The 56362-nt window shown below is 41.0% G+C and carries 63 protein-coding genes and 1 pseudogene (2 of these 64 only partly in view); 47 read left to right on the forward strand and 17 right to left on the reverse strand.

All coding sequences use genetic code 11. The features are described 5' to 3' along the window. A protein-coding gene (locus MK409_RS08190; protein WP_000185160.1) for a metal-sensitive transcriptional regulator crosses the window boundary here: on the forward strand, positions 1-199 show its 3' portion. 59 nt of this gene lie to the left of the window's left edge; only the last 199 of its 258 coding nucleotides appear in the window; the start codon falls outside the window, past its left edge; it ends in the stop codon at positions 197-199. Between the two features lie 221 nt (positions 200-420). On the opposite strand, the gene MK409_RS08195 is transcribed toward MK409_RS08190, so the two are convergent. From MK409_RS08195 to MK409_RS08205, 3 genes and pseudogenes are all read right to left on the reverse strand, one after another. Further along, positions 421-717, reverse strand: coding sequence for a rhodanese-like domain-containing protein (locus MK409_RS08195; protein WP_084859296.1), 297 nt, complete (start codon positions 715-717; stop codon positions 421-423). Then, positions 692-1057 (reverse strand): annotated as a pseudogene (locus tag MK409_RS08200) (rhodanese-like domain-containing protein); the annotation flags it as partial. The gene MK409_RS08195 and the pseudogene MK409_RS08200, both read right to left, overlap by 26 nt. Positions 1058-1066: 9 nt before the next feature. Continuing rightward, complete coding sequence (locus MK409_RS08205) at positions 1067-1375, reverse strand: rhodanese-like domain-containing protein (protein ID WP_000468875.1); 309 nt, start codon at positions 1373-1375, stop codon at positions 1067-1069. Positions 1376-1562: 187 nt separating this feature from the next. Here MK409_RS08205 and MK409_RS08210 point away from each other — a divergent pair, with 187 nt between their 5' ends. The 15 genes from MK409_RS08210 (at position 1563) to MK409_RS08280 (ending at position 13751) form a co-directional block, all read left to right on the forward strand. Further along, on the forward strand, positions 1563-2126 hold the full coding sequence (locus MK409_RS08210) for a sugar O-acetyltransferase (RefSeq protein ID WP_268705964.1): 564 nt from the start codon (positions 1563-1565) through the stop codon (positions 2124-2126). Between the two features lie 277 nt (positions 2127-2403). Then, positions 2404-3639 (forward strand): carbohydrate-binding domain-containing protein, encoded by a 1236-nt coding sequence (locus tag MK409_RS08215; protein ID WP_268705965.1) that lies wholly within the window; start codon positions 2404-2406, stop codon positions 3637-3639. Between the two features lie 125 nt (positions 3640-3764). Continuing rightward, a complete protein-coding gene (locus tag MK409_RS08220; RefSeq protein ID WP_268705966.1) occupies positions 3765-4529 on the forward strand; it encodes a nucleoside phosphorylase in 765 nt (254 codons plus the stop codon). A gap of 33 nt (positions 4530-4562) precedes the next feature. After that, positions 4563-5942 carry a TrkH family potassium uptake protein gene (locus MK409_RS08225; RefSeq protein WP_268705967.1) on the forward strand — a complete coding sequence of 460 codons (1380 nt, stop codon included), beginning with the start codon at positions 4563-4565 and terminating at the stop codon, positions 5940-5942. Between the two features lie 13 nt (positions 5943-5955). Continuing rightward, positions 5956-6621, forward strand: a complete 666-nt coding sequence (locus MK409_RS08230; RefSeq protein ID WP_049538265.1) for a potassium channel family protein — start codon at positions 5956-5958, stop codon at positions 6619-6621. 156 nt (positions 6622-6777) lie between these two features. Further along, entirely contained in the window at positions 6778-8865 is a 2088-nt protein-coding gene (locus MK409_RS08235; RefSeq protein ID WP_268705968.1) for an SSURE domain-containing protein, read from the forward strand. An 80-nt stretch (positions 8866-8945) separates the two neighbouring features. After that, positions 8946-9644: a response regulator transcription factor gene (locus MK409_RS08240; RefSeq protein ID WP_254726277.1), complete on the forward strand. Its 699-nt coding sequence runs from the start codon at positions 8946-8948 to the stop codon at positions 9642-9644. After that, positions 9641-10675, forward strand: coding sequence for a sensor histidine kinase (locus MK409_RS08245; protein ID WP_268705969.1), 1035 nt, complete (start codon positions 9641-9643; stop codon positions 10673-10675). Before MK409_RS08240 ends, MK409_RS08245 begins: the two co-directional genes overlap by 4 nt. A 201-nt stretch (positions 10676-10876) precedes the next feature. Then, positions 10877-11488 carry a 30S ribosomal protein S4 gene (gene rpsD / locus MK409_RS08250; RefSeq protein ID WP_000092756.1) on the forward strand — a complete coding sequence of 204 codons (612 nt, stop codon included), beginning with the start codon at positions 10877-10879 and terminating at the stop codon, positions 11486-11488. Positions 11489-12105: 617 nt separating this feature from the next. Next, positions 12106-12288: a hypothetical protein gene (locus MK409_RS08255; protein WP_000780387.1), complete on the forward strand. Its 183-nt coding sequence runs from the start codon at positions 12106-12108 to the stop codon at positions 12286-12288. Positions 12289-12363: 75 nt separating this feature from the next. Then, positions 12364-12579: a hypothetical protein gene (locus MK409_RS08260; RefSeq protein ID WP_000043341.1), complete on the forward strand. Its 216-nt coding sequence runs from the start codon at positions 12364-12366 to the stop codon at positions 12577-12579. Between the two features lie 72 nt (positions 12580-12651). Further along, positions 12652-12879, forward strand: coding sequence for a hypothetical protein (locus MK409_RS08265; protein ID WP_009013763.1), 228 nt, complete (start codon positions 12652-12654; stop codon positions 12877-12879). Between the two features lie 113 nt (positions 12880-12992). After that, complete coding sequence (locus MK409_RS08270) at positions 12993-13280, forward strand: hypothetical protein (protein WP_000542381.1); 288 nt, start codon at positions 12993-12995, stop codon at positions 13278-13280. Continuing rightward, the gene (locus MK409_RS08275) at positions 13281-13472 is read left to right on the forward strand and encodes a hypothetical protein (protein ID WP_000177340.1); all 192 of its coding nucleotides are present in this window, start codon (positions 13281-13283) and stop codon (positions 13470-13472) included. It abuts the gene before it with no gap. A 66-nt stretch (positions 13473-13538) separates the two neighbouring features. Further along, positions 13539-13751 (forward strand): hypothetical protein, encoded by a 213-nt coding sequence (locus MK409_RS08280; RefSeq protein WP_000710706.1) that lies wholly within the window; start codon positions 13539-13541, stop codon positions 13749-13751. A 286-nt stretch (positions 13752-14037) separates the two neighbouring features. Here the strand turns inward: MK409_RS08280 and MK409_RS08970 are convergent, their stop codons facing one another. Further along, positions 14038-14223 (reverse strand): hypothetical protein, encoded by a 186-nt coding sequence (locus MK409_RS08970; RefSeq protein ID WP_009013804.1) that lies wholly within the window; start codon positions 14221-14223, stop codon positions 14038-14040. 28 nt (positions 14224-14251) lie between these two features. Here MK409_RS08970 and MK409_RS08285 point away from each other — a divergent pair, with 28 nt between their 5' ends. From MK409_RS08285 to MK409_RS08310, 6 genes are all read left to right on the forward strand, one after another. Continuing rightward, positions 14252-14866, forward strand: a complete 615-nt coding sequence (locus MK409_RS08285) for a CadD family cadmium resistance transporter (protein WP_000250556.1) — start codon at positions 14252-14254, stop codon at positions 14864-14866. Between the two features lie 11 nt (positions 14867-14877). Then, the gene (gene cadX, locus MK409_RS08290) at positions 14878-15216 is read left to right on the forward strand and encodes a Cd(II)/Zn(II)-sensing metalloregulatory transcriptional regulator CadX (protein ID WP_000711083.1); all 339 of its coding nucleotides are present in this window, start codon (positions 14878-14880) and stop codon (positions 15214-15216) included. 382 nt (positions 15217-15598) lie between these two features. Continuing rightward, positions 15599-15901 (forward strand): TMEM175 family protein, encoded by a 303-nt coding sequence (locus MK409_RS08295; protein WP_004240734.1) that lies wholly within the window; start codon positions 15599-15601, stop codon positions 15899-15901. After that, positions 15826-16167 (forward strand): hypothetical protein, encoded by a 342-nt coding sequence (locus tag MK409_RS08300; protein WP_000397556.1) that lies wholly within the window; start codon positions 15826-15828, stop codon positions 16165-16167. Before MK409_RS08295 ends, MK409_RS08300 begins: the two co-directional genes overlap by 76 nt. A gap of 13 nt (positions 16168-16180) precedes the next feature. After that, positions 16181-16504, forward strand: coding sequence for a potassium channel family protein (locus MK409_RS08305; RefSeq protein WP_001253404.1), 324 nt, complete (start codon positions 16181-16183; stop codon positions 16502-16504). After that, entirely contained in the window at positions 16501-17550 is a 1050-nt protein-coding gene (locus MK409_RS08310; RefSeq protein ID WP_268705970.1) for a DUF389 domain-containing protein, read from the forward strand. The genes MK409_RS08305 and MK409_RS08310 overlap by 4 nt, the downstream gene beginning before the upstream one ends. 535 nt (positions 17551-18085) lie before the next feature. Here MK409_RS08310 and rpmG read toward each other — a convergent pair. After that, complete coding sequence (gene rpmG / locus MK409_RS08315; RefSeq protein WP_001265622.1) at positions 18086-18235, reverse strand: 50S ribosomal protein L33; 150 nt, start codon at positions 18233-18235, stop codon at positions 18086-18088. Positions 18236-18250: 15 nt separating this feature from the next. Beyond that, a complete protein-coding gene (rpmF, locus tag MK409_RS08320) occupies positions 18251-18433 on the reverse strand; it encodes a 50S ribosomal protein L32 (protein ID WP_000290417.1) in 183 nt (60 codons plus the stop codon). Between the two features lie 220 nt (positions 18434-18653). Between rpmF and ilvD the strand changes: the two genes are divergently transcribed. Next, on the forward strand, positions 18654-20357 hold the full coding sequence (gene ilvD, locus MK409_RS08325) for a dihydroxy-acid dehydratase (protein ID WP_000137343.1): 1704 nt from the start codon (positions 18654-18656) through the stop codon (positions 20355-20357). A gap of 211 nt (positions 20358-20568) precedes the next feature. Here ilvD and MK409_RS08330 read toward each other — a convergent pair whose 3' ends face one another. Beyond that, the gene (locus MK409_RS08330; RefSeq protein ID WP_001204052.1) at positions 20569-20910 is read right to left on the reverse strand and encodes a metal-sulfur cluster assembly factor; all 342 of its coding nucleotides are present in this window, start codon (positions 20908-20910) and stop codon (positions 20569-20571) included. A gap of 122 nt (positions 20911-21032) precedes the next feature. Between MK409_RS08330 and MK409_RS08335 the strand changes: the two genes are divergently transcribed. The 13 genes from MK409_RS08335 (at position 21033) to MK409_RS08395 (ending at position 31583) form a co-directional block, all read left to right on the forward strand. Further along, positions 21033-21884, forward strand: coding sequence for a helix-turn-helix domain-containing protein (locus MK409_RS08335; protein ID WP_268705971.1), 852 nt, complete (start codon positions 21033-21035; stop codon positions 21882-21884). A gap of 197 nt (positions 21885-22081) precedes the next feature. After that, complete coding sequence (locus tag MK409_RS08340) at positions 22082-23329, forward strand: transporter (RefSeq protein ID WP_268705972.1); 1248 nt, start codon at positions 22082-22084, stop codon at positions 23327-23329. Between the two features lie 76 nt (positions 23330-23405). Then, positions 23406-24686, forward strand: a complete 1281-nt coding sequence (gene hisS, locus MK409_RS08345) for a histidine--tRNA ligase (RefSeq protein ID WP_268705973.1) — start codon at positions 23406-23408, stop codon at positions 24684-24686. 143 nt (positions 24687-24829) lie between these two features. Then, positions 24830-25036: a helix-turn-helix transcriptional regulator gene (locus MK409_RS08350; protein ID WP_213988775.1), complete on the forward strand. Its 207-nt coding sequence runs from the start codon at positions 24830-24832 to the stop codon at positions 25034-25036. After that, positions 25033-25230 (forward strand): hypothetical protein, encoded by a 198-nt coding sequence (locus MK409_RS08355; protein WP_206284039.1) that lies wholly within the window; start codon positions 25033-25035, stop codon positions 25228-25230. Before MK409_RS08350 ends, MK409_RS08355 begins: the two co-directional genes overlap by 4 nt. 2 nt (positions 25231-25232) lie before the next feature. Next, on the forward strand, positions 25233-25583 hold the full coding sequence (locus MK409_RS08360; RefSeq protein WP_268705975.1) for a PspC domain-containing protein: 351 nt from the start codon (positions 25233-25235) through the stop codon (positions 25581-25583). An 18-nt stretch (positions 25584-25601) separates the two neighbouring features. Beyond that, positions 25602-26336 carry a DUF3169 family protein gene (locus tag MK409_RS08365; RefSeq protein WP_268705976.1) on the forward strand — a complete coding sequence of 245 codons (735 nt, stop codon included), beginning with the start codon at positions 25602-25604 and terminating at the stop codon, positions 26334-26336. A gap of 10 nt (positions 26337-26346) precedes the next feature. Beyond that, entirely contained in the window at positions 26347-27171 is an 825-nt protein-coding gene (locus MK409_RS08370) for an ABC transporter ATP-binding protein (RefSeq protein ID WP_268705977.1), read from the forward strand. Further along, a complete protein-coding gene (locus tag MK409_RS08375) occupies positions 27164-27862 on the forward strand; it encodes an ABC transporter permease (protein WP_268705978.1) in 699 nt (232 codons plus the stop codon). The genes MK409_RS08370 and MK409_RS08375 overlap by 8 nt, the downstream gene beginning before the upstream one ends. Before the next feature lie 9 nt (positions 27863-27871). Beyond that, positions 27872-28513, forward strand: coding sequence for a CPBP family intramembrane glutamic endopeptidase (locus MK409_RS08380; RefSeq protein WP_268705979.1), 642 nt, complete (start codon positions 27872-27874; stop codon positions 28511-28513). Between the two features lie 17 nt (positions 28514-28530). Next, positions 28531-28761, forward strand: coding sequence for a hypothetical protein (locus tag MK409_RS08385; RefSeq protein ID WP_096405856.1), 231 nt, complete (start codon positions 28531-28533; stop codon positions 28759-28761). 139 nt (positions 28762-28900) lie between these two features. Then, positions 28901-30664, forward strand: coding sequence for an aspartate--tRNA ligase (gene aspS / locus MK409_RS08390; protein WP_268705980.1), 1764 nt, complete (start codon positions 28901-28903; stop codon positions 30662-30664). Next, positions 30642-31583: a YitT family protein gene (locus tag MK409_RS08395; protein ID WP_000806300.1), complete on the forward strand. Its 942-nt coding sequence runs from the start codon at positions 30642-30644 to the stop codon at positions 31581-31583. The genes aspS and MK409_RS08395 overlap by 23 nt, the downstream gene beginning before the upstream one ends. A 33-nt stretch (positions 31584-31616) precedes the next feature. Here MK409_RS08395 and MK409_RS08400 read toward each other — a convergent pair whose 3' ends face one another. From MK409_RS08400 to MK409_RS08420, 5 genes are all read right to left on the reverse strand, one after another. After that, the gene (locus tag MK409_RS08400; protein ID WP_268705981.1) at positions 31617-32603 is read right to left on the reverse strand and encodes a LacI family DNA-binding transcriptional regulator; all 987 of its coding nucleotides are present in this window, start codon (positions 32601-32603) and stop codon (positions 31617-31619) included. Between the two features lie 9 nt (positions 32604-32612). Next, positions 32613-33413 carry a DUF1189 domain-containing protein gene (locus tag MK409_RS08405; RefSeq protein WP_268705982.1) on the reverse strand — a complete coding sequence of 267 codons (801 nt, stop codon included), beginning with the start codon at positions 33411-33413 and terminating at the stop codon, positions 32613-32615. A 180-nt stretch (positions 33414-33593) separates the two neighbouring features. After that, complete coding sequence (locus tag MK409_RS08410) at positions 33594-34436, reverse strand: sugar ABC transporter permease (RefSeq protein WP_001065654.1); 843 nt, start codon at positions 34434-34436, stop codon at positions 33594-33596. Between the two features lies 1 nt (position 34437). Beyond that, entirely contained in the window at positions 34438-35730 is a 1293-nt protein-coding gene (locus tag MK409_RS08415; RefSeq protein ID WP_000431414.1) for a carbohydrate ABC transporter permease, read from the reverse strand. A gap of 126 nt (positions 35731-35856) precedes the next feature. Then, on the reverse strand, positions 35857-37128 hold the full coding sequence (locus MK409_RS08420; protein ID WP_049478972.1) for an extracellular solute-binding protein: 1272 nt from the start codon (positions 37126-37128) through the stop codon (positions 35857-35859). A gap of 476 nt (positions 37129-37604) precedes the next feature. Here MK409_RS08420 and malQ point away from each other — a divergent pair, with 476 nt between their 5' ends. The 3 genes from malQ (at position 37605) to MK409_RS08435 (ending at position 41987) form a co-directional block, all read left to right on the forward strand. Beyond that, positions 37605-39122, forward strand: coding sequence for a 4-alpha-glucanotransferase (malQ, locus tag MK409_RS08425; RefSeq protein WP_049501519.1), 1518 nt, complete (start codon positions 37605-37607; stop codon positions 39120-39122). A 24-nt stretch (positions 39123-39146) separates the two neighbouring features. Next, complete coding sequence (gene glgP / locus MK409_RS08430) at positions 39147-41405, forward strand: glycogen/starch/alpha-glucan family phosphorylase (RefSeq protein WP_268705983.1); 2259 nt, start codon at positions 39147-39149, stop codon at positions 41403-41405. 375 nt (positions 41406-41780) lie between these two features. Further along, entirely contained in the window at positions 41781-41987 is a 207-nt protein-coding gene (locus MK409_RS08435) for a hypothetical protein (protein WP_096405877.1), read from the forward strand. 108 nt (positions 41988-42095) lie between these two features. Here the strand turns inward: MK409_RS08435 and MK409_RS08440 are convergent, their stop codons facing one another. Next, positions 42096-42944 carry a putative RNA methyltransferase gene (locus tag MK409_RS08440; RefSeq protein ID WP_268705984.1) on the reverse strand — a complete coding sequence of 283 codons (849 nt, stop codon included), beginning with the start codon at positions 42942-42944 and terminating at the stop codon, positions 42096-42098. Between the two features lie 179 nt (positions 42945-43123). Here MK409_RS08440 and MK409_RS08445 point away from each other — a divergent pair, with 179 nt between their 5' ends. Both MK409_RS08445 and MK409_RS08450 read left to right on the forward strand, forming a co-directional pair. Beyond that, entirely contained in the window at positions 43124-43402 is a 279-nt protein-coding gene (locus MK409_RS08445) for a DUF6110 family protein (RefSeq protein ID WP_021002060.1), read from the forward strand. A gap of 1 nt (position 43403) precedes the next feature. Further along, the gene (locus MK409_RS08450; RefSeq protein ID WP_268705985.1) at positions 43404-45467 is read left to right on the forward strand and encodes a heavy metal translocating P-type ATPase; all 2064 of its coding nucleotides are present in this window, start codon (positions 43404-43406) and stop codon (positions 45465-45467) included. Between the two features lie 108 nt (positions 45468-45575). Here the strand turns inward: MK409_RS08450 and tyrS are convergent, their stop codons facing one another. Then, positions 45576-46832: a tyrosine--tRNA ligase gene (gene tyrS / locus MK409_RS08455; protein ID WP_268705986.1), complete on the reverse strand. Its 1257-nt coding sequence runs from the start codon at positions 46830-46832 to the stop codon at positions 45576-45578. 140 nt (positions 46833-46972) lie between these two features. Between tyrS and pbp1b the strand changes: the two genes are divergently transcribed. The 6 genes from pbp1b to MK409_RS08485 all read left to right on the forward strand — a co-directional run bounded on the left by pbp1b (position 46973) and on the right by MK409_RS08485 (position 53674). Continuing rightward, on the forward strand, positions 46973-49489 hold the full coding sequence (gene pbp1b, locus MK409_RS08460; protein WP_268705987.1) for a penicillin-binding protein PBP1B: 2517 nt from the start codon (positions 46973-46975) through the stop codon (positions 49487-49489). A gap of 76 nt (positions 49490-49565) precedes the next feature. Then, complete coding sequence (locus tag MK409_RS08465; RefSeq protein ID WP_268705988.1) at positions 49566-50477, forward strand: DMT family transporter; 912 nt, start codon at positions 49566-49568, stop codon at positions 50475-50477. An 85-nt stretch (positions 50478-50562) separates the two neighbouring features. Next, a complete protein-coding gene (gene dapD, locus MK409_RS08470; protein ID WP_268705989.1) occupies positions 50563-51261 on the forward strand; it encodes a 2,3,4,5-tetrahydropyridine-2,6-dicarboxylate N-acetyltransferase in 699 nt (232 codons plus the stop codon). A gap of 67 nt (positions 51262-51328) precedes the next feature. Next, positions 51329-52459: an N-acetyldiaminopimelate deacetylase gene (locus MK409_RS08475; RefSeq protein WP_268705990.1), complete on the forward strand. Its 1131-nt coding sequence runs from the start codon at positions 51329-51331 to the stop codon at positions 52457-52459. 11 nt (positions 52460-52470) lie between these two features. Next, complete coding sequence (locus MK409_RS08480) at positions 52471-53010, forward strand: 5-formyltetrahydrofolate cyclo-ligase (RefSeq protein WP_268705991.1); 540 nt, start codon at positions 52471-52473, stop codon at positions 53008-53010. Next, complete coding sequence (locus MK409_RS08485) at positions 52994-53674, forward strand: rhomboid family intramembrane serine protease (RefSeq protein ID WP_268705992.1); 681 nt, start codon at positions 52994-52996, stop codon at positions 53672-53674. The genes MK409_RS08480 and MK409_RS08485 overlap by 17 nt, the downstream gene beginning before the upstream one ends. 89 nt (positions 53675-53763) lie before the next feature. Here the strand turns inward: MK409_RS08485 and MK409_RS08490 are convergent, their stop codons facing one another. From MK409_RS08490 to galU, 3 genes are all read right to left on the reverse strand, one after another. Next, entirely contained in the window at positions 53764-54693 is a 930-nt protein-coding gene (locus tag MK409_RS08490; RefSeq protein WP_268705993.1) for a hypothetical protein, read from the reverse strand. Between the two features lie 289 nt (positions 54694-54982). Then, complete coding sequence (locus tag MK409_RS08495) at positions 54983-55270, reverse strand: hypothetical protein (RefSeq protein WP_084859229.1); 288 nt, start codon at positions 55268-55270, stop codon at positions 54983-54985. Positions 55271-55628: 358 nt separating this feature from the next. Continuing rightward, positions 55629-56362: the 3' portion of a UTP--glucose-1-phosphate uridylyltransferase GalU gene (gene galU, locus MK409_RS08500; RefSeq protein WP_049490103.1), read on the reverse strand. It continues 166 nt past the right edge of the window; 734 of the gene's 900 nt are visible here — the last part of the coding sequence; the start codon falls outside the window, past its right edge; the stop codon is at positions 55629-55631.

Here is a 56362-nt window from a genome sequence, read left to right on the forward strand (position 1 = left end):
TCAAAAGATGATTGAAGAAGATCGTGACTGCGCAGATATTGTTACGCAGTTGACAGCAGTGAAATCTAGCGTTGAGCGCGTGATTGAGATGATCATTACTGAAAATCTCACAGGCTGTATCAACCAACCACTAGACGACCCTGAGGCTCAAAAGGAACGCCTAGAAAAGGCCATCCGATACCTGATTAAGCGGAAATAAACTAATTTGCTATTGATAAACAATGCAGACAAAGGTATTTAAGTCTATTTCGATAAAGAAATCATGTCAGACAAACGGATGAGTTCCCCCAATACCAATGAGCAACCTCTTTTTAGATACCGTCAATGTGCTTCGTTTTATAGAAGCGACGGGTTACGAGCTCTATATCATTGGGGTGCAGAAATGAAAAAACCGATTAAGTTTCTTAATCGGTTTTTTCATTATTCTACTTGACCGGGCCAAGCATTCATACCACCTTCTACATTGATAACGGTAAGGCCTTGAGCGCTTAGAAATTCACAAGCAGATGCGGAGCGTACTCCGCCTTGACAGATGACATGGTATTCCTGGTCAGCTTTGAGTTCTTTGTAACCTTGCTCCAAGGTACTTAACGGAAGATTTTTGGCACCTGGTGCATGTCCTGCTTGGAATTCGTGCACTTCACGTACATCGATAAGGTTTAGATTTTCATTTAGGTATTTTTCATAAAAGTCAGCCATGCTGATACTCGTTTCCATATTCGACTCCTTCTGGATTAGCCATTTTATATAGTGAATAAGCGCCATCAAGGTTTTGGACGGCAAATCCTGCCTGCTGGAGGATACGCTCTGTGATATAGTTGCGCAAAACGCTGTGGCAGCTAAGGATGTAGGCTTGGTTCTTGTCTGGTTCACCCAAGATCTCCCTTAGTTCATTTAGGGGTTATGGATGGTATCGACCTTGGGTAGCTCCCCTGAAATTCGCCACTTGTCCGCACATCTAGGGATTATTTGCCCTTAGTCAGATCGTCTTCGAGCGGACACCTTGGATATTGTCGCTCAGACCTTCGATAAGGTTCAAGGCTGTGTAGCCAATTATTTTATGCTTCTAGATGACCTTGCCTGTCCAAGCGCTCATACCGCCTCGGACGTTGATGACATCGTAGCCTTTTTTCTTTAGCTTCTTTGCAGCTAGTTTGCTTCGCACACCAGAATGACAAATGACATAAAGCGTTTCTTTTGTCGCTGGTGTGTAAGATCCGATTTCGGATAGAGGGACATTCTTGGCATTTTTGATATGACCTCTATGGAATTCCGTAGGCGTCCGAACATCCAGTAGCTGAATCGGTTCTCTGAGTTTAGCTTCTAACTCGCTGGTAGAAATACTGTCAATTTTTGTAAATAATAAGTGAAACATAGGCACCTCCAAATATACCCTTATGGGGTATATTAAACCATGAAGTTAAGCTTTTGTCAAGCAAGTTGTTTTGAGTTGGGATGGGGAATGGTTTCGAGAGTCTAGAAAGAAGTCCTAGACCGGCTTATTCTTGAACTTTCAAAGTCTTTTTGATATGATGGCCTCAAACTAAGTGTGAGGTATTAAGATGACCAGTGAATACCAGAAAATGATAGCAGGAGAACCCTATCATCCCTTTGACCCCGAGTTGCGGGCCTTGGCACAAGCTTCTCGCCAAAAACAGGCTGCCTTTAACAAGGAAGAAGATCCCTTGAAGGGAGCGGAGATTATCAAGACTTGGTTTGGCTCAACCGGACAAAATCTCTATGTCAATCCACGTCTGGTGGTCGATTATGGAGTCAATATTCATCTAGGGGAAAATTTTTATTCTAATTGGAATTTGACCATGCTGGATGTTTGTCCGATTCGCATCGGTAACAATGCCATGCTTGGCCCCAACTGTCAGTTTTTAACCCCACTCCATCCACTGGATCCGGATGAACGCAATTCAGGGGTCGAATATGGCAAGCCCATCACCATTGGAGATAATTTCTGGGCTGGAGGTGGCGTCATTGTCCTTCCTGGAGTGACACTGGGAAATAATGTCGTTGCAGGAGCAGGGGCCGTGATCACCAAGTCCTTTGGAGACAATGTCGTCCTAGCTGGCAATCCTGCGCGTGTTATCAAGGAAATCCCAGTAAAAGAAAACTAAAAAGAACAGCTGGGGCTGTTCTTTTTGTAATCTTTATCTTGGTCTTATAGATTTTTCTTCTTTTTTGCTTTTTTGAATAGAGTGACATCGCACTTGGGGATGTTGCTTTTAAAAACTATTAAATGCATTTTAGTACTCTCAAATTGTTTCTAGTAGCCCTTTCAAAAGAATACTGAGTGAAACTAGATTTAAGGAAACTTTCAGAAAAGTTTTAGTTTTGTTTCAGGAATCTTCTGTAGACTGTCTAGCTATATCATACGAAGGAGAGGAAAAAGGTATGAAATCAAAAAAATGGACCCTACTCGCAACGAGTTTAACGGCAATGGTGCTGATGGCAGCATGTGCCCAGTCAACAACTACATCTAATACCAAGGCAACTACAAATAATGCAACAACTACTGCAACAAAAACAAATCAAACTTCTTATTTTACTGAGAAGGACAATGATACTTCTTATGATGAAAGCACAGCTTCTAAGATTGAGCTATCTGGCTCATCAGCAAACGTCTCTGGAGATGGGGTGACAGTCTCTGGCTCAACAGTGACTATCACAAAATCTGGACCCTATGTGATTTCAGGTCAGTCTGAAGGAGTGCAGATCAAGGTCGAGGCAGATGAGTCGGCAGAAGTTCACCTAGTCTTAAAAGGTGTCACCATGACCAACACCAATGCAGCAATTTCTGCGACATCAGCCGGCCATGTCTACTTGACTTTAGCAGAGGGAACCACCAACAGTCTCTCTGACTCAAGCTCTAACAGCGACGAAAAAGCAGACGCAGCTCTCTTTTCTAAGGTTGATTTGACCATCAACGGGAAAGGAACTCTCAATGTAGATGGCAAGAAAAACAATGGTATCAAGGTCAACGACACCCTCCACATCACGGGCGGAACCTATAACATCACAGCAGTTGGCGATGCCTTTAATGTCAATGATGAACTCAACATCACTGGTACGACCATGACTATCGATGCCAAAGAAGATGGCGTAAAGGTGGACAATGACGAGGATACTTCAGTCGGAACCATGTACCTATCCAACAACAACATCACCGTTACAGCAGGAGATGATGGCATCCACGCATCAGGTGATTTGGTTATCGATAGTGGTACCTACACCGTCAAGAATTCGACAGAAGGACTTGAAAGTAAGTCAATCACTATCAACGGTGGGGACATTAGCATCTATTCGACAGATGATGGAGTCAACGCAGCTAATAAAAACGCCCAACAGAGTGAAATCTTCTTCATCATGAACGGTGGGAACCTGACTGTAGAAGTTGGTCAAGGAGATACAGACCCAATCGACTCAAACGGGAACGTGACAGTTGCTGGAGGAACCATTAAAATGATTGGTCAATCAGGTTTTGACTTTGATGGAACTGCGACCTACACAGGTGGTGACATCTATCTCAATGGTGAAAAACAAACGGAAATCGTCAATTCTATGCCTGGAGGCGGTGGGCCGAATGGAGCTCCTCAAGGCACAGGTTCAGCCCCTAGCGGACAAGGATAAGTAAAATTCTCCTTTCTCGAAAGAGAAGGGAGAGTTTTGTGTTCTTACTAGAGGAAATGTAAAGACAACTCCTTGACACTCCGTCAGTTTTTGATACAATAGTACAAAATTAGAGGAGGTGGGCGATGATTCAGAAGCATGCGATTCCTATTTTAGAGTTTGATGATAACCCCCAAGCGGTCCTTATGCCAACACATGAGGGGTTAGACTTGAAGTTGCCAAAGAAGTGTATCTATGCATTTTTGGAGGAGGAGATTGACCACTATGCTCAGGAAGTAGGGGCGGACTGTGTTGGTGAGTTCGTTTCTGCCACCAAAACCTATCCAGTATATGTCATCAACTACAAGGACGAGGAGATTTGTCTGGCCCAAGCGCCCGTTGGTTCTGCCCCAGCGGCCCAGTTTATGGATTGGTTGATTGGCTATGGTGTGGAGCAAATCATTTCCACTGGTACTTGTGGAGTCCTAGCTGATATAGAGGAAAATGCCTTTCTCGTCCCTGTTCGCGCTCTGCGAGATGAGGGGACCAGCTACCACTATGCGGCGCCTTCTCGTTATATGGAGATGCAGATTGAGGCTATCTCTGCCATTGAGCAAGTCTTGGAACAAAGAGGCATTCCTTACGAGGAGGTCATGACCTGGACGACAGATGGTTTTTATCGAGAGACAGCTGAAAAGGTTGCCTATCGCAAGGAAGAAGGCTGTGCTGTTGTGGAGATGGAGTGCTCTGCTCTTGCGGCAGTTGCCCAGCTACGTGGAGTTGTTTGGGGGGAATTGCTCTTTACCGCAGATTCCTTGGCGGATCTGGACAACTACGACAGTCGTGACTGGGGCTCAGAAGCTTTTGATAAGGCACTCGAACTCTGTCTGATTATTGTGCACCACATGTGAGTGTTTTGACTATTTTTATGGTAGAATGTAGCTATGTTATTCAAATCTTTTTTGGAAAAAATCAAGACGATACTGGGACGCTTGTCGCCAGCCCGTCGCATCTTTTTAAGTTTTGCCCTAGTGATCTTCTTAGGTTCGCTTCTTTTAAATCTCCCCTTTGTGCAGGCAGCTACGTCACAAGCGACCTACTTTGACCATCTCTTTACGACCGTGTCCATGGTCTGTGTGACAGGGCTCTTTACCCAGCCGGTAGCCTCTACTTACAATATCTGGGGCCAGTTGATTTGTATGATTTTGATCCAGATTGGTGGTTTGGGGCTCATGACCTTTATCGGAATCTTTTATATCCAAGGCAAGCAAAAGCTCAGTCTTCGTGGTCGTGAGACTATTCAAGAAAGTTTTGCTTATGGAGAAACCCAGTCTCTAAAGGACTTCATCCGCTCAATCTTTCTGACGACTTTTCTAGTGGAAGGGCTCGGTGCCTTTCTCTTGAGTTTCCGCTTTATTCCTGAATTTGGCTGGGGGCGAGGAATTTTAACCTCTATCTTTTTGGCTGTTTCCGCTTTCTGTAATGCTGGATTTGATAATTTTGGAAGTACGAGTTTGGTAGCCTTTCAAACGGATCCCTTGATCAATCTAGTGATTGCAGGATTGATTATCACGGGTGGTCTAGGATTTATGGTCTGGTTTGACCTAGCGACCCAGTTTGGGAAAAAGAAAAAACGCCGCCTGCGTTTCCATACCAAGTTAGTTCTCTTTTTAACGGTGGGAATTTTACTCTTTGGAACCGTATCGACTTTGTTAATCGAGTGGAATAATCCTGGGACGATTGGAAATCTCAGCGCTCCAGAGAAACTGCTGGTTAGCTTTTTCCAGACCGTCAGCATGAGAACGGCAGGCTTTGCTTCCATTGACTACACCCAGACTCGACCAGTTACCTTACTGATCTACATCTTGCAGATGTTTCTGGGAGGGGCACCTGGAGGGACAGCAGGGGGGCTCAAGATTACGACCTTCTTTGTCTTGTTGGTCTTTGCTCGTAGCGAACTATTGGGCTTGCCTCATGCCAATGTAGCTCGGAGGACCATTGAACCCCGAACCGTGCAAAAATCTTTCAGTGTCTTTATTATCTTCTTGCTGACCTTCTTGCTGGGCTTGATCCTGCTAGGAATAACAGCAGAGGGAAATCCGCGTTTTATCTACCTCATGTTTGAGACCATTTCAGCCCTTGCGACAGTTGGAGTGACGGCAAATTTAACGCCGGAGTTAGGTAAGTTAGCCCTCAGCATCGTTATGTTGTTGATGTTTATCGGCCGTATTGGTCCCTTGACACTACTGGTCAGTGTAGCGGAATACCAGCCAGACAAGAAAGACACGATTCACTATATGAAAGCAGATATCACTATCGGATAAGAAAGGAAGAACGATGTCAGATCGGACAATTGGAATTTTAGGCTTGGGAATTTTTGGGAGCAGTGTTTTGGCTGCCCTAGCCAAGCATGACATGAATATCATTGCTATTGATGACCACGAGGAACGTATCAATCAATTAGAACCTGTGCTAACTCGTGGGGTAGTGGGCGATATTACGGATGAAGAACTCCTTCTATCAGCGGGGATTGACACCTGTGATACCGTAGTCGTCGCAACGGGTGAAAATCTGGAGTCCAGTGTTCTCGCGGTTATGCACTGTAAGAGTCTAGGAGTGCCGACCGTCATTGCCAAGGTCAAAAGCCATACAGCTAAAAAGGTGTTGGAAAAAATTGGTGCAGACGCAGTCATTTCACCAGAGTTTGAAATGGGGCGCTCATTGGCACAGACCATCCTCTTTCATAACAGCGTAGACGTCTTTCAGCTGGACAAGAATGTATCGATTGTCGAGATGAAAATCCCCCAATCATGGTTAGGTAAAAGTCTCAGTCAGTTGGATTTACGTGGGCGATACAACCTCAACGTACTTGGTTTTCGTGCCTACGAAAATGCTCCTCTGGATGTCCAATTCGGACCTAATGACCTCTTGCAGGCAGATGCCTACATCATGGCAGTCATTAATAACCAACATTTGGATACCCTAGCTGAACTGAGTGAGTAGGAGAGGAAGGGTACTCTCTTTCCCAAATAATTAACGAGTCAATATAAGTATTTTATAAGAGGGATTTAAGAAAAATTTTAACTTTTTCTTAATCCTTTTTAATTTTAGGAGATTATACTAGAGTCATCAAAAAAAGAAAGCTCTAAGGAGAATCCTATGAAATTCAATCCAAATCAGAGATATACTCGTTGGTCTATTCGCCGTCTCAGTGTCGGTGTTGCTTCAGTTGTTGTGGCCAGTGGCTTCTTTGTCCTAGTTGGTCAACCAAGTTCTGCGCGTGCTGATGTCGTCAATCCGACTCCTGCCCAAGTCGTGCCAAGCGCTTCTTCGGTGAGTGAAAAGAGCGACTTACCAGCAGAGGTTCTCAAAAAAGCAGTCGATGTAGCTCTTCCTTCAGAACAGTCTATTCCAACACCTAAAGCAAGTGTGGATACGACAAGCTCTTCAGAAAAAGCGGACGAAACTGCTAAAGAGCCAGTAGCAGCACCAAAAGAAGAAGTGCAAGCACAATCTGACTCTAAGAAACAAACAGAAGATGCAGTTAAACCTGTGGAAAGTCCTGAGTCTACAGTTTCTGGACAAGACCGTGAAGCCAGTGAAGCGCAACCAGCGACCACTCCAGCTGAAGTCCAAAAAGGAGTGGCCGACAACACCAAAGATACAGTAGATGTCCCAGCTTCTTACTTGGATAGAGCTAATTTCCCAGGTCCATTTACAGCCGGTGTCAACCAAGTTATTCCATATGAAGCTTTTGGTGGAGATGGTATGTTGACTCGCCTTATCTTGAAAGCATCTGATAAGGCTCCGTGGTCAGACAACGGCTCAGCTAAAAATCCCGCCCTCCCACCAGTAGAGAAATTGGGCAAAGGTCTTTACTTCTGTGAAGTGGATTTAGCAGGTACCCAAGGCAAATCTGACAAAGAGTTGCTTGATCTTTTAAAACAAAACGGCACGCAAAGCTATAAAGCTACTATCAAGGTGTATGGCGCAAAAGACGGCAAACCTGACTTAACTAATCTGGTAGCGACTAAAAATTTGGATGTCAACTTGAATGGTTTAACCACACCAGCTGAAGTGCAAAAAGGTGTGGCTGACAATACCAAAGACACAGTAGATGTCCCAGCCACTTACTTGGACAAGGCCAACTTCCCAGGATCATTTACAGCTGGTGTCAATCAAGTCATTCCATACGAATTCTTCGCTGGAGATGGCATGTTGACTCGTCTTATCTTGAAAGCCTCAGACAAGGCTCCATGGTCAGACAATGGTTCAGCTAAAAATCCCGCTCTCCCACCAGTAGAAAAATTGGGTAAAGGTCTTTACTTCTATGAAGTGGATTTAGCAGGCACCCAAGGCAAATCTGACAAAGACTTGCTTGACCTCTTGAAACAAAATGGTACGCAAAGTTATAAGGCAACCATCAAAGTGTACGGTGCAAAAGATGGCAAACCTGACTTAACTAATCTGGTAGCGACTAAAGATTTGACTGTTAATTTGAACGCTTCAACCACACCAAATCAGGTTAAAGAGTCTGTTGTTAACAATGTCAAAGACATGATTGATGTCCCAGCTAGCTATCTTGAAAAAGCAAATGTTCCAGGTCCATTCTTGGCCGGTGTCAACCAAGTTATTCCATACGAAGCTTTTGGTGGAGATGGCATGTTGACTCGCCTCTTGTTAAAAGCCTCAGACAAAGCCCCATGGTCAGACAATGGAACAGCTAAAAATCCTGCTCTATTGCCACTTGAAGGCTTGGCTAAAGGCCAATATTTCTACGAAGTGGATTTGAATGGCAACACGACAGGCAAAGAAGGACAAGCCCTTCTAGACCAACTTCGTGCCAATGGCACTCACACTTACCAAGCTACTGTCAAGGTGTACGGTGCAAAAGACGGCAAACCTGATTTGACCAATCTGATTGCTACTCGTCAAGTAACGATTCAGCTTCGTGGAAAAGAAATGGCGTCAACACCATCTCAACAAGGTCAGATGAATACGAAGCCTTCTGAAACAGGCTCTACAGGTACGACTGAGGGTATGATGGGTACAAATCACCATATGTCAGATATGAAGGTCGATCAACCAGCTTCTAGCCCAATGGCTAATATGATGAAAAAAGATGATAAAGCGATGCTACCAAATACTGGGGAAGCTAAAACGGCTACAGCTGGCCTTGGTATCTTTGGTCTAGACTTGGCAGGTCTTGTTGGACTTTTGGGTTTGACAACCAAACGAGAAGATTAAGATTCAAATCATTTAAATATTAGAGAAAATAGTGTTATACTAAAGCAAGTATAACACTGTTTTTATCAAAGGAGTGTCAGATGAAAAAGACAATTTTGCTGGTTGATGATGAGATAGATATTCTAGATATTCAAAACCGCTATCTTTTACAGGCAGGATACGATGTTTTAGTAGCCCATGATGGCAAGGAGGGATTAGAACTTTTCAGAAAAAAATCTATCGACCTCATCATCACAGATATCATGATGCCCAATATGGATGGCTATGATTTTATCAGCGAAGTTCAGTATATCGCTCCGGATCAACCCTTCCTCTTTACAACTGCTAAGACAAGCGAGCAGGATAAGATTTATGGATTAAGTTTGGGGGCAGATGATTTTATAGTCAAACCCTTTAGCCCACGCGAATTGGTTTTAAGAGTGAATAATATCTTGCGTCGCCTTAGCCGTGGAGGAGAGACAGAACAGATTGAGTTTGGCGACTTGGTAATCAACCATGTGACTCATGAGGTTCGCATTGGGGAGCAACCTTTGGAATTGACAGTAAAATCCTTTGAACTTCTATGGGTATTAGCCAGCAATCCTGAGAGAGTCTTTTCAAAGACGGAACTTTACGAGAAGGTATGGCAAGAGGACTATGTGGATGATACCAATACACTCAATGTTCATATCCATGCTTTGAGGCAAGAGTTGACCAAGTATACAAATTCAAATGCTCCTGCTATCAAAACTGTCTGGGGTTTGGGCTATAAGATGGAAAAACCAAGAGGTAGAAAATGAAATTAAAAAACTATATTTTAGTGGGGTATCTAGTGTCGACTCTACTAACGATTTTGATCGTTTTCTGGGCAGTCCAACGAATGTTGATCGAGAAAAGTGAAGTTTACTTTCTAGTTGGAATGACCTTGATTGCTAGTTTCATTGGAGCTGCAGTGAGCATCTTTCTTTTGTCGCCTGTGTTCTCTTCTCTGAAACATTTGAAAAAACAAGCTCAGGATATAGCAAGCAAGGATTTCAGCACAGAAATCGAAACCAAAGGACCATTAGAATTTCAAGAGCTGGGCCAGGCTTTTAATGACATGTCTCACAATTTGCAAGCTACCTTTCAATCACTTGATGAGAGCGAGCAAGAAAAGAGAATGATGATTGCGCAGCTCTCTCACGATATTAAAACTCCCATTACCTCCATTCAGGTTACTGTGGAGGGAATTCTAGATGGAGTGATCAAGGAAGAGGAGCGGCTCCACTACTTAACCACGATTGGTCGGCAAACCGAGCGTCTAAACAAGCTAGTGGAGGAATTGGATGTTTTGACTCTTAACACACAACCTCAAGAAACTGCTGATGAGGAAGTCGAAGAGGTCTTTTTAGATCAGTTGCTGATTGAGTCAATGAGTGAATTTCAACTCCAGATTGAACAAGAGGAGCGAGATGTTTACATTCAAGTGTCACCTGAGTCGGCGAAAATCAAGAGCCATTCTGACAAACTTTCTCGTATTCTGGTCAATTTGTTAAACAATGCCTTTAAATATTCAGAACCAGGAACCAGAATCGAGGTTCTTGCCCAATTAACAGAACAAGAGCTGACAATCAGTGTGAAAGACGAGGGTCAGGGGATCCTTCCTGAAGATTTGGAAAAGATCTTTAAACGACTTTATCGTGTAGAAACTTCGCGCAATATGAAGACGGGTGGACATGGATTAGGACTTGCGATTGCACGCGAACTAGCCCATCAGCTTGGTGGCGAAATCACAGCAGAAAGTCAATATGGCTTAGGAAGCAAGTTTACATTCAGCCTCAATTTGAAATAAAGCCGTAAAATCCCTTTACAAATCTAGCTTTTCATGGTACAATAGCCTTTGTGTGAAATAGCAGCAGGAAAGCATGAAGCTCGTCAACAGGTGTCTTATGACAAGTAACCTTGGCTGTTTAGGCGAAGGGCATCTGCACGAATCAGGGCTTTCTAAGTGACTATTTCCGCCAAATATTATTTATATCAGGAGGACATACATATGTCACGTTATACAGGACCATCTTGGAAACAAGCTCGTCGCCTTGGCCTTTCACTTACAGGTACAGGTAAAGAATTGGCACGTCGTAACTACGTACCAGGACAACACGGACCAAACAACCGTTCTAAATTGTCAGAATACGGTTTGCAATTGGCTGAAAAACAAAAACTTCGTTTCACTTACGGTGTAGGTGAAAAACAATTCCGTAACTTGTTCGTACAAGCTACTAAGATCAAAGGCGGAATCCTAGGTTTCAACTTCATGCTTCTTTTGGAACGTCGTTTGGATAACGTTGTTTACCGTCTTGGCCTTGCGACTACTCGTCGTCAAGCTCGTCAATTCGTAAACCACGGTCACATCCTTGTGGACGGAAAACGCGTTGATATCCCATCATACCGTGTAACTCCAGGTCAAGTGATCTCAGTTCGTGAAAAATCATTGAAAGTTCCAGCAATCCTTGAAGCAGTAGAAGCTACTCTTGGACGTCCAGCATTCGTATCATTCGACGCTGAAAAGTTGGAAGGTTCATTGACTCGCTTGCCAGAACGCGACGAAATCAACCCAGAAATCAACGAAGCGCTTGTCGTTGAATTCTACAACAAGATGCTTTAATTTTAAGAAATATCTTACAGAAAGCCTACAACAGTGGGCTTTTTGCTTTGTCTTAAAAGGTTGATTTCTGGGTTTGCTTAGATATTTGCTAGATTGATTTCATTGCTGCTTCAAAGAATGAGACGGCTTTTTTTGCGTTCTCTTTTGAGAGGTAAAAAGAAGCGTGACCCTCCCACAGCTATAGAGCTTTTAGGCGGGAAAACCACACTTCTTTCTTGAATTAATTTTACATCATTTTGACTTAAAAAACAAATAGAGGCGTCCCACCTCCTACCGCAGAAAGATCTGTTTCAAGGGGAGATGGAAAACCTCTATTCGTTAATTTAATTATAGCCTAAAAAACTTTTAAATACAAGGCTATTGAGATAGTAAGGGGGAAAAAAGAAGTAACCATCATTCCGACCACATAGTAGACAGGGGGGAACAAGATTACTTCCTTTATTTACTTAAGTATACAACATTTTTACAAGAAAGCAAAGTAGCAGGTTAGTCTAATGGGGTGCTTGTTGTACTTTAGCAAGTAAGGTGTGCTATAATGCTTTTAACAGGAACTAAAAGCCATTAGTAAATAACTAATATTGGGTCATATTGTTCCGATGTTAGAGAGAAGGAACTTAATGAAATTATGGGAATATGTTGATAAAAATGTTCGCCTTATTTTAGAAGATGGGACCTCCATCAAGGGTAGGGTGGTTGATTGGTTTGACGGTTATGATTTAGATGGTCCTGACGAAATAGTTATAGGTGATCGCTCATATCCTGAAGATATTATCAAGAAAATCAAAATTATTAGTGCTTAGTTCAACCTAGGCGATTTTATCGACTAACTATAAAAAGTATAAGAACTATCGAAAAAATAGCAGAGAGGAAAATAAATGAGTAAACAGCTTTGGAAGTATCTTCGATCAAGGGTTCAGATAGTCACTAATTGCGATAAGATAATCAAGGGACGTGTCATAGACTTTGTTGACGAAATGGACAATGATGAGCAAGATGAAATCACTATTCTCATTGCTAATCCTAGTCCAGATGAAGCTACTGAAATTTCTCTCTTTGAGAGTGAGATTGTCTCGATTAAAACAATCTCATAGGACTTAGAACAATCTAGGTGCTTTTACCTGCCTTATTTGAAAGAAAACACTATGGAAAAGGATTTAGTTTATATGGCAATATTAGATGATTTACAAGAGTTATATGACAATGGTTGGGATGCCTCTTTTGATTATAATGGTCAAGTATGTGGGATTTTTCCTAATTCTGTTCATGATATTGTAGTGGTGATTGGAGATAAGGAATACCAGGTATCATCATTCATTGATCTGATTTCTCTAAAAATTGACGATAACACTTTAGTAGAAATTATGGATGGAATTGAAGTGCAGTATTATTAAAATAAAAATCATCTTTGATGAATGAACTGCACCCCAAAAATTAGATTTTGTCTGTTAAATTTTTGGAACGTAGCTCAATATGCTACAACGTTCTTATTAGGAGGGGAAGGGTAATGGGTTATAGTCAACAAGTATTAGACATGCTCCAGCAAACAGTCAGTGGTCAGATTGATAATTTTTGGGATTTTTCCTTTACGTTTAACGCTCTTTTTGGAGAAGATGCGGAATTTTCCGAGGCTTGGGATAATGAAAACTCTGAAATGTTTGACGCTCTCAATGACTTTGAGTTGATGATATTTTTAGAGGAACATGATCCAAGCGACAAACAAGGTTTTATCGATTTCTTAACACCTTACTACGAAAAAGCAAAGCAATTAGCCAATATTGAAAGGAATATTTAAATGACACTCTGGAAATTTAACCGTACAGATGTAATTATCACGTTAAAAAATGGCGCGGTAGTTAGAGGATTTGTAGAAGACTATTGTGACGCCTCTGACAATGACGAGGAGATTGACTCCTTGCTGGTAGATGTTGATGGAACTCTTTATGAATATTTTGAAGATGAAATCGTCAGCATCATAGAAAGCTAGTAGTGGGAATAGAATCTAAGGAAAAAATCTTGTTTGTTGAGATTGTTTTAGTTGGGATGGTCCTATATGAAAAAGGATGAAATTAAAAAATATTTAGACAAAGATCTTGAATTTAATTATAATAGCCGAGGTGCTTGCTTTTTATCGAGTATATGTGTAGTTGGTTATGATTATGAAGGTCAGCAGTTTGATACAATTGATGAAGCTATGGAAGCTAAAGTATTTGACGGGAAAAGCTTAGTAGATATATGGGATGAAGTTTTTCCACAAGTTTTTTAAAATGAAAAGCACCTTTGATGAACTGCACCCCAAAAGTTAGATTTTTTCTGTCTAACTTTTGGGGTGCAGTTCAAATGTATGAGATATTTTTAGTTTTGATTTAATTTCGATATTTTTCCGGAAAATACTTATTTTTCGGAAAGTCAAGATTTTGTTATTATTTATGATATACTGGTACCGTAATTATATCCTTACAGAGGTTAAGTAAGGGTTTCAGTACACGTCAATAGATGTCAAAATATTGATTTTAAGCGATTTTTGATTTTTGGAAACTCATTATATCGCACTACAAATCAATAAAAACTCTACCTTTTACTCTACCTTTTTTAGATAAATATATCATCTGGATATTGAAGTTAAGCCCTGCTATCATTTCGATGGCAGGGCTTTTTAATGTTTGGGACACTACCTTCTTATCTATATTTTGATGGAGCTGAAGTTGACATCTACAAAGTTTAATGTTAAAATACATTCAAAAATATATTTGAATGAGGTGCTTTATGGTTCAAAATGTTGTTACTTCAATAATCCTGTATTCTGGGACAGCCGTAGACTTACTTATTATCCTAATGTTATTTTTTGCCAAAAGAAAAAGCAGAAAAGACATCATTAACATCTATTTAGGACAATTTCTAGGCTCTGTTAGTCTAATATTGCTAAGTTTACTTTTTGCATTTGTCTTAAATTATATTCCTAGTAAAGAGATTTTAGGTTTGCTCGGTTTGATTCCAATTTTCCTAGGACTCAAAGTTTTGCTTTTAGGAGATTCTGATGGAGAAGCTATTGCAAAAGATGGTTTGCGCAAAGATAATAAAAACCTGATTTTTCTAGTCGCTATGATTACTTTTGCAAGTTGTGGTGCTGACAATATTGGTGTTTTTGTCCCATATTTTATTACCTTAAATTTAGCGAATTTGATAGTGGCTTTACTTACCTTTCTAGTCATGATTTATCTCTTGGTTTTTTCTGCCCAAAAATTGGCACAAGTCCCTTCTGTTGGAGAAACTTTGGAAAAATATAGCAGATGGTTTATTGCCGTTGTTTATTTAGGACTGGGGATGTATATCCTGATTGAAAACAACAGCTTTAACATGCTAAGGACTGTGTTCGGCTAGGAGAAAAAATTATGAAAAAAGATAGTATCTGCCAAGTGAATATTATAAATCAGCAAAATGTTACAACCGCAACGAACTACCTTGAAAAGGAAAAAGTCCAAAAATCACTTCGTATTTTATCAAAGTTTACCGATAATAAACAGATAAATATCATCTTTTATCTCCTTGCTGTTGAAGAACTCTGTGTCTGTGATATAGCCTGTTTACTAAATCTCAGTATGGCATCTGCCTCCCACCATCTTCGTAAACTAGCCAATCAAAACATCTTGGATACTAGAAGAGAGGGGAAAATTATATATTATTTTATAAAAGATGAGGAAATCAAAGACTTTTTTAATCAACTAGGATAACAACTATTTTTACTACTTTATCATGATTATATATAGGACTTATCTATGAAATTTTTTGATAAAAATTACTCACATGAAAGACTACTCGTAGCAAATCTTTAAGAAAAAAGTATAATTTAAAGCAAAGCGACCTAGGTAATGCAGGTCAAGTTAGCCAAGTTTAAAAGGGAGAAATCTGAAAGAAAATGTATCTTTGATAGTAGTCATTTATTGTGAAATATGATATATTTATTAATTAGATGGATGAATACTTCTAGAGTTAAATATAGCATAATAGGGACAGACTTTTTGGTTTATTTTTGTTTGTAGTCGGATTATGAAAGAATATCCAATATTATGCGATAAGATAGAATGTTACAAAAAAGAAAGGGGATGCAATCCGATGAAGAAAGACAGATTAATTGTATTGACAGATGCTGTTCTAGCAATTATTATGACCATCTTGATTTTAGAGTTAGAAAAACCAACAACACCAAGTCTTGAAGCTTTTTGGGATTTACGGCAAAATTTCTTTGCTTGTTTTCTTTCCTTTTTCTGGTTGGGATCGTTATGGATGGCACTAAACACATTATGGGAAAAGGTTGAGAAAATTTCCTCAGAAATTATTTGGTGGAATTTGTTTCTACTCTTGGAGCGGCAGGAGTTCTCTTTGGAGAATTTCATGCCATCCAAGATACCAGTCTGAATGATGTGGTGGACCGGATCTATATAAATGTCAAGGATTTACCGTTTCAGTCCTTGGGAGCTTTAGCTAATATCCTGTCTGATGTTAAGAAGGGACTGATTCAAGACAGTCATATCTGGTCTTTCTTCCAGTCATTTTTCAAACAATATCAGTTGATAATCAGCTTAAATCAGATCTATCAGTTTGTCTATCTTTCTCTGATGGAGATCATGTCCTATCTTCACTTTGATTATTGGAAAAAACGGCTCGGTCAGGAGCTAGTATGAATAAGGAGAACAAATGAGACGTTTAAAAATGTTATGGCATATTATACAGGTTACGGGTTTTACTCGGTTTGCTCTGAGTTTTGTGACCTTTGTTTTTGGGTCAGGAGGCGTGCTTTTCCTAGTTGAACCTGCTATCACAAATTACGGAGACGGTCTTTGGTATGCTTTTGTGACTTCGACGACTGTCGGCTACGGGGATCTCCTAGCTGTGACCTTGATTGGAAGGATTACCAGTGTCTTCTTGACGATTTATGGGCTCATATTTTTTGGCTGTTTATCAGCTGTTATTATTAATTATTATACCGATTTAAATAAGGAAAGAGGAGAGGACAAATGACTGCCAATTATTCAACACGGGAATACCGTGAGAAATTATACGATGACCTTCATGTTCGATTGAGAGATACAGCGATTTTGATGTGTGCAATTTTTATTGCCTCTATCGGTCTAAATATGAATTCAACAGCTGTTATTATTGGAGCCATGTTAATTTCACCTCTCATGACACCGATTGTTGGACTGGGATTCGGTTTAGCTATTTTTGATACGCGTTTAATCAAGCAATCTCTAGAGGTTTTATTGACTCAAGTGTTGGTCAGTTTGCTTGTCTCGACTCTGTATTTCTGGATTTCTCCCTTGTCTTATGCAAGTAGCGAGTTGATCGCACGAACCTCTCCAACCATTTGGGATGTTCTCATTGCTATTGCTGGTGGGATTGCTGGTGTGATCGGTTCAAGGAAAAAAGAAGCAAACAATATCGTGCCAGGAGTAGCCATTGCTACAGCTTTGATGCCGCCTATCTGTACTGCTGGCTATGGTTTAGCTAATGGGAATGTACGATTTTTATTGGGGGCTCTCTATCTTTTCTTGATCAACTGTGTCTTTATCATGCTAGCCAACATTGTTGGAACAAGAATTTTGATGAGAAAATCTCCTTTAACTTCATTTAAAGAGCTGAGCATTAAAATGAGAATTGGCTTGATTTCTTTGATTGTATTGTTGATTCTTCCAGCCAGCTATTCAGCAGTCACTCTGACGATGGATCAAGCACGAAAAGAAGGGATCAAACAGTTTGTAGGAAAAGAGTTCGCCAATTATACGGTTATTAATCAAGTCTACAAGTCAAGTAACAATGAATTGGTCTTGACGGTTGTTGGAGATCCGATTTCAGAAGAAGAATTAGAAACACTCCACCAAAAACAAGCCTCTTACGGTATTCAATCTGTTCAATTGAAAGTGAATCAAGTTCAGAACTCGCCAACATTAGATAGTGAAGCGACCAAGGAATTTTATGAAAACATTGACAAGTATATTGATCAAAAACTCTCTGAAAAAGATTCACAAAACGATCTCGTAAAAGAAAATGAAGCAGACAAGGATTGAGGACAATGAACTGAATCGGTTTTTACGCCGTGTTTTTCTTGTATCTTCCTCTTTCTTACTTATAGCAGGTTGTTTTTGCTTGAATAAGAAATAAATTAGAAGTTCTATCATCTAAGAAAAATGATGAAAAAAATCATTTAACTAATGGTGTGAACGTTTAGTGTTTATCAGCTCCATTCTCTGTAATTTTGGGGGTAAAATCCACACCATTTAGATAAAATTAGTTGAATTTGATTGGAAAAACGCTTTTATAAAAGCGGAGAAAAGTCTTGATATTACGCTGTTTTTAGTCCAACTGAAATTCATACTTTCCAAACCAGGTCTTACGATTTGTAAGTAAAAGAGCAAATAAAAAAGAGGAGCTTGACACTAAAGTTCCTCTTCTTTTTAAATAAACGAATCAGTTTCTTATTACATAAAAGGTAGTGAAAAAGGTAGTGATTCGATTGATTCATATCGCAATGTAGTGAAATTTCGAAATTCAAGAATTGCTTTAAATCAAGGTTTCTAAAGTCTACTGACGTGTAGTGAACCCTTATTTAACCTCTGTAAACACAACGTGTTTGCGAAGTTTTGGTGAGTATTTCTTCAATTGAAGACGGTCTGGAGTGTTACGTTTGTTTTTAGAAGTAAGGTACAAGCGTTCACCAGATTCTTTGTGTTCAAGTGTGATATTTACGCGCATGGTATCTCCCTTCTATTATTCAGCTGATGCAGCTTTAGCGATTTTACGTCCTTTGTAGTATCCTTTAAGTGATACACGGTGAGAACGTGAGTAATCTCCAGTAGTTTCGTCAAAGTTTACAGATGGAGCTGTTACTTTGTAGTGGGTACGACGTTTGTTTTTCTTCGCTTTTGAAGTGCGACGTGCAGGTACTGCCATTTTCTTTTCTCCTTTAGGTATTTAAATTCGATTCAATCTAGTGATTTTCATCAACCATACTAGGATAACACATTTTTTTTGTAAAGTAAAGTTACTTGACAAAAAAAGATAAAAAAATTAGGAGTTAGTAATCGAAATTTTCTGAAAATTCAAGAATTTTCTTCTGTTCATTGCTTTTAAAATGTGCTATAATAGTAAAAACTGAAATGGGAGGGATAAGATGACTGAATTAGATAAACGTCACCGCAGTAGCATTTATGACAGCATGGTTAAATCACCAAACCGTGCCATGCTTCGTGCGACTGGTATGACAGATAAGGACTTTGAAACACCGATTGTGGGAGTGATTTCAACTTGGGCGGAAAATACCCCTTGCAACATTCACTTGCATGATTTCGGGAAATTGGCCAAAGAAGGTGTCAAATCGGCAGGTGCTTGGCCTGTTCAGTTTGGAACTATCACGGTAGCGGACGGGATTGCCATGGGAACGCCTGGGATGCGTTTCTCTCTAACATCTCGCGATATCATTGCGGACTCAATCGAAGCGGCAATGGGTGGTCACAATGTGGATGCCTTTGTGGCTATCGGTGGCTGTGACAAGAACATGCCTGGTTCTATGATTGCCATTGCCAATATGGATATCCCGGCTATTTTCGCTTATGGGGGAACCATTGCGCCTGGAAATCTTGATGGCAAAGACATCGACTTGGTTTCGGTATTTGAAGGAATCGGTAAGTGGAACCACGGTGATATGACAGCTGAGGACGTCAAGCGTCTCGAATGCAATGCCTGCCCTGGCCCTGGTGGCTGTGGTGGTATGTACACGGCTAATACCATGGCGACGGCTATTGAAGTTCTAGGGATGAGTTTGCCAGGATCTTCTTCTCACCCAGCTGAGTCAGCTGACAAGAAAGAAGATATCGAAGCAGCAGGACGAGCTGTTGTCAAGATGCTGGAGCTTGGCCTCAAACCATCAGATATCTTGACTCGTGAAGCTTTTGAAGATGCCATTACAGTAACCATGGCTCTCGGTGGTTCTACCAATGCCACTCTTCACTTGCTTGCCATTGCCCATGCGGCTAATGTTGATTTGTCACTTGAGGACTTCAATACGATCCAAGAACGTGTGCCTCACTTGGCCGACTTGAAACCATCTGGTCAGTATGTTTTCCAAGACCTCTACGAAGTCGGCGGGGTTCCAGCGGTTATGAAATATCTCTTGGCGAATGGCTTCCTTCACGGAGACCGTATCACATGTACTGGTAAGACAGTCGCTGAAAACTTGGCTGACTTTGCAGACCTTACACCAGGTCAAAAAGTCATCATGCCACTGGAAAATCCAAAACGTGCAGACGGACCATTGATTATCTTGAACGGGAACCTTGCTCCTGATGGCGCGGTTGCTAAAGTATCAGGTGTTAAAGTGCGTCGTCACGTTGGACCTGCTAAAGTCTTTGACTCAGAAGAAGATGCTATCCAGGCTGTTCTGACAGATGAAATCGTTGATGGCGATGTTGTCGTTGTTCGTTTCGTTGGACCTAAGGGTGGTCCTGGTATGCCTGAGATGCTATCCCTTTCATCAATGATCGTTGGTAAAGGTCAAGGAGACAAGGTTGCTCTCTTGACAGATGGCCGTTTCTCTGGTGGTACATATGGTCTCGTTGTCGGACATATTGCCCCTGAAGCTCAGGATGGTGGACCAATTGCTTACCTCCGTACAGGCGATATCGTTACGGTTGATCAAGATACCAAAGAAATTTCCATGGCCGTATCCGAAGAAGAACTTGAAAAACGCAAGGCAGAAACAACCTTGCCACCACTTTACAGCCGTGGTGTCCTCGGTAAATACGCCCACATCGTATCATCCGCTTCTCGCGGAGCCGTGACAGACTTCTGGAATATGGACAAGTCAGGTAAAAAATAAACTCAAAAAGCAAGCCATTTTCGGCTTGCTTCTTTTCATCTTCAAAAGTGATTTGCCTGCTTATACTCAATAAAAATCAAAGAGCAAACTAGAAAGCTAGGTGCAGGTTGCTCAAAACACTGTTTTGAGGTTGTGGATAGAACTGACGAAGTCAGTAACCGTACTACGACAAGCCGACGCTGACGTGGTTTGAAGAGATTTTTGAAGAGTATTAACGAGGTGGCAGTCCAAGGGCAATGCGGCCGTAGCGACTGATTCGTGTAATCTTCCAGGCAGGCGACCAGGTAACTTCAACCTTGACATCTTCGATACCCTCGATTTGTTTCAGACCTGCCACGATTTCGATAGGTAAGCTTTCTGCACAATCGCAGGCAGTGTCGGTGAAGGTCATGACAATCTTGCAGAGACCTGTTTCATCTAGATTGATTTCATAAATCAGCCCTAGATTGTAAACATCCAATTCCACATCTGTATCAAAAACCTTCTCTAGTTTTTCGATAATTTGGTCTTGTAAGGCCAAAGCGCGGTCATTGATTTTGATATCGTCTCTCATTACGTCCCTCCACGTGATAAATATCCTCTATTTTCTCATAATTCTGACAATTTGGCAAGTTTTTGATGAATTTTCTGAAAAATATGATAAAATGAAGAAAATACGGAATCAAGGGGAAGTCTATGGAGCAGATTGGAAAAGTCTTTAGACAATTACGAGAGTCAAGAAATATCTCGCTGAGACAAGCAACTGGGGGACAATTTTCGCCGTCTATGTTGTCCCGATTTGAAACAGGTCAGAGTGAACTTTCGGTGGAAAAGTTTCTGTTTGCCCTAGAAAATATATCTGCCAGTGTAGAGGAAATCCTCTTTCTGGCGAGAGGTTTTCAGTATGATACAGATTCTGAGTTGAGAAAAGAAATCACAGATATCTTGGATCCAAAGAACATAGCACCTCTCGAGGACTTGTATCGCAAGGAGTATCAAAAGTATGCCCATTCTCAAAACAAACAGAAACATATTCTAAATGCCATTATGATCAAGTCTTATATGAAGAGCATGGATGAAACGGTAGAGTTGACAAGAGAGGAAGGGGAAGTCCTTCATGATTACCTGTTTTCTACCGAGATTTGGGGAAACTATGAACTCAATTTGTTCTCAGTTAGTTCCCCACTCTTATCTGTTCCTCTTTTTACTAGATATGTACGAGAAATGGTCCGAAAATCTGATTTTCTAATGGAAATGTCTGGTAATCGAAACATTTTTCACACTATGCTATTGAATGGTTTTTTAGCCAGTATTGAGTGTGAAGAATTTACCAATGCCTATTATTTTAAACGTGTTATCGAAGAGCATTTCTACAAGGAAAACGAGACCTATTTCCGAATTGTCTATTTGTGGGCGGAAGGTCTCCTTGATAGCAAGCAAGGTAGAGTTAAGGAAGGACAAAAAAAGATGGAGGATGCTGTCCATATTTTTGAGATGCTTGGCTGTAACAAATCTGCCGAATACTATAGAAAAACGACTGATGCTTGAATATCTGCAAGGTAAGAAAATAATTTAAAATTTGAAGCGATAGAACTCCTGATCTCTCTCAGGCCATTAAAGAAGTTCTATCGTTTTTTTGCTTATTTTGTGTGTTGCATATATTCAAAAATTTTTTTCGCTAATTCATAAGTGCTATACTATAGTCATACTTCATATAGGGATTAGAACAAGAAGGGAGATTACCTATGAAACTATTGTTTAGAAATCAAGCTTATCGACTCTTGACTTTGTCGCGCTTCTTCAATGCCTTTGGTGCTTCGATTTTTAACCTGGTATTTATCGTTTATGCATCGACCTTGCCACAAGCATCTTTTGCGGTTGCTGTAGCAAATATTGTGATGATTCTTCCGACTCTCTTTACAGTTTTTGTAGGGATTCGGGCAGATTACACGAGGGACAAGGTCAAATGGATGGTCTATAGCGGTTTGTTTCAGGCGGTTTTATTTTTTCTAGCAGCTTTAGTTGTCCAGCAAGCTAGTTTATTTGCCTTTTCTAGCCTGTGTTTGATCAATGTGATTAGTGATATAATCAGTGATTTTGCTGGTGGTTTGCGCATGCCTCTCATTAAGGAAAAGGTAGCTGAAAATGATTTGATGGAGGCTTATTCTTTTTCCCAGTTTATCACCTATATTTCAGCTATTGGTGGTCAAGCTTTCGGAGTCTGGCTTTTAGGGCTATCGGTTAACAATTTTTCCCTCGTTGCGGGAATCAATGCCTGCTTTTTCCTAGTATCAGCCTTTATTCTCTTTTTAGGAAAAAGCAAATTGAGTCTGTCAATGTCATCTGCTGATGGTGAAAACCTAAAAAATGAGAAGCTTTCTATCAAAGACCAGTTCCTAACAATTTACCGAAATTTACGTCTCGTTTTTCTTAAAGGTGGACAGAAAAACTTTGGATTCATGATCTTTGCTGTCTTGCTTATCAATGCCTTGGGTGGTTCCTTAGGAGGTATCTACAATATCTTCTTTTTGAGCCATTCTCTCTTGAATTTTTCTTACACAGAGACACTATTTATCAATCAAGTCTGTGTTTTGTTAGCAATCATCATTAGTAGCCTTACGGGCAATGATTATTTTGGGAAGCAGTCCTTGCCTAGATTGATGATGTGGGCTACCGTAGGGCTCAGTCTAATTGGTCTGGCTAACGTATTCAATCAAGTCGTGCTTGGTTTGCTATTTCTATTTTTAACTCTGTATGTGTCTAGTAAAGTTCAACCAAAGATTAGTGCCATGCTCATGAAAAATCTAGCTCCAGAGGTTTTAGCTCGTACCAGTAATTTTTTAGGTTTATTATTTACCTTATCCATACCTGTGGGAACAGCTTGTTTTTCACTTGTAGCCGTATGGAATATGCAGTTGACTTGGATATTATTTGTTGGTCTTTCTTTGCTGGCTATCCTTTTGACAACTCTTAATCTCAAAAATGATATTTGAATCCTAATTTTTTCTCACTGTTTTAATCCCTCTATTTATGGTAAAATAAGACTATTAAGTTTAAAGAGGATTCCCTATGAAATTACAAAAACCAAAAGGAACGCAAGATATCTTGCCTGCTGAATCTGCCAAGTGGCAGTATGTTGAGGGCTTTGCCCGTGAAATTTTCAAGCGCTATAACTATGCGGAAGTGCGCACGCCTATTTTTGAGCATTACGAGGTCATCAGCCGCTCTGTCGGAGATACGACCGATATCGTAACCAAGGAAATGTATGATTTTTATGACAAGGGTGACCGCCATATTACCCTCCGTCCAGAAGGAACTGCGCCCGTTGTTCGCTCTTATGTGGAAAATAAACTCTTCGCACCAGAAGTGCAAAAGCCAAGTAAGTTCTATTACATGGGCCCTATGTTCCGTTATGAGCGTCCACAGGCAGGGCGTTTACGCCAATTTCACCAGATTGGTGTCGAGTGCTTTGGCTCTAGCAATCCAGCTACCGATGTGGAAACAATCGCTATGGCAGCTCATTTCTTGAAAGAAATTGGTATCCAAGGTGTCAAACTACACCTCAACACTCTCGGAAATCCTGAGAGCCGTGCGGCTTATCGTCAAGCCTTGATCGACTATTTGACACCGCTCAAGGAGACCTTGTCGAAGGATAGCCAACGTCGTTTGGAGGAAAATCCTCTCCGTGTCTTGGACTCTAAGGAAAAAGAAGACAAGGTGGCAGTAGAAAATGCGCCGTCTATCTTGGACTTCCTTGATGAAGAAAGCCAAGCTCATTTTGATGCCGTCCGTCAGATGTTGGAAAATCTGGGTGTAGACTATATCATCGATACCAATATGGTACGTGGTTTGGACTACTACAACCACACGATTTTCGAGTTTATCACTGAGATCGAGGGCAATGACTTGACCGTCTGTGCAGGTGGTCGCTACGATGGTTTGGTTGCCTACTTTGGTGGTCCTGAAACTGCTGGATTTGGATTTGGCCTTGGTTTAGAGCGCCTGCTTCTCATCCTTGAAAAGCAAGGTGTGGCCCTCCCTATCGAAAACGCTCTAGATGTTTATATCGCAGTCTTGGGTGAAGGAGCAAATGTCCAGGCCTTGGAATTGGTACAAGCCCTTCGCCAACAAGGATTCAAAGCAGAGCGTGATTACCTCAACCGGAAGCTCAAAGCTCAGTTCAAGTCAGCCGATGTCTTTGCGGCTAAGACCCTCATCACTCTCGGAGAGAGCGAAGTCGAAAGCGGACAAGTGACAGTTAAGAACAACCAAACACGAGAAGAAGTGCAAGTGTCACTTGATGCTATTAGCCAAAACTTCTCAGAAATCTTTGAAAAATTAGGCTTTTAATAGTAGAAAAACTGGTCAGGATCTTATTCCTGACCGTTTTCTTTTGCAAAATGACAAAAATCATAAACTTTTTGACAAATATACTTGTCAAAAATAAAACGATATGTTACAATGAAATCAAGTTAAGAGAAAAGGAGAAAGGAATGCTTAAAAATCGTCTAAAAGAGCTTCGAGCTCGCGATGGTCTCAATCAAACCGAACTGGCCAAGCTAGCAGGTGTTTCCAGACAGACCATTAGCCTACTAGAACGGGATGAGTACACCCCGTCCATTGTGATCGCCCTGAAGATTTCGCATATATTCAATGAACCAGTCGAGTCGGTATTTCGGATAGAGGAGGATGAGGAATGAATAAGTATAAAGTAATTTATTATGTAGTTGCCATAGCTCTATTAGTCAGCGTATTTCTACTGATTGGGATGGACCTAGGCTGGTTTAATCCATATCAAAGCGACCAATTTGTTTGGGCCTACTTTGCTCTCATCCCAGTAGTTGACTGGATTGAAAAGAAATTCAAAAATCTAGCAAGTGAAAAAGGAGAATGAATATGAAAAAGTTTTTAGCAGGTTTTCAAGTCGATACTGAGCACAAAGAACTTGCGGGTGTTTGTGCAGGTTTAGGAAATTATTTTAACATTCAAGCCGATATCGTTCGTTTGGTGACAGTCTTGCTGTTTCTCTCTTCGACAGAGATTGGAATTATAACAGTAACTCTCTATGCCTATCTAGCAGGTTGGCTTGGCAATGAACCCTTGGGAGATGGAGCAAAAAAAGCTAGAAACCAAGCTATTCTCTTGTTTGCTGTTTGTTTGATTTTAGTATCACTTGGAACAGAGGGCTTGACAGCTATTTATGAATCAGGTAAAGTGTTTGGTCAGTGGTTAGTTGGATTGGTTTAGTTTAGAAAGAGGATGAATATGAAAAAGAAACGTGGATTGTTATTTTTAATGGCTGTTATCTTGGGAGGTTTCTTGGGCAGTTTTGCAGGGATGTTTAAGACCCGTGCAGAATCCCATGGAACTATTTTAGATGTAAAGGTCTTGATACCATGGATATCAGCGATTTGTTTACTATTAGGTTTTATTAGCATTCTTTTGACTTTTAATTTCTTAAAGAAAAGTAGAAAATTTCACTCCTTGTATCAAGAGGAAATGGATGATGATCTGAATGAAAGCTATTATGTGCAAATGTATCGTAATCTTGAGTTTGGAACCATTGCTTTTAATATAACAGGCGTAGCGATTTTATTGTCTCTCTTCATTTCAGGAAGTGAAGTAATTGTACTAAATGTAAGCTATCTAACATTATCTCTTTCTTTTTTGGCATTAGCGATGGTTTTCAGTGCTCAAAAATATCTCTATAAGACCATTGCGATCGTTCGTCAGTTTGATTTGGAATTCTTCTCTACACCAAAGGATGTTTTGGACTATATAAATTCTTATGATGAAGGGGAGCGTCAGGCTAATTTGGAACAGAGTTTTCGGGTTTTATTCCAATTAAATCAGTATGTTTTGCCAGGTCTCTACTTTCTGATTGATCTCTTTTCTTTATTGACAGGAGAGATTCAGTTACTAGCCTTCTTGCTTGTAGGAGCGATCCATATTTATATCAATGTGATGCAATTACCTATGGTAAAACGTTATTTCAAATAAAGGAGTTCCTATGATTCGTGTTGAAAATGTAAGCAAAAGTTTTGGAGGCAAGAAAGCTCTGCATCAGATTTCTTTTGAGATTCAAGAGGGTGAAATTTTTGGCTTCCTAGGACCTTCAGGTTCAGGTAAAACAACTATGATCAATGTCTTAACAGGACAGTTGGCTGCAGATCAGGGGGAGACCGTTCTTCTAGGAAAGTCCTCTCGAAATTTGACTTCAAATGATTTGGAACAAATCGGGATTGTTAGTGATACCAGTGGTTTTTATGAAAAGATGAGCCTCTATAAAAATCTGCTCATTTATGCAAAATTATATGGTCTTAAAGCTTCTAGAGTAGATACAGTACTTGATCAAGTTGGGTTATCAGATGCCAAAAACATTATCGCAGAAAAACTATCCACAGGTATGAAACAACGGATGTTCTTGGCCCGTGCTCTTCTAAATGCTCCCAAAATCCTCTTTCTAGATGAGCCAACAAGTGGTCTTGATCCTACCACCTCAAAATCGATTCATGCTCTCTTACAAGAATTGAAGCAGGCTGGGACAACTATCTTTTTAACAACCCACGATATGAATGAAGCAACCTTGCTTTGCGATCGCCTCTCTCTTTTAAATAAGGGGAACTTGATTGAGTATGGTAGCCCACAAGAGATTATCCAGAAATACCATGTGGATAAAAAGGTTCGTTTACGCTATCAAGATGGGCGTGAGCAAGTGATTCCTTTTGAAGAATTGCCTCATTTGAATACGACAAATCTAATAGCTGTTCATTCTTGCGAACCGACTTTAGAAGAAATCTTTATTAGATTGACAGGAGAAAAGTTAGATGTTTAGAAAATTAAATGCCCTTCTTTGGTTAAGGTTGCAAGTTCTTATTAGCAATTCGACCTTGTTAGCGACTTTATTAATGCCCTTTGGTATTGCTATCCTGTATAATGAATTCTTAAACAAGAGTGGAGAATTGAGTATGTTTCTCCTCTCTATGAGTTTGACGATGGTCTTGAGTATGGGAAGTGGTTATATGGTATCGATTATGATGGCTGAGGATAAGGAAAAACGTAATCTTAAATCACTTATACTAAGTGGTGTGACAGCAACAGAGTATACTATGAGTATGATGGCTCTTCCTCTTCTCGTGATGCTTCTTTCTATGGTTGTTCTACCTCTGTATCTTAAAGTTGATTTGACAAACTACTTTCTTACCTATGGCCTCTATCTGCTTCTAGCGACCATCAGTATAATCTTTCTTAATCTTCTTATCGGTGCAGTATCAGATACCCAGTCTAAGGCGCAAGTGTATAGTATTTTTCCTATGCTGACCGTCTCTTTCTTGCCCGTTCTTGCCGTTCAAAATGAAACTGCACAAAAACTGTTGGACTATTCTTTCATTGGTCCTTTGGTAAGTCTGTTAAAAGAAGGTGGCGGAGAGTTATCTTTGAGAAGTCTCGGTCTTTTGCTAGCATGGATTCTTTTACTAGGATTAGCTAGTCTCTTCGTATTGAAAAATAGCTATAAAGGAAAGTAGGAGGCACATATGAACTTACTTAAAAATCTTGGCTGGTTTCTTCTAGCTGTTCTATCCTTTTTCTTTGGCTATGGTCTGGTTCAGAGTATGGCGTTGTCAGCTCTTGACCTAGAGGCTTCGATCTTTGGAGTCTTGCCACTTTATATCGCCCTATCAGGGGCTTATGTTTATGGAGTTTACAGATGGTATCAGACAGAAAAGGTTAGCATCCAGACGACTGCTTTTAATCGTTATATCTGGTTGCCTACCCTAGTTTTGCTAGTGGCGATTACGGCCCAGTTCTTTTTGCCAGATGATCCGTCGGTCAATCAACAAATCGTATCACAACTGACAGTTGCTCAGCCTGTCTTTGGTTTCTTTATGGTAGTGGTCTTTGCTCCTCTGACGGAAGAACTCATCTTTAGAGGAATCTTGGCGCGCTATCTCTTTCCTAAGCAGGACAATAGCAAACAGACAGCTCTGTTTCTCCTTGTATCGAGTGTCCTTTTTGCCTTGATTCATTTTCCAGGTAGTTTGCAACAGTTTTTAGTCTATGCTAGTTTGGGATTGAGTTTGGGACTGGCTTATGTGAGCCGAAAAGGCCTTCTTTACAGCATTTCTTTACACGCTTTGAATAATTTAATCGGCTTTTTGATGATACTCATGCTATAATAGAGTCAGGAGGTCACATGAAACGAGTAATTTTATTAGCAGTGATACAGGCAGTCGTTCTCTTCTTTATCATCGGGGGGCTTGCCTATGCCTTTAAAGGCGATTTCTTCTACAACAATCTAGCAGTGATTTTTGCACCTATTGCAGGAATCATGCGCTTTGCGACGGCCTATGCAACAGCGATTGTTCTGCCTAAAAAAGCGGCTGAAATCGCAGAAAAACGCAAAGAAGGCCAAGAATCAAAATAAGAAAATCCGATGACGTTTTCATCGGATTTTTTGTCTGTTAGTTTTGATTTCTAAAGGCAATCAAACTTTTCTGCTGATTTTCATGAAGTGCCTGCGCTTTTATGGTAAAATAGTAACAGAATAAAAGAGGAGAGAAAACATGAAACGTAGTATGTATGCTGGTCGTGTTCGTGAGGAACACATCGGACAAGAAATGACCTTGAAAGGATGGGTTGGCCGTCGTCGTGACTTGGGTGGTTTGATTTTTATCGACCTTCGTGACCGTGAAGGGATCATGCAGTTGGTTATCAACCCTGAAAAAGTATCTGCAGAGGTCATGGCAACAGCTGAAAGCCTTCGTAGCGAATTTGTCATCGAGGTGACTGGACAAGTCGCTGCGCGTGAGCAAGCCAATGATAAATTGCCGACTGGTGTGGTTGAGTTGAACGTGACAGCTTTGACGGTGCTTAATACAGCCAAAACAACACCTTTTGAGATTAAAGATGGAATTGAGGCCAATGACGATACACGTTTGCGTTACCGTTACCTTGACCTTCGTCGTCCAGAAATGCTAGAAAACCTTAAGCTTCGTGCCAAGGTGACCCACTCTATCCGTAACTACTTGGATGAGTTGGAGTTTATCGATGTGGAGACGCCATTCCTTTCTAAGTCAACGCCAGAAGGGGCGCGTGACTATTTGGTGCCATCTCGTGTCAATAAAGGGCATTTCTACGCTCTTCCTCAAAGTCCACAAATCACTAAGCAACTCTTGATGAATGCTGGGTTTGACCGTTACTACCAAATCGTTAAATGTTTCCGTGATGAGGACTTGCGTGGTGACCGTCAGCCTGAGTTTACTCAGGTCGACTTGGAAACGTCTTTCCTTACGGAGCAAGAGATCCAAGATATCACAGAAGGCTTGATTGCGCGCGTGATGAAAGAAACAAAAGGCATCGAAGTAACTCTTCCATTTCCTCGTATGAAGTATGATGACGCGATGGCTCTTTACGGTTCTGACAAACCTGATACTCGTTTTGATATGTTGCTTCAGGACTTGACAGAAGTGGTTAAGGATGTGGACTTCAAGGTCTTTTCAGAAGCTCCTGCAGTTAAAGCCATTGTAGTCAAAGGAGCTGCGGACAACTATTCACGTAAAGACATCGACAAGATGACTGAAGTAGCCAAACAATATGGTGCCAAAGGTCTTGCTTGGGTCAAGGTGGTTGATGGAGAATTAAACGGACCAGTTGCAAAGTTCTTGACTGGCATTCAAGCAGAATTGACTGCAGTACTTGGTCTTGAAGACAAGGACTTGGTTCTCTTTGTGGCGGATACGCTTGAAGTAGCCAATGCAACCCTTGGTGCCCTTCGTGGACGTATTGCCAAAGAGCTTGACTTGATTGATAACGATAAATTCAATTTCCTTTGGGTGGTTGATTGGCCAATGTTTGAATGGTCTGAAGAAGAAGGTCGCTACATGAGCGCCCACCATCCATTTACCCTTCCACAGGAAGAAACAGCTCACGAATTAGAAGGTGATTTGGCTAAGGTTCGTGCCATTGCTTACGATATCGTCTTGAATGGTTATGAGCTTGGTGGTGGTAGTCTTCGTATCAATCAAAAAGATCTTCAAGAACGCATGTTCAAGGCTCTTGGTTTCTCAGCTGAAGAAGCAAATGACCAGTTTGGTTTCCTTCTTGAAGCCATGGACTATGGTTTCCCACCACACGGTGGTTTGGCGATCGGTCTTGACCGTTTTGTGATGCTCTTAGCAGGAGAAGAAAATATCCGTGAGGTCATTGCCTTCCCTAAGAACAACAAGGCAACCGACCCAATGACACAAGCTCCATCAACAGTCGCTCTCAAACAACTAGAGGAACTCAGCTTACAAGTAGAAGAAGATGAAACAAGCAAAACGAATTAAGCGGTGGCGCTATTATCTGCGCCGCTTTGCTTATCAGATAAAAATCTTACGAGTTTTACAAAGTATCTCTCGGGAAAAATATGATGAGAAAGTATCGGCTTCTCTGGTTTATGGCTTTTTGTCAGCAGTAGCAGTCAATTTCTTTTTTCAACCAGGGCACGTTTACTCCAGTGGCGCGACGGGTCTGGCACAGATTATCTCTGCCTTGAGTAATCACTGGTTTGGTTTTTACATTCCGATATCGCTAACCTTTTATGCTATCAATTTTCCGTTGATGATTTTGGCTTGGTATCAGATTGGGCATAAGTTTACAATCTTTACCTTTATCACAGTATCCATGAGTTCCCTCTTTATCCAGCTTGTGCCAGTTGTGACCTTGACAGAGGATCCCATTATCAATGCCCTTTTTGGGGGTGTTGTCATGGGCTTGGGGATTGGTTTTGCGCTCCGTAACAATATTTCTAGCGGAGGTACAGATATCGTTAGTCTGACCATTCGAAAGAAAACAGGGAGAAATGTCGGCAGTATTTCTTTCTTGGTAAATGGAACCATCATGCTGATAGCAGGTCTGACCTTTGGTTGGAAATACGCCCTCTACTCTATGATCACCATTTTTGTATCGAGCCGTGTGACAGATGCGGTCTTTACAAAGCAAAAACGCATGCAGGCCATGATTGTGACCAATAATCCTGACAAGGTAATCGCAAAAATCCATAAAAAATTGCACCGAGGAGCAACCATGATCCACGATGCAGAAGGAACCTATAATCATGAGAGAAAAGCAGTCTTGATTACGGTTATCACGCGAGCAGAGTTTAATGATTTTAAACACATCATGAAACAGGTCGATCCGACAGCCTTTGTCTCTGTATCCGAAAATGTCCACATCCTAGGACGATTCGTAGAAACAGACAATTAATAATACTCAAAAGACCAGCCTTGAGGCTGGTCTTTATTTTTCGATAATTTTGTGCCCAATCAACTGGCGGTAACAAATCTGTTTATTGTTTTTGGCATCGTTAATAATCTGGAGAATGGTTTCAAAGGAAACGCGCCCGAGTTCTAAGCTATTGATATCCACATAGGCTGCCAAGTTCAGTTTAGGGTTGACCGAGTCAAAGCTGAGGACAGGGACATCCAGTTGGTGTTTTGCGATGTAATCACAGACCCCTGCAGCAAGAAGGCTATCAATAGTAATAATAGCATCAATATTTGGATCATGCTCGAAGAGAAGTTTACTAAAGCGATAACCATTATCTTCAAGAAATTCGGTCGCAAAGTAGGTTAAGTTGGTATCAATCGGAAGTTGGTGTTGTTTGAGTGCGGACTCATAGCCAGTTAGACGATCTTGCGTTACGAAGAGTCGCTTTGTACCCCCGATAAAGGCAATTCGTTTGCATCCTTTTTTGATGAAATACTCTGTCGCATCAAAGCCAGCTTGTACATTGTCATTATCAACAAGAGGGATAAAGGGTGAAGTTGATTTTCCGAGAATGAGGAAAGGGAATTGCTCATCAGCTACTAGCTTGACCAGAGGGTCTTCTTCCTCGGCGTAGAGGAAAATCAAACCGTCAACACGCTTGCCATAAACCATCTGAGAAATCGCATTGAGACGTTCTTTCTCATCTTTCCCCGTTGCAATCTGAATAGCGTAGTGGTTTTCAGACGCGACTTGGGCGATACCTCGAAGGACAGATGGGAAGAAAGGATTTTGGTAAAAGGCATCCGAGTCGTCAGGGAGCACCAGACCGATAACCTGAGTATAGCTACTTACCAAGCTACGAGCATTGAGATTGGGATGGTAGTTGAGTTCCTTCATAGCCTTGCGAACTCGTTTTTTGGTTTCATCACTAATCGTTGATTTGTTTTGAATAACACGGGTTACGGTTGAAGGTGAGACACCTGCAGCCTTGGCCACATCTTTAATCGTAACGGGCATAAAAATCTCCTATTTATGATAATCTGGATCGCGGTAATGTGTTTTATAAAAGATGGTGACCAGATAAAGAACAAAAAGAATGTTTTGTACAGTGATAAGGGTTGTCATATTTTGGCCAAAAAGTCCCAAAACAAGCGTAATCAGAGTTGGTAATCCTAAACAGTTCAAGATAAAATGGTAGCACTCTTTAAAGCTCCTAAATGAAAAGAGGCGTGATTTTTTGGTGATATAAAGGAGAAGACTAGCTCCAAGAGAGACAATGAAGAAATTCAATCCAAAGAGGAAGCTAGCACCAAGGACAAGAAAGAGACTGATATAGACACGGTTCTGTTGGTACCAGTCTTTAGAAATAGCCTGGGTTAAAGTTTCCTTACTCTGGAAACTCTCCGTTTGAATGGCGTGGTAGCGAATGCGAGTTAGTTCCTTACTTTCCTTACTGATGACGAGTTCTTTCGTATCAAAATGAAGTTGCAAGTCCTTTGGCAATTCCTTGCTTTGGCTCGGGCCAATCAAAAGAGAAGGCTGCTGATTCTTCGTACCTGAGTAGTTCAGCTTTCCATCTACGATTTGTGCATTCTCTGACAAGTCCATGATGGCTTCATCTGTCAGTGGAGTATAGACATTATCGATAAAGGTATCCAGTGGATACGTTTCCTGTGAGCTGTTTTGAATGGCAATTGGAATCATGGACAAGCTGATGAGGAAAATGCTAGTAAAGAGGAGTTGAAACCAGTTGAGTCCAAAACGTTTTGACAGGGGATTACGAAATCCCCAGATACTAGTAAAATACGAGAATGGATATGGAAGCATAGGCATCTTTCTAAAAGGTGTTTTCTATATGAGTATTATTATATAGAGAAATGTGCTTTATTTCAAGTCTAGTAGATAAATTGCTTACTGAAAAGCTGATTTTGCTACTATTTGCGGTCTTGTGTCTAATCTTTCAACTTTAGAAACAAGATCAAAATGAAAAAGGGTGGCGGGGATAAATTATCCCTTGTCGCCACCACTTGTAAGTCCTGAAACAAAGTTCTTTTGTAGGAAGAAGAAGAGAATACAGATTGGAAGGGCGATGAGGATAGCACCTGCTGAGAAGTAGGCAATCTTCAAGTTTTTCACATTGCTGACAAAGGTCTGTAGACCAACGGCAACTGTAAAGTATTCTTTCTCACGAAGCAAGAAACTAGAGAGGATATAGTCTCCGAAAGGTCCCATGAAGGCCCAGAGCGCTTGTACTGCAACCATTGGGCGAACGAGTGGGAGAACAATTTGCCAGAAGCGACGGAAGTGTCCTGCACCATCTAGTTTTGCAGATTCGTCTAGAGACATTGGTACTGTGTCAAAGTAGCCTTTCATCAACCAAGCGTTCATTGGGATACCACCACCAACATATAGGAAGATGAGGAACCAGCTATGGTTAAGGGCATTCAACATAAGGGCCATAACGAAGAAGGCAGTCAAAGCGGCCATTGTTGGTACCATTTGGATGATCAAGAAGAAGACCAAACTTTGTTTACGAGCCAAGAAGTTGTAACGACTGTAGGCATAACCAGCAAGTACGATGATACTTGTTTGAACAGCCATTGTAATCAAGGCGATAATCAAAGTGTTGAGGTACCAAGTGCCGTACAAGGTTTCAGTGAAGAGCCCTTGGAAGTTGGCAAAGCTAAAGTCGACGTTAGCATCTAGTTTAAAAGCTACGACGTTACCAGTCTTGAAGGCTGACATAATGGTAATCAAAAGTGGATAGATAATCACGATTGAAAGACCAATCAAGTAGAGGTAAGTGAGGGTTTGAGTCAGTCTACGTTTGAGTTTGATTGAGTTATTCATCTTAGACGTCCTCCATATCAAATGCGTGTAGTTTCTTGAATGCGATCATAGAGATAGAGATGACAATGATAGAGATGATTAAGGTAACAGCTGCCGCCATAGAGTATTGAGGAGATGTACCTGTTGTCAAACGATAAATCCATGAGATCAAGATATCAGTTGAACCGGCTCCACCACCAACGCTACCAGGACCTCCGCCATTGAAGAGGTACATGATAGAGAAGTTGTTAAAGTTGAAGGTGTATTGGCTGATTAATGTTGGTGCTGCAACAGCCAAAATCATAGGGAAAGTGATGTTGCGGAATTTCTGCCAAGCATTGGCACCATCGATGTAAGCCGCTTCGTAGAGGTCGTTAGGAATCGACTGCAAGATACCCAAAGTCAAAACGTAGATGTATGGGAATCCTAGCCAACCTTGCATCATAATCAAGGCAATCTTCGTCCAAGTTGGGTCTGTTTTCCAAGGGATAAGAGCACCGTCAAGGAAAGGAAGAACCTTAGCCAAGATAGGCAATACTTGAGTGTTGATCGCTCCGACACTATCGTTAAACATGTTTGAGAATGTCAAGATAGTGATGAAGGCTGGAACAGCCCAAGGAAGAAGGAAAATAACACCAAAGATACGTTTTCCTTTGATAAATGGTTGGTTAGCAATGATAGCTGTGAAGATACCAATCACAATCTGCAAAGTAGAAGCAGACAAGGCCCAGATGATGGTCCAAGAAAGAACCGCACCGAAGGCTGAACGGAAGGTACTTAAGCTCCAGATGTTTGTAAAGTTCGTCAAGCCAACCCAGTCCAACAATTTGTTTGGTGGCAAGTGTTGGAAGTCATAGTTGGTAAAGGCAATCATCAAGGTTACGATAACTGGGAAGATAATCGCAAATGTCATTGCTACATACGATGGGATAATCAAAAGGTATGGGAATCCATTCTCATAAATACCTTTGATCATATCTTTAAAAGTCCGTGGGACAGGAATTCCATTGTTAATACGTTTTGCGATTGTATGTGCATCTTTAATATTTGAGAAATAAAAGAGCACATAAACGACTACAAAGATTAAATGGAAGGCACCACGAATCAACATAAAGAGGGAATTATCACGACCTGGCTTGTCACCAAGAGTGATCAAATTGTGCAATTCAGGGGCTGCAAGTGCTAGGAAATAAAGAACAAATACGATAGTGACACCAAGGAAGATAAAACCTTTGGCCTTTTGTTTATTGTAAATCTGTCCTAACCCAGGAATCACTGAAAGCAAGGCTGCTTTGCTAGGTTGTTGGTTTTCCATGAATACTCCTTTCATAGGATACGAGATTGAAGTTTGTCTCCAATTACTAGATAGGCAACTGCAATCATTCGTAAATTTATAAAATCAAAGGGGGATCTGTATTCTCCCCCCTTGTAACGAATTCAATTATTCACCAAATTTTTGTTTGATTGTTTCTTTGATCAATGTTACAGCATCGTTAGCAGCTGTCTTAGCATCTTTTTTACCACTTACAGCGTCAAAGAGCATTGTTTTAGCTGGATCCCAAACTGCTGACATTTGAGAAATGTTTGGCATTGGTTGAGCGTTCTTGAACTGTTTGATAACAGCTGTTGTCAACTCATCGTTTTTACCTTCAGCGTATGAACGAGCTTCAGTGTTAGCTGGGATTTCGTTAGTTGCATCGTAGAATGCTTTTTGTTGTTCAGTTGAAACAAGGAAGTCTACAAATTTTTGTGCAGCTTCAAGGTTCTTAGTGCTTGATGGGATGATCCAAGCTTTACCACCACCGAATGGTGTGTATTCTTTACCATTTGGAAGAGTTGGAATAGTAGCAACACCGTAGTTTACTTTAGCATCTTTGAATGCTTGAGCTTTCCAAGGACCGTCGATGATAGCAGCTGTTTTACCTTCTTGGAATTGAGTTTGGATCAAGTTTGCAGCACCTTCAGTATCTTGCATACCTTTAGGCCATTTTTCGTACCAAGATTTAGCGTAGTTGATACCTGTGATAGAACCGTCGTTTGCAAGACCGATGTCTTTAGCGTCTTTACCGTTTTGTCCGAATACGTAACCACCGTTACCAGCAAGGAGTCCGTATGCGTAGTAGAAGTTTGTCCAGTCGGCTAGGAATGCAGTAGTTTTGCCATCTTCACCAGCGAAAGCGTATTTGCTGTCTTTAGCAAGTTCTTCTAATTCAGCAAAAGTTTTTGGAGCTTCTTTTAGCAAGTCTTTGTTGTAGTACATAACAAGTGACTCAATAACGGCAGGAGCACCGTAAACTTTACCGTCAGCAGCTGTTACAAGAGATTTAGTCTTATCATCTGTTTTAGCGCCGTCGCTCAAAGTAACTTCTGAAAGTTGTCCGTCAGTACCAAGGCTACCTACGCGGTCGTATGGTGCCATCATAACGTCAGCAGCTTGACCTGATTGGTTGTCAAGAGAAAGTTTGTCAAGTCCACCAAGTTGGTCACCTGATTTGATGTTAACTTTTGTACCTGATTCTTTTTCATAAGCTGCAGCAACTTTTTCAGCGTAGGCTTTGTATTGGTCTTCAACGTAGAAAGTGATTTCTTTTGCTTCAGATGAGCTAGTATCAGCTGCTTTATCAGCAGTTTTGCTTCCGCAAGCTACCAAAAGTAAGCTAGCAAGAGTAGCAGTTCCGAGCACAGCAGCGCTCTTCATGAATTTAGATGACATAGTGTATTCCTCCTAAAGAATAACAAAAATAATTTAATGAGAAAACGCAAACGTTTTCTTTTACGAACTTAGTATAGCACAAATAGAAAACGGTTGCAAGCGTTTTTAGGAAAATTTTTAAAAAAATTTTAAGGATTCAAACATTTGTTAAAGCCTTTATATAGGAAAAAACTTAAAATGTTTGTTTCTCTTGAATGGAAAATATATTAGGGAAACGATTGCGTAAATTCTGCTCGATTTTTCAGAAAATAGAGCAGCTGTTTGGAATGAATTATCTTAAATCAGAAAATCTTTAAAATTTTTTTGGCTCATTTCATAAAATATCAGTGGGAACAAGTTTTGTTTGATTAAAATAATTCAAAAAAATTTTTTAAAACCGCTTGCATTTGTTTTTGAAATGCGTTATACTTAAATCAACGCAAACGTTTGCGCCTTGATTTGCGCAGCGTTTTATTACAAACACATGAGGTGCTATTATGAAAAAACGTCAAAGTGGTGTGTTGATGCACATCTCTTCTCTTCCAGGAGCTTACGGGATTGGATCATTTGGCCAAAGCGCCTATGATTTCGTTGATTTCTTGGTTCGTACGAAGCAACGTTACTGGCAAATCCTCCCTCTTGGGACAACAAGCTATGGAGATTCTCCATACCAATCATTCTCAGCCTTTGCTGGAAATACGCATTTTATCGACCTTGATATCTTGGTAGAGCAAGGCTTGCTCGAAGCCAGTGACCTTGAAGGTGTTGACTTTGGTAGCGATGCATCTGAAGTTGATTATGCGAAGATTTATTATGCACGTCGTCCGCTTTTAGAAAAAGCAGTTAAACGCTTCTTGGAAGTGGGAGATGTCAAAGATTTTGAGAAGTTTGCTCAAGACAACCAATCATGGCTTGAACTCTTCGCTGAGTATATGGCGATCAAAGAGCATTTTGACAATCTTGCTTGGACAGAATGGCCAGATGCAGATGCTCGTGCCCGTAAAGCTTCAGCGCTTGAAAGCTACCGTGAGAAATTGGCAGACAAGTTGGTTTACCACCGTGTGACACAATACTTCTTCTTCCAACAATGGTTGAAATTGAAAGCCTACGCTAACGATAACCACATCGAAATCGTTGGGGACATGCCTATCTACGTAGCGGAAGATTCAAGCGACATGTGGGCAAATCCACACCTCTTCAAGACAGATGCCAATGGTAAAGCAACTTGCATCGCAGGATGCCCACCAGATGAGTTTTCTGCAACTGGTCAGCTTTGGGGCAACCCAATCTATGACTGGGAAGCAATGGACAAAGACGGTTACAAATGGTGGGTTGAACGCTTGCGCGAAAGCTTCAAGATCTACGATATCGTTCGTATCGACCACTTCCGTGGTTTCGAATCTTACTGGGAAATTCCTGCTGGTTCCGATACAGCAGCACCTGGTAAATGGGTGAAAGGTCCAGGCTACAAACTCTTTGCAGCCGTTAAGGAAGAGCTTGGTGAGCTAAACATCATCGCAGAAGACCTTGGTTTCATGACAGATGAAGTCATCGAGTTGCGTGAACGTACTGGCTTCCCAGGAATGAAGATTCTTCAATTCGCCTTCAACCCAGAAGATGAAAGTATCGATAGCCCACACTTGGCACCTGCCAACTCTGTTATGTACACAGGAACACACGATAATAACACTGTTCTTGGTTGGTACCGTAATGAAATCGACGATCCAACTCGTGAATACATGGCTCGTTACACGAACCGTAAAGAGTACGAAACAGTGCCACACGCAATGCTTCGCACAGTCTTTTCATCTGTTAGCTTCATGGCTATTGCAACTATGCAAGACTTGCTAGAACTAGATGAGTCAGCTCGTATGAACTTCCCATCTACTCTTGGCGGAAACTGGTCATGGCGTATGACAGCAGACCAACTCACACCAGCTGTTGAAGAAACTTTGCTTGACTTGACTACAATTTATCGCCGAATCAATGAAAATTTGGTAGAATTAAAGAAATAAGACATTATCAGGAGACACATAAACATGTTACCATTAAACGAATTTGTACAAAAACGTTACAATAAAACCATTGCAGAATGTAGCAATGAAGAGCTTTACCTTGCTCTTCTTAACTACAGCAAGCTTGCAAGCAGCCAAAAACCAGTCAACACTGGTAAGAAAAAAGTTTACTACATCTCAGCTGAGTTCTTGATCGGTAAACTCTTGTCAAACAACTTGATTAACCTTGGTCTTTACGACGATGTGAAAAAAGAACTTGCAGCTGCAGGTAAAGAGTTGATCGAAATCGAAGAAGTAGAATTGGAACCATCACTTGGTAACGGTGGTTTGGGACGTTTGGCAGCCTGCTTTATCGACTCAATCGCTACACTTGGTTTGAATGGTGATGGTGTTGGTTTGAACTACCACTTCGGTCTTTTCCAACAAGTTCTTAAAAACAACCAACAAGAAACAATTCCTAACGCTTGGTTGACAGAGCAAAACTGGTTGGTTCGCTCAAGCCGTAGCTACCAAGTGCCATTTGCACACTTCACATTAACATCGACTCTTTACGATATCGATGTACCTGGTTACAAGACAGCTACTAAAAACCGCTTGCGTTTGTTTGACTTGGATTCAGTTGATTCTTCTATCATCGAAGATGGTATCAACTTTGACAAGACAGACATCGCTCGCAACTTGACTCTTTTCCTTTACCCAGACGACAGCGACAAGCAAGGTGAATTGCTCCGTATCTTCCAACAATACTTCATGGTTTCAAACGGTGCACAATTGATCATCGACGAAGCGATCGAAAAAGGAAGCAACTTGCATGACCTTGCGGACTATGCAGTTGTACAAATCAACGATACTCACCCATCAATGGTGATCCCTGAATTGATTCGTCTTTTGACTGAACGTGGTATCGAACTTGATGAAGCAATCTCTATCGTTCGTAGCATGACTGCCTACACGAACCACACAATCCTTGCTGAAGCCCTTGAAAAATGGCCTCTTGAATTCTTGCAAGAAGTGGTTCCTCACTTGGTACCAATCATTGAAGAATTGGACCGTCGTGTGAAGGCAGAATACAAAGATCCAGCTGTCCAAATCATCGACGAGAGCGGGCGTGTTCACATGGCACACATGGATATCCACTACGGATACAGTGTTAACGGGGTTGCGGCTCTCCATACAGAAATCTTGAAGAACTCTGAGTTGAAAGCCTTCTATGACCTTTACCCAGAAAAATTCAACAACAAAACAAACGGTATCACTTTCCGTCGTTGGCTCATGCATGCTAACCCAAGCTTGTCTCACTACTTGGATGAGATTCTTGGTCACGGTTGGCACCATGAAGCAGATGAGCTTGAAAAACTCTTGTCATTCGAAGATAAGGCTGCTGTTAAAGAAAAATTGGAGAGCATCAAGGCTCACAACAAACGTAAATTGGCTCGTCACTTGAAAGAGCACCAAGGTGTTGAAATCAACCCAAACTCTATCTTTGACATCCAAATAAAACGTCTTCACGAGTACAAACGCCAACAAATGAACGCTTTGTACGTGATCCACAAATACCTTGACATCAAAGCTGGTAACATCCCTGCTCGTCCAATCACAGTATTCTTTGGTGGTAAAGCGGCTCCTGCCTACACAATCGCTCAAGACATCATCCACTTGATCCTTTGCTTGTCAGAAGTGATTGCTAACGACCCAGCAGTAGCACCACACTTGCAAGTTGTAATGGTTGAAAACTACAACGTTACTGCAGCAAGCTTCCTCATCCCAGCATGTGATATCTCAGAACAAATCTCACTTGCTTCTAAAGAAGCTTCAGGTACTGGTAACATGAAATTCATGTTGAACGGAGCTTTGACTCTCGGTACTATGGACGGAGCAAATGTGGAAATCGCTGAGTTGGTTGGAGACGAAAACATCTACATCTTTGGTGAAGATTCAGAAACTGTTATCGACCTTTACGCAAAAGCAGCTTACAAATCAAGCGAATTCTACGCTCGTGAAGCCATCAAACCATTGGTTGACTTCATCGTCAGCGACGCTGTTCTTGCAGTAGGTAAGAAAGAACGCTTGGAACGTCTTTACAACGAATTGATCAACAAAGACTGGTTCATGACTCTCCTAGACTTGGAAGACTACATCAAAGTCAAAGAGCAAATGCTTGCTGACTACGAAAACCGTGACGCATGGTTGGATAAAGTCATCGTTAACATTGCCAAAGCAGGATTCTTCTCATCTGACCGTACAATCGCTCAGTACAATGAAGATATCTGGCACTTGAACTAAGATTCTTTGAAAATCTCTTCAAACCACGTCAGCGTTGCCTTGCCGTACTCAAGTACAGCCTGCGGCTAGCTTCCTAGTTTGCTCTTTGATTTTCATTGAGTATAAGATACAAATTCATACTAATACATTTTGTAAAAAAGCGAGTTTCGATTGAAATTCGCTTTTTTGAATGTTGTTATTTTTATGCTGCTATTCCTAAAAGAAAAGAGAAAAAAATGTCAATAATTTGTAGGCTGAAAAATCAAACTTAGAGGGCACTAAAAAGGTTGATTTTACTACCTTTAAGCCTCAGAATCTACTTAGAAATCCCCTCAAATTCATTGTATTCGCTTACACAAAGTGTTATAATACGATTATAGGAAAGAAGGTGTTTATATGTGGAAAAAATATTTTTCAAAATATAAATGGACTGATTTATTCTGGATACTATTTGTGATTGTGACATGCCTCTTGACGGGCAATAATACTCTTTTTCCCCTTACCCATCAAGATATCTCTTATCATGGCTGCTATTTGGGGATTACACTTGCCTCATTTCACTTGCTTTTTATTGATAAATTTGTTATTTCGAATCGAAAATAAATGGTGAGGTTAAAATTTTTCCCCTTTTCCGATAGATACTTGAAAAATGATGATTTAAACCCGCATCTCAAGAAGAGCTGCGGGCTTTATCTTATCTCAAAAATTTATTTACAGTGCTTTCCCAACTAGAATCTCTGCTTCGATGGTAATCTCTGTCAGTTGGCTCCAGTCAATCTTGGTCTGGTCAACATGAAAGAGGAGAGGCGTCATACTGAGCAGGGCTTGGCGTTGCTCTGCTGTGATAGGTTTTGTTAAGGAAGCAATCTGACTAGATTGGATGCTGAAATGTTCCTGGAAATGTTCTTTGATATCTTGGTTGGAATAGTCCTTCTTTGTCAGTTGGTCCTGCACTATTTGACGGATTTCTTTGAGGTGATTTTCAGTTGGGATGACCTTTATCAAGATACCGTCTTTGGATAAAACACGGCGAAATTCTCCATAATTGGCAGGCGAAAAGATGTCGAGCAGGATATCCATGCTGGCGTCTTTTATAGGAAGACGAGCCAGGTCACCGACAAACCAATTGACTGCCCAGTTGGGTTCGCTCTTGGCAGCGATTTGGACAGAATCTTTGGAAATATCAAAGGCGTAGAAGGTTTTATCAGAGTGACTTTCTTGGAGTTTGCGAGAGTAGAAACCTTCACCACAGCCGATATCCAAGATAGTTTTGGCAGTTTCTAGTCTTGCAAGCAGGTCTGAGATGGTTTCTAAGATAGTCTGATAAAAGCCAGCTTCTAGGATTTGCTGGCGGTTTTGAAAGTTTTCCTTGTCATAGTTGGCAGATTGCTTGATTTGCGGTGCTAGATTGACATAGCCGAATTTTGCCAGGTCAAAAGAATGGCGATTCTCACACTTGAGACTAGACTCAACCAAGGTCAGATTTTTTTGGCAGATAGGGCAGGCAAAGGCACTAGCAGAAGCAAAGCGCTGGAGTTTGGGTTTGAGGTTTGTATTCATAGTGTAAGTTTACCAGAAGAAAATTTCGAAAGCAACTGTGTGATTAGGAAAAATAAAGTAAATTGTTTTCATCGTAATATAATTGGATATTAGTAAGGAGAAATTTATCTATATATCAGATATCAGCAATTGCTTTTACTGTCACTTTTCGCTACAATAGTTACAAGGAGGAAATAAAAATGTTAAAAGAAGTATTAACCGTCGCAAAAGTTGCGAAAAAATCATCTCTCTTCTTAGGAGGGGTAGCATTTGGGACGCTTGGCTTGAAAGTCTTAGCAAGTAAAGAAGCTAAGAAAGGCTATTCTAAGGCCTTGGCTAAAGCTTACAAATTGAAAGATGGACTGGATGCATCTGTTTCTGTTGTAAAACAACACGGTGATGATGTTTTACAAGACGCTAAATATTTATACGAACAGGAAAAGAAAGAAGAACAATTAGATAGCCTGACAGGTGAATAATATGTCTTTTAAAGTGCTACACAGAGGATATCAACATATCCGATTATCGTCCTCGTTTTCACTGACCTTGGATATTCAAGATTATCTTCGTTCCTTGGCTAAAGATGAAAAAGGGATCGACTCTATTCAGTTTTATATGGATCAGCAGCACTTTACTCTACGTATGAAAGAAGGCTTCTCTGTATTAGAAAATGCAGAGGCCTTTTTAAAAAAAATTGACAAGGGGAAAGTTTCGGACTTGATGACGCTTCCCATTCGTAGAGAAGAGAGTGCTTATTCAATTGTATCGGGTGCAGCGATTAAGCGTTGGCTGTTTCGAAGTTTTGTACCCTACCCTATTCGTTATATTTGGACTTGTTATCAGGCTTTGGGTTATGTCAAAGAAGCCTATCAAACTTTAGCGCGCAAGGAACTAACCATGGAGGTCTTGGACTGTTCGGCCATTTTGTTGTCCTTGTTTATGAACCAATCCAAGACAGCTAGCAACATCATGTTTATGCTTGATCTGGGTAATCATCTGGATCAGTGGTCTTTGAAAAAAACAGCAACAGATTTGGAACAAAGCCTTCTTGCTAAAGAAAGTGATGTTTTCTTAGTGCAGGGAGACATGGTCATCAGCATCAAGAGCTCTGATGTTCAAGTAGACGATGTGTTAGTTGTCTCCCAAGGGAATGAAATCTTGTTTGACGGCCAAGTGGTTTCGGGCTTAGGCATGGTCAACGAGAGTTCCTTGACAGGAGAGAGTTTCCCTGTTGAAAAGAAAGAGGGAGATTCTGTATGTGCGAATACTGTTTTGGAAACAGGAGAGTTAAGAATTCGTGTGACAGATAATCAGATAAACAGTCGCATTTTGCAACTCATCAATCTGATGAAAAAATCTGAAGAGAGTAAGAAGACAAAACAACGTCATTTTATTAGGATGGCAGACAAGGTTGTAAAATATAACTTCTTAGGTGCTGGTTTGACTTATCTGTTAACAGGCTCGTTTTCAAAAGCCATTTCCTTTTTATTGGTGGATTTTTCATGTGCTCTAAAAATATCCACACCTGTAGCCTATCTTACGGCCATAAAGGAAGGTCTAAATCGAGAAATGGTTATTAAAGATGGTGATGTATTAGAAAAATATCTGGAAGTGGATACTTTCTTGTTTGATAAAACGGGTACCATCACGACGAGTTATCCTTTGGTTGAAAAGGTTCTTCCTTTCGGAGATTATACTGAGAAAGATATTTTAAGAATAAGTGCATGTTTGGAGGAGCATATCTATCATCCTATTGCTAATGCAATTGTTAAACAAGCTGAAATTGAAGGCATTGAACACGAAGAAATGCATGGCAAGCTTCAGTATGTTGCAAGCAAAGGGATTAAATCGCAAATTGATGGTCAATCGGTTGTCATTGGAAATTATGTACTAATGCAAGACGAGCAGGTAAGAATTAGTTCTGAGCAACTGGCCTTGATTGAGCAATATAAGACTCATTACAATTTATTGTTTTTGGCTTATAAGAAAGAATTAATTGGGATGTTTTGTATCCACACTCCCTTGAGAAGCGAGGCGAAAGCTGCATTGAAAAAGCTAAAATGCCAAGGGAAAAAACTGATTCTGGCAACTGGTGATACGTTGGCTAGAACAGAAGAGTTGGTTAAAGATCTGCCATTTGACAACGTCTATACTGATTTAAAGCCAGATGGTAAGTTTCAGTTGGTTCAGGAGTTACAGAAAGCTGGCCGAACTATTTTGATGGTTGGAGACGGGTTAAACGACTCTGCTGCCTTGACGCTTGCAGATATTGGGGTTGTGATGAATGAAAGTGCGGATATTTCTAAGCAGATGAGTGATATTTTATTATTAGATAATCGTTTAGATTTCTTCGAGGAATTGAATTCTTTATCTGAATCGTTACAGAAATTAATTCAAAGAAATATTCAAGAAACAGTTGTAATAAATGGAAGTTTAATCGGATTTGGGTTGTTAAATTGGTTAAGCCCATCTAATCTTTCGATACTGCACAATCTGACTACTTTAAGAATCGTCCTTCGTAGTCTTTCTATTAAAAGTAGGTAAGAGACCGAGGAGCTGAGGTCATAAAAACCAAAAGGAGTTATTCTCAAATGAGACAACTCCTTTTGGTTTTTAAAATTCGATAATTTATGTTGACGGATTTAAAATGTTTTAGTAGGTTAAAACGAAGTATTTTTTCTTACCACGTCGGATAACAGTGAGTTCGTTCTCTAACTTATCTGCATCTCCTAAGACATAGTCAAGGTCTTGGATACGGTCGCCGTTGATGTAGATGGCTCCGTTTTGGACATCTTCACGGGCTTGGCGTTTTGAATTGACCACACCAGATGAGACGAGAAGTTCCACGATATTGTGGTTTTCGTCTGCTTGTACTTGGTAGTTTGGCACTCCACGAAGTCCTTGTTTGAGTTCTTTGACAGAAAGGTTTTTGATGTTTCCAGCAAAGAGTTGCTCAGTGATGTTAAGAGCTTCTTTGTAAGCTTCTTCTCCGTGAACAAGTGTCACGACTTCACGAGCGAGGACTTTTTGAGCCAAGCGTTCGTGTGGCGCAGCTTCAAACTGTTTGCGGATCTCTTCAATCTCATCAAGTGACAAGAAAGTAAAGATCTTCAAGAAGCGAACAGCGTCAGCATCCATGACGTTCATCCAGAATTGGTACATTTCGTATGGAGAAGTCTTTTCAGGATTGAGCCAGACTGCGTTTCCTTCTGATTTACCAAATTTCTTACCAGTTGCGTCTGTAATGAGTGGCACAGTGATTACGTGACCAGTCTTGTCAGCCTTACGACGAAGCAATTCGGTACCAGCTGTCATATTTCCCCACTGGTCAGAACCACCGATTTGCAGGGTAACATTGTGGTCTTGATTTAAGACATAGAAGTCGTACCCTTGCATGATTTGGTAAGCAAACTCTGTGTAAGAAATCCCTGTTTCGATCCGTTTTTTAACAGACTCCTTGCTCATCATGTAGTTGACAGTGAAGTATTTTCCGATATCACGGAGGAAGTCAATGAAGCTGATGCTGCCAAACCAGTCGTAGTTGTTGACCATGACAGCTTTATTTTCGCCATTTTCAAAGTCAAGAAAACGAGAAAGTTGTCCTTGGATAGACTTGACCCAGCCATCTACTGTGTCTTTTGTTTGGAGACTACGCTCAGCATCTTTGAAGGACGGATCTCCAATGAGACCTGTAGCACCGCCAACGAGCGCATAAGGTTTGTGACCTGCTAGTTGCAAACGACGACTTGTCAAGATTGCGACAAGGTGACCTAGGTGAAGGCTGTCAGCAGTTGGATCGTAGCCGGTATAATAAGAAACTTGACCTTCTTCTAGGGCTTTACGCAAAGCTTCTTCATCAGTCGTTTGAAAAATCAAACCACGCTCTTTTAGCTCATCAAAAATGTGCATATGTCTTTTCTCCTTTTTAAAATATTGTTTCTACCTATTGTATCACAAACTTGGACAATAGCCTAGTGGAATAGGGAAGAAAGTGGCTATTTTATTGAAAGTTTACCTTTTATGGTATAATAGAGAAAGTGAGGACATTCATGAAAAAAAGAATTGATGAATTAAAAACAAAAATGCTGCATTTTTTCCAGCAGCTGATGCAACGAATTGCAAAATGGAAGAAAAGACTAGCAGAAAAACTAGCTAATAAGAAAACCGGTAAAAAGGGGACCTCTTCTGACAAAGTTAGAAAGGCAGGGTCTATTTTTGCTAAGGTTTTGAGTGGGTTTAAAATAGTCTTTAACACTCTCTTTATTCTAGCCTTTATCGGAGGTCTGTTGGGAGCGGGTGTGGCCATGGGCTATGGGGTTGCTCTATTTGACAAAGTCAAGATGCCTCAAACAGAGGAATTGGTCAAACAAGTGAAGGATATTGCCTCCATCTCAGAAATCACTTATTCTGACGGTAGTACCATTGCCTCAATCGAGGGCGATTTATTGCGCACTTCAGTCGCTTCAGATGCTATCTCAGACAACCTTAAGAAAGCTATTGTTGCGACAGAGGACGAGCATTTCAATGAGCATAAGGGAGTTGTGCCTAAGGCTGTTATTCGTGCGACTCTGGGAACCTTTGTCGGGCTAGGATCGTCCAGTGGTGGTTCGACCTTGACCCAGCAGGTCATCAAGCAACAAGTAGTGGGGGATGCTCCTACTCTGGCTCGTAAGGCCAAAGAAATTATTGATGCCTTGGCTTTAGAACGGATCATGGGCAAGGATGAGATTTTAACAACCTACCTTAATATTGCTCCTTTTGGACGCAATCACAAGGGCCAAAATATTGCAGGTGCCCAGCAGGCCGCAGAGGGAATCTTTGGAGTCAATGCATCGGATTTGACAATACCTCAAGCCGCCTTTATCGCAGGTTTGCCACAGAGTCCGATTAGTTATTCTCCTTATGAATCTGACGGCAGTATGAAGAGCGATGAGGATATGGCTTTGGGAATCAAGCGTGCCAAGGATGTCCTCTACAATATGTATCGGACAGGAGCTCTGAGTCAGGAAGACTACGACAAGTACAAGGATTATGACTTCAAGCAAGACTTTCTACCATCAGGTAGTGTCAGTGGTACTTCGCGCGACTATCTTTACTATGCAACCTTGGCAGAAGCAACTGATCGAATGTACGACTACCTCATCCAGAGAGATAATGTTTCTGCGCAAGAGCAAAAAAATGAATCTATCCAGAAAGCTTACCGCGATCTAGCGACGAAGGAAATCGAGAATGGTGGCTATAAGATCACCACGACTATTAATAAAAACGTCCACACTGCTATGCAAAATGCAGTTGCTAACTACGGCAGTTTGGTAGATGATTCGACAGGCCAGCCTGAAGTAGGGAATGTCCTCATGGACAACCAAACGGGAGCCATCCTTGGATTTGTTGGTGGTCGTAATTATCAAGAGAATCAGAACAATCACGCTATCGATACCAAACGTTCTCCAGCTTCAACTACTAAGCCTATACTGGCCTATGGTATCGCCATTGACCAAGGTTTGATGGGAAGTGCAAGTATCTTATCAAACTATCCAACAAACTTCTCAAATGGCAATCCCATCATGTATGTCAATAGTCCTGGTACAGCGATGATGACCTTGGGAGAAGCCCTCAACTATTCATGGAACATTCCAGCCTACTGGACTTATCGTACGCTTCGAGAGAAGGGTGTCGATGTCAAGGGCTATATGGAAAAAATGGGTTATGAAATCCCAGAATATGGCATTGAAAGTTTACCGATGGGTGGAGGAATTGAGGTTACAGTTGCCCAGCATACCAACGGATATCAGACCATAGCTAACAACGGGGTTTACCACAAGAAACACATGATTGCCAAAATCGAATCAACGGATGGTCGAGTGGTCTATGAGCATAAGGATGAGCCTGTGCAGGTTTATTCAAAAGCGACAGCAACCATCATGCAAAGTCTGCTCCGTGACGTCATTTCATCTCGGATTACTTCTAGCTTCCAGACCGACTTGGCTTCGATCAATCCAGGCCTAGCTCGTGCTGACTGGATTGGAAAAACTGGAACAACTAATGAAGATGAAAACATGTGGCTCATGCTTTCTACTCCTCGATTGACGCTAGGTGGCTGGTTAGGTCATGATGATAACCGACCGCTAGCCAAGGGTGCGGGTCACTACCGCAATGCCAAATACATGGCTTACTTGGTCAATGCTATCCAGCAAGCTGAACCTGGAATATGGGGAAATGATCGCTTTAATCTTGACCCAAGTGTGACTAAGTCCCAAGTTCTCCGATCAACAGGCCAAAAGCCCGGCAAAGTTTCCATCAATGGTAAGGAAATCGAACTTTCTGGTTCTACAGTGACAAGCTACTGGGCTAGCAAAGAGGGGGCGCCAGTAACCACTTACCGCTTTGCCATCGGAGGTAGCGACGCAGACTATCTGAACGCTTGGAAAACCATTCTTGGAAGCCTACCTGCAGTGACTCCTCCAAGTTCAAGCAGTGGATCAAGTTCAAGCAGTAGCTCAGGGACAAATTCGAACAACAACACTCAAAGTGGTTCGTCAGGTCGTTCCCGTCTATTTAATCGATAATAAAAAAAGTAGCAAGAGGCAATTTTTCTTCTCTTAGCTACTTTTTTCTTTTTCTATTTCGTGTTACAATAAGGGAATGAATAAGTATCAAAAGAAGATTTTTAAGGGAACCTTGTATTCACTGTTCTCAGGTCTAATTTGGGGGATTTGCGGGATTTTAGGAGAGTATTTTTTCACTCATTATCCAGTATCGTCTGGTTGGATTACCTCTATGCGTTTGCTGGTGGCGGGGAGTTTGGTTTTAGCTTTATCTGCCTTTCAGTTGCGTGGTCGCTTGTTGGATATCTGGAAAGATAAGAAAAATTATCTACCTTTTTTAGCCTATGCTATTCTAGGTATTTTTTCTGTGCAGTTTTTCTTCTATCTCTGTGTTGAGTATTCCAATGCGACGACGGCAACCATTTTACAATTTATCAGCCCCGTTTTTATTTTGTTTTACAATCGCATTGTCTACCAGAAGAAGGCTTCGATTACAGCGATTCTCTATGTTTTGATTGCCATGCTAGGTGTTTTTTTGATGGCCACAAAAGGGGATGTGTCCCAGTTGTCCATGACACCCTTGGCTCTAGTGACTGGTTTGCTCAGTGCAGTAGGCGTCATGTTTAATGTCATCTTGCCCCAACGATTTGCCCGCCACTATGGTTTTGTCCCCACTGTTGGTTGGGGGATGATTCTCGCAGGGCTCTTTAGTAATCTGCTCTATCCAGTCCATCATGTCACCTTCCAGTTGGATGCTAGCAGCCTGCTGATTTGTTTGATTATTGCCGTATTTGGAACAGCTTTTGCCTTCTTCCTGTCTATGAAGGCCGTCTCTCTCGTTTCTCCTCTGGTTGTCTCTGTAGTGAGCGCTAGCGAGCCTCTCTCTTCAGCGCTATTGAGCGTCCTCTTTCTCGGTCTCGTCCTAGATGGATTTCTAGTTTTGGCCATGATTTTGATCATTGTCCCTATGGTCTTCTTGTCTATCGAAGAAGCCAAAGAAGGGAAGTAAAGACGATTATTTTGATAGTTTAGGCTTCAAATTTGAAGTCTTTTTTGGTAGAATAGGTATCATTATAATGAACTAGGAGGCGCCTATGACTGCCACAAAAATGAATGCCCAAGAAATCATCCAATTTATCGCCAATGCAGAGAAGAAAACCAGTGTCAAAGTAACCTTTGAAGGACAACTAGCGTCTGCTGTTCCTAATTCGATTGTCAAACTAGGCAATGTTCTTTTTGGAGATTGGAAGGATATCGCTCCGCTTCTCGAAGGCTTGGTAGAAAATCAAGATTATGTTGTCGAGCAAGATGCTCGTAATTCGGCAGTTCCCTTGCTAGACAAGCGTACTATCAACGCTCGTATCGAGCCAGGTGCTATTATCCGCGATCAAGTGGAAATTGGTGACAATGCTGTTATCATGATGGGAGCGGTTATCAATATCGGAGCAGAAATCGGAGCAGGAACCATGATTGATATGGGCGCTATCCTTGGTGGTCGTGCCATCGTTGGGAAGAACAGCCACGTTGGTGCAGGGGCAGTTTTGGCAGGTGTGATTGAGCCAGCTAGTGCCGATCCAGTCCGTGTCGGGGACAATGTTCTTATCGGAGCCAATGCAGTGGTTATCGAAGGAGTTCAAATCGGCAGTGGTTCAGTTGTTGCAGCAGGAGCTATCGTTACCCAAGATGTCCCAGAAAATGTGGTTGTAGCAGGTGTTCCGGCTCGTATCATCAAAGAGATTGATGCCCAAACCCAACAAAAAACAGCGCTTGAGGATGCGCTTCGTACCTTGTAATTGTAAAAGTAAAAAAGAGGCGGAACCCTTTTTCCAGCCTCTTTCTTCTATATAGGAGGACAGATAGATGTTAGATTTGATTCAGACTAGACGAGATTTACACCAGATTCCAGAGATTGGCTTGGAGGAGTTTAAGACTCAGGCTTATTTGCTGGATGTGATTGAGAAATTAACTACGGGCAAGAACTTTGTTCAAGTTCGTACTTGGCGGACAGGGATTTTGGTCTACCTGCAGGGAAGTCAGCCGGAGCAAACCATTGGTTGGCGAACAGACATTGATGGTCTGCCTATTGTCGAACAAACAGGACTGCCTTTCGCCTCTCAACACCAAGGTCGCATGCATGCTTGTGGCCATGATTTTCATATGACCATTACCTTGGGCTGTTTAGAGCGCGCCCTTGAGGAGCAACCCAAGAATAATTTGCTCTTCCTATTTCAGCCTGCTGAAGAAAATGAAGCAGGTGGGATGCTCATGTATGAGGATGGTGCTTTTGGGGACTGGCTGCCAGACCAATTTTATGGCCTTCATGTTCGTCCAGATCTGAAGGTTGGACAGATTGCGACCAATACACACACTCTCTTTGCAGGAACCTGTGAGGTGAAGATTCGTTTCAAAGGAAAAGGAGGGCATGCAGCTTTTCCGCATGAAGCCAATGACGCCTTGGTGGCTGCTAGTTACTTTGTAACCCAAGTACAGTCAGTTGTCAGCCGCAATGTTAATCCCATCGAGGGAGCGGTGGTGACCTTTGGCGTTTTTCAAGCTGGAACAACCAACAATGTCATTACAGACACAGCATTTTTACATGGAACCATTCGCGCCTTGACTCAAGACATGAGTCTCTTGGTACAAAAAAGAGTCAAGACAGTCGCAGAAGGTGTTGCAGCAGCCTTTGATATGGAAGTCGAGGTAGAACTCAAGCAAGGAGGCTACCTACCTGTTGAGAATAATCCAGCCTTGGCGCGTGAACTGATGGACTTTTTTGAAGAGAAAGAGGGAATTGAGTTGATTGATATCGAACCTGCTATGACAGGTGAGGACTTTGGCTATCTCCTTTCGAAGGTAGATGGCGTTATGTTCTGGCTAGGTATCGACAGTCCCTACGCCCTTCATCACCCTCAGATGAGTCCTAAGGAAGAAGCCTTAGCCGTTGGGGTGGAAGTAGTCTCTAGCTTTCTTCAAAAGAAGGCGGCGGAGTAGAGGGTTTATCTATGAAATCGAAATTACGCAAGCAAGTCTTGCAAGAAATGAAGGCTGTTCCTCAGAAGCAAAAAATTGCTATGGATCAAGCTTTAACCGAACGATTTTTGAATCATCCTGTTTACCACGAGGCTAAGGTCGTCGCAACCTACCTCTCTTTTCCGCATGAGTTTCAAACGCAGGGACTGATTGACCAGGCGCTGAAGGACGGCAAGAAGGTTTTGATACCCAAAACCTATCCCAAGGGGCGCATGGAGTTTGTGGTCTATCATCCGCAGCAGTTGGTAAAAACTTCCTTTGGTTTACTGGAACCGCAAGGAGACTTGGAAGTGGTGGAACCGTCTCAGATTGATTTAATTCATGTTCCGGGTTTGGCTTTTACAACAGAGGGCTATCGGATCGGATATGGTGGAGGATATTATGACCGCTATCTGGAACATTTTGCTGGGCATACCATGAGTACAATCTATCCTTGTCAAGTTCAGGAGTTTAACTTTGAAAACCATGATATTCCCGTCCAGGAGGTGCTAATCTATGAAGGAAATCTTTGATAAACGTTATCCTGTGACTAGCTTCTTCCTCCTAGTAACAGCATTGGTATTTCTCTTGATGTTGGTTTTTACAGGTTTAAATTTTGAACGAGCAGATACCCTGCTTCAGTTTGGAGCCATGTATGGACCGATCATTCGCCTGTTCCCTGAGCAGATATGGCGCCTTTTTTCGGCTATATTTGTGCATATTGGATGGGAGCATTTCATTGTCAATATGATTTCGCTCTACTTTCTTGGACGACAAGTGGAGGAGATTTTCGGTTCTAAGCAATTTTTCCTTCTTTATCTCTTATCAGGAATGATGGGCAATCTCTTTGTTTTTGCTTTCACACCGAAAGTCCTAGCAGCAGGAGCATCCACCTCCCTCTATGGACTATTTGCTGCGATTATCGTCTTGCGCTACGCGACTCGCAGCCCCTATATCCAGCAGTTAGGGCAATCCTACCTGACGCTTTTCGTGATAAATATCATTGGAAGTATTCTAATTCCAGGAATCAGCCTAGCTGGGCATATCGGAGGTGCAGTAGGTGGGGCTTTTCTAGCAGTAATATTTCCTGTTAGAAGTGAGAGACGGATCTATAGTTTCGGTCAGCGACTTGGAGCAACCGTACTTTTTATTGCACTAGCCGTTTTCCTTTGCTATAAGGGAATGAGCTATGTGTAGGGATGGGATAGTTAAAAAGCTACTCAAAAAATGAGTAGCTTTTAATGTGTTTTGGAACCATTCGAAACAACACAGCTCTAAAATAGTTATTAACGTTGTCTAAAATCAGTAATTCCTCCACCATAGTTTCCAAGGTGGTTTCCATTGTCGTCACGAACATCACCATTACTGTGATTTGCTTGAAAGTTGCTTCGATTGCCTCCGGCATCAATGCTCCAATATCTTGTATAGCCATCATTTCCTCCGCCGCTATTGCTGTTGCCAGATGAATATTGTTCGGCAGCTGGGGCTTCATAATTACTTCCGCCACCATTTGATCCAGAATAAGATTGACTTGATTCGTCACGGCTTGAGTATTCATAACTTGGTTGATAATATCCAGAATCAGAAGATGAGTTAGAACTTGAACTGCTTGAACTACTTGATCCACCAGAAGATTCTTGTGATTTAGCTTCTGATTGTTTCTTCTCTTCTTCTTTCTTCAAAGCTTCGATTTGCTTATTGAATTTATCTACAATATCAGTAAGAGATTTTGTAGTTTCTTCAAGATTATCTTGTTTGAATGTTTCATCAACTTTCTTGATAAAATCAATTTGTTTATTGATTTCTTTTACATTATTTTCTAAGGTTGTTTTATCTTTAAGTTTGTCATCTGAATCTTTGATGTCATAAGCCGAACCTTTTTGCAAATGAAAATCTACAATGGCTTTAGATGATTCTTTGACTTTATTATTAAGATAGTCTTTACCTGTATCGGTTTTAAGTGAAGTTTCAGATAATTCTTTCAACTTAGAAATAGATTCATCTGAAGATGCATCAAATGATTCAAATAGTTTATCAACTTGTTCTTTGTCTGATTTGCTATCTTTTTCTAATTGTATAATTTTTGCTTGTTGCTCTGCTTGATGTTGGTAATATGAATACCATCCAAACCCTAATACCAATACAACACCAACTGCAACTGATGAAATGATTACTTTTTTATTGTTTTTGATAAATTCCACAAATTTGTTCTCCATAATCTTTTACTTTGATAGTGTCCGCAATTACTTTAAAATTAAAATTACACCCATCTTTCTCCCTCATTATATTCTTATTAATAGCTTCCACAAAACTAAACAACTTATATTCGACTCGGTTGATTTAATTTAACCATGACTACTCCAACAGTTAAGTCAAATTTAAAATTATTTATTATTTTGGAACCATTCGAAACAACACAGCTCTATAACTAGGAAATATTGATACTATCAACTCCGCCCATCCTACATAGACAGTTTACCTAATGTTTTTTAATATTCTTCAAAACTATATCTTATACAAATTATTTAATCTTTCTAACTCTAATACATTCATACATACTTCTACTCCAGTAACTACCCCCTTGCTATGAATAAATCCACAAGAAAACACAATCCTCTCCTTACTCAAAATATTTGACAATATTACTAATGCTTCTAAAACATAATCCTCTATGGTAATAAAACTATTGTTTTCATCTTTAAAAAACTTTATAAATCCAATATCCTTACACCTATCACCAAAATAAAACCTAAGTGATTTTAAATAATAATCAAAAAACACATCAATCTCCATAGAACCCCCCTTCATTTTTAAAATATTCTGTTATATCATACAAAAAAGTTTTGGAACCATTCGAAACAACACAGCAAAGTTAAAATAAGGCTTTGTCCGTACACAACTTGAAAAGTGCGCACCGATTCGGTGCTTTTTGTTTTATTATACTAATTCATTGTACTCCTATTTTTATAAAAAAACAAATAATATCGTAACGCTTTCATGAAGTTTGAGACCATTTCAATGGAGTTTATAAGTAAGTGAACTGAGAAATACAGATCCCTTTTTAAGTAGATGTTCTAAAGAATAGCAATATAAAATAAAAAGAACTAGGATAACTAACTATCCTAGTTCTTCTTTTATAAGGACTGTTCTTCTATTCCCCCCCAGCTAACTCTTTCCCAAGTTGGATGAGGTAGTCTTTCAAGTCGTCTTTGACTTGTGGATGTTTGAGAGCGTAGTCGATGGAGGTTTTCATAAAGCCAAACTTGTCTCCGACATCGTAACGAGCCCCCTTGAACTCACGAGCAAATACACGTTGTGTTTTATTGAGGGTGTCGATTGCATCTGTCAGCTGGATTTCATTTCCTGCGCCTGGAGCTTGGTTTTCGAGGATTTGGAAAATTTCAGGAGTGAGGAGGTAGCGCCCGATGATAGCAAGGTCGCTAGGAGCATCCTCTGGCGCTGGTTTTTCAACGAAGGTTTCAACGCTGTAAAGGCCGTCTTTTCCTTCGCCTTGCGGAGCAATAACCCCATAGGCAGATACTTCGTCGTGAGGGACTGGCATAACAGCGATAGTAGACGCGTGAGTACGCTCGTAGTCATCCATGAGTTGTTTGGTAAGTGGAACAGCCTTTTCGTCTGTGATATCCATCAAATCATCACCAAGCATAACGACAAAAGGTTCATTTCCGACGAAAGCCTTGGCTTGTAAAACGGCATCTCCGAGACCACGTGGATGTGTTTGGCGGATAAAATGCAGGCGCATGCCGGTTGTCTCATCAACCAGCTTCAAAAGATCTGTTTTCCCTTTTTCTTTAAGGTTATATTCCAATTCAAAGTTTGAATCGAAGTGGTCCTCGATAGAACGTTTTGACTTACCTGTAACAA

This window comes from Streptococcus oralis, from assembly GCF_026782375.1.
Taxonomy (GTDB): Bacteria; Bacillota; Bacilli; order Lactobacillales; family Streptococcaceae; genus Streptococcus; species Streptococcus oralis_CL.

Bases quoted from the DNA above. Each gene is read 5' to 3' on its own strand.
- MK409_RS08240 (WP_254726277.1), top strand. From the start codon at position 8,946: ATGAAAAAGACAATTTTGCTGGTTGATGATGAGATAGATATTCTAGAT.
- MK409_RS08335 (WP_268705971.1), top strand. From the start codon at position 21,033: ATGGAGCAGATTGGAAAAGTCTTTAGACAATTACGAGAGTCAAGAAAT.
- MK409_RS08285 (WP_000250556.1), top strand. From the start codon at position 14,252: ATGGTTCAAAATGTTGTTACTTCAATAATCCTGTATTCTGGGACAGCC.
- MK409_RS08340 (WP_268705972.1), top strand. From the start codon at position 22,082: ATGAAACTATTGTTTAGAAATCAAGCTTATCGACTCTTGACTTTGTCG.
- rpmG (WP_001265622.1), bottom strand. From the start codon at position 18,235: ATGCGCGTAAATATCACACTTGAACACAAAGAATCTGGTGAACGCTTG.
- MK409_RS08210 (WP_268705964.1), top strand. From the start codon at position 1,563: ATGACCAGTGAATACCAGAAAATGATAGCAGGAGAACCCTATCATCCC.
- tyrS (WP_268705986.1), bottom strand. From the start codon at position 46,832: ATGCACATTTTTGATGAGCTAAAAGAGCGTGGTTTGATTTTTCAAACG.
- MK409_RS08380 (WP_268705979.1), top strand. From the start codon at position 27,872: ATGAACTTACTTAAAAATCTTGGCTGGTTTCTTCTAGCTGTTCTATCC.
- MK409_RS08495 (WP_084859229.1), bottom strand. From the start codon at position 55,270: ATGGAGATTGATGTGTTTTTTGATTATTATTTAAAATCACTTAGGTTT.
- aspS (WP_268705980.1), top strand. From the start codon at position 28,901: ATGAAACGTAGTATGTATGCTGGTCGTGTTCGTGAGGAACACATCGGA.
- MK409_RS08305 (WP_001253404.1), top strand. From the start codon at position 16,181: ATGAGACGTTTAAAAATGTTATGGCATATTATACAGGTTACGGGTTTT.
- MK409_RS08260 (WP_000043341.1), top strand. From the start codon at position 12,364: ATGAGTAAACAGCTTTGGAAGTATCTTCGATCAAGGGTTCAGATAGTC.
- MK409_RS08405 (WP_268705982.1), bottom strand. From the start codon at position 33,413: ATGCTTCCATATCCATTCTCGTATTTTACTAGTATCTGGGGATTTCGT.
- MK409_RS08265 (WP_009013763.1), top strand. From the start codon at position 12,652: ATGGCAATATTAGATGATTTACAAGAGTTATATGACAATGGTTGGGAT.
- MK409_RS08410 (WP_001065654.1), bottom strand. From the start codon at position 34,436: ATGAATAACTCAATCAAACTCAAACGTAGACTGACTCAAACCCTCACT.
- MK409_RS08440 (WP_268705984.1), bottom strand. From the start codon at position 42,944: ATGAATACAAACCTCAAACCCAAACTCCAGCGCTTTGCTTCTGCTAGT.
- glgP (WP_268705983.1), top strand. From the start codon at position 39,147: ATGTTACCATTAAACGAATTTGTACAAAAACGTTACAATAAAACCATT.
- MK409_RS08365 (WP_268705976.1), top strand. From the start codon at position 25,602: ATGAAAAAGAAACGTGGATTGTTATTTTTAATGGCTGTTATCTTGGGA.
- ilvD (WP_000137343.1), top strand. From the start codon at position 18,654: ATGACTGAATTAGATAAACGTCACCGCAGTAGCATTTATGACAGCATG.
- rpsD (WP_000092756.1), top strand. From the start codon at position 10,877: ATGTCACGTTATACAGGACCATCTTGGAAACAAGCTCGTCGCCTTGGC.
- MK409_RS08205 (WP_000468875.1), bottom strand. From the start codon at position 1,375: ATGTTTCACTTATTATTTACAAAAATTGACAGTATTTCTACCAGCGAG.
- MK409_RS08360 (WP_268705975.1), top strand. From the start codon at position 25,233: ATGAAAAAGTTTTTAGCAGGTTTTCAAGTCGATACTGAGCACAAAGAA.
- MK409_RS08415 (WP_000431414.1), bottom strand. From the start codon at position 35,730: ATGGAAAACCAACAACCTAGCAAAGCAGCCTTGCTTTCAGTGATTCCT.
- MK409_RS08255 (WP_000780387.1), top strand. From the start codon at position 12,106: ATGAAATTATGGGAATATGTTGATAAAAATGTTCGCCTTATTTTAGAA.
- MK409_RS08355 (WP_206284039.1), top strand. From the start codon at position 25,033: ATGAATAAGTATAAAGTAATTTATTATGTAGTTGCCATAGCTCTATTA.
- MK409_RS08280 (WP_000710706.1), top strand. From the start codon at position 13,539: ATGAAAAAGGATGAAATTAAAAAATATTTAGACAAAGATCTTGAATTT.
- MK409_RS08275 (WP_000177340.1), top strand. From the start codon at position 13,281: ATGACACTCTGGAAATTTAACCGTACAGATGTAATTATCACGTTAAAA.
- MK409_RS08350 (WP_213988775.1), top strand. From the start codon at position 24,830: ATGCTTAAAAATCGTCTAAAAGAGCTTCGAGCTCGCGATGGTCTCAAT.
- rpmF (WP_000290417.1), bottom strand. From the start codon at position 18,433: ATGGCAGTACCTGCACGTCGCACTTCAAAAGCGAAGAAAAACAAACGT.
- MK409_RS08465 (WP_268705988.1), top strand. From the start codon at position 49,566: ATGAATAAGTATCAAAAGAAGATTTTTAAGGGAACCTTGTATTCACTG.
- MK409_RS08435 (WP_096405877.1), top strand. From the start codon at position 41,781: ATGTGGAAAAAATATTTTTCAAAATATAAATGGACTGATTTATTCTGG.
- MK409_RS08235 (WP_268705968.1), top strand. From the start codon at position 6,778: ATGAAATTCAATCCAAATCAGAGATATACTCGTTGGTCTATTCGCCGT.
- MK409_RS08490 (WP_268705993.1), bottom strand. From the start codon at position 54,693: ATGGAGAACAAATTTGTGGAATTTATCAAAAACAATAAAAAAGTAATC.
- pbp1b (WP_268705987.1), top strand. From the start codon at position 46,973: ATGAAAAAAAGAATTGATGAATTAAAAACAAAAATGCTGCATTTTTTC.
- MK409_RS08480 (WP_268705991.1), top strand. From the start codon at position 52,471: ATGAAATCGAAATTACGCAAGCAAGTCTTGCAAGAAATGAAGGCTGTT.
- MK409_RS08225 (WP_268705967.1), top strand. From the start codon at position 4,563: ATGTTATTCAAATCTTTTTTGGAAAAAATCAAGACGATACTGGGACGC.
- MK409_RS08330 (WP_001204052.1), bottom strand. From the start codon at position 20,910: ATGAGAGACGATATCAAAATCAATGACCGCGCTTTGGCCTTACAAGAC.
- dapD (WP_268705989.1), top strand. From the start codon at position 50,563: ATGACTGCCACAAAAATGAATGCCCAAGAAATCATCCAATTTATCGCC.
- MK409_RS08450 (WP_268705985.1), top strand. From the start codon at position 43,404: ATGTCTTTTAAAGTGCTACACAGAGGATATCAACATATCCGATTATCG.
- MK409_RS08445 (WP_021002060.1), top strand. From the start codon at position 43,124: ATGTTAAAAGAAGTATTAACCGTCGCAAAAGTTGCGAAAAAATCATCT.
- MK409_RS08215 (WP_268705965.1), top strand. From the start codon at position 2,404: ATGAAATCAAAAAAATGGACCCTACTCGCAACGAGTTTAACGGCAATG.
- MK409_RS08220 (WP_268705966.1), top strand. From the start codon at position 3,765: ATGATTCAGAAGCATGCGATTCCTATTTTAGAGTTTGATGATAACCCC.
- MK409_RS08400 (WP_268705981.1), bottom strand. From the start codon at position 32,603: ATGCCCGTTACGATTAAAGATGTGGCCAAGGCTGCAGGTGTCTCACCT.
- hisS (WP_268705973.1), top strand. From the start codon at position 23,406: ATGAAATTACAAAAACCAAAAGGAACGCAAGATATCTTGCCTGCTGAA.
- MK409_RS08230 (WP_049538265.1), top strand. From the start codon at position 5,956: ATGTCAGATCGGACAATTGGAATTTTAGGCTTGGGAATTTTTGGGAGC.
- MK409_RS08420 (WP_049478972.1), bottom strand. From the start codon at position 37,128: ATGTCATCTAAATTCATGAAGAGCGCTGCTGTGCTCGGAACTGCTACT.
- malQ (WP_049501519.1), top strand. From the start codon at position 37,605: ATGAAAAAACGTCAAAGTGGTGTGTTGATGCACATCTCTTCTCTTCCA.
- cadX (WP_000711083.1), top strand. From the start codon at position 14,878: ATGAAAAAAGATAGTATCTGCCAAGTGAATATTATAAATCAGCAAAAT.
- MK409_RS08475 (WP_268705990.1), top strand. From the start codon at position 51,329: ATGTTAGATTTGATTCAGACTAGACGAGATTTACACCAGATTCCAGAG.
- MK409_RS08370 (WP_268705977.1), top strand. From the start codon at position 26,347: ATGATTCGTGTTGAAAATGTAAGCAAAAGTTTTGGAGGCAAGAAAGCT.
- MK409_RS08970 (WP_009013804.1), bottom strand. From the start codon at position 14,223: ATGTATTTTAACATTAAACTTTGTAGATGTCAACTTCAGCTCCATCAA.
- MK409_RS08245 (WP_268705969.1), top strand. From the start codon at position 9,641: ATGAAATTAAAAAACTATATTTTAGTGGGGTATCTAGTGTCGACTCTA.
- MK409_RS08395 (WP_000806300.1), top strand. From the start codon at position 30,642: ATGAAACAAGCAAAACGAATTAAGCGGTGGCGCTATTATCTGCGCCGC.
- MK409_RS08310 (WP_268705970.1), top strand. From the start codon at position 16,501: ATGACTGCCAATTATTCAACACGGGAATACCGTGAGAAATTATACGAT.
- MK409_RS08375 (WP_268705978.1), top strand. From the start codon at position 27,164: ATGTTTAGAAAATTAAATGCCCTTCTTTGGTTAAGGTTGCAAGTTCTT.
- MK409_RS08195 (WP_084859296.1), bottom strand. From the start codon at position 717: ATGGAAACGAGTATCAGCATGGCTGACTTTTATGAAAAATACCTAAAT.
- MK409_RS08295 (WP_004240734.1), top strand. From the start codon at position 15,599: ATGAAGAAAGACAGATTAATTGTATTGACAGATGCTGTTCTAGCAATT.
- MK409_RS08270 (WP_000542381.1), top strand. From the start codon at position 12,993: ATGGGTTATAGTCAACAAGTATTAGACATGCTCCAGCAAACAGTCAGT.
- MK409_RS08485 (WP_268705992.1), top strand. From the start codon at position 52,994: ATGAAGGAAATCTTTGATAAACGTTATCCTGTGACTAGCTTCTTCCTC.
- MK409_RS08385 (WP_096405856.1), top strand. From the start codon at position 28,531: ATGAAACGAGTAATTTTATTAGCAGTGATACAGGCAGTCGTTCTCTTC.